42 protein-coding genes and 1 pseudogene (1 of these 43 running past the window's edge) are annotated in these 57,671 nt (G+C 36.2%); 30 read left to right on the top strand and 13 right to left on the bottom strand.

Annotated features, from left to right (window positions below):
* The 10 genes from sufB to ES677_RS10400 form a co-directional block, all read left to right on the top strand.
* A protein-coding gene (gene sufB / locus ES677_RS10445) for a Fe-S cluster assembly protein SufB (RefSeq protein WP_148370609.1) crosses the window boundary here: on the top strand, positions 1-1,094 show its 3' portion. Its footprint begins 355 nt before the window's first position; only the last 1,094 of its 1,449 coding nucleotides appear in the window; the start codon falls outside the window, past its left edge; it ends in the stop codon at positions 1,092-1,094.
* Between the two features lie 37 nt (positions 1,095-1,131).
* The gene (locus ES677_RS10440) at positions 1,132-1,494 is read left to right on the top strand and encodes a hypothetical protein (protein WP_148370610.1); all 363 of its coding nucleotides are present in this window, start codon (positions 1,132-1,134) and stop codon (positions 1,492-1,494) included.
* On the top strand, positions 1,481-2,233 hold the full coding sequence (gene sufC / locus ES677_RS10435; protein WP_148381205.1) for a Fe-S cluster assembly ATPase SufC: 753 nt from the start codon (positions 1,481-1,483) through the stop codon (positions 2,231-2,233). The genes ES677_RS10440 and sufC overlap by 14 nt, the downstream gene beginning before the upstream one ends.
* A gap of 76 nt (positions 2,234-2,309) precedes the next feature.
* On the top strand, positions 2,310-3,623 hold the full coding sequence (gene sufD / locus ES677_RS10430; protein ID WP_148370612.1) for a Fe-S cluster assembly protein SufD: 1,314 nt from the start codon (positions 2,310-2,312) through the stop codon (positions 3,621-3,623).
* A 201-nt stretch (positions 3,624-3,824) separates the two neighbouring features.
* Entirely contained in the window at positions 3,825-5,039 is a 1,215-nt protein-coding gene (locus ES677_RS10425; RefSeq protein ID WP_148370613.1) for an aminotransferase class V-fold PLP-dependent enzyme, read from the top strand.
* Positions 5,040-5,644: 605 nt separating this feature from the next.
* Positions 5,645-6,427 (top strand): META domain-containing protein, encoded by a 783-nt coding sequence (locus tag ES677_RS10420; protein ID WP_170234459.1) that lies wholly within the window; start codon positions 5,645-5,647, stop codon positions 6,425-6,427.
* 65 nt (positions 6,428-6,492) lie between these two features.
* Positions 6,493-6,918 (top strand): SufE family protein, encoded by a 426-nt coding sequence (locus ES677_RS10415; protein ID WP_148370615.1) that lies wholly within the window; start codon positions 6,493-6,495, stop codon positions 6,916-6,918.
* A gap of 67 nt (positions 6,919-6,985) precedes the next feature.
* Positions 6,986-7,312, top strand: a complete 327-nt coding sequence (locus tag ES677_RS10410; RefSeq protein WP_148370616.1) for a DUF59 domain-containing protein — start codon at positions 6,986-6,988, stop codon at positions 7,310-7,312.
* A 151-nt stretch (positions 7,313-7,463) separates the two neighbouring features.
* Entirely contained in the window at positions 7,464-7,970 is a 507-nt protein-coding gene (locus tag ES677_RS10405) for a DUF2480 family protein (RefSeq protein ID WP_148370617.1), read from the top strand.
* A gap of 85 nt (positions 7,971-8,055) precedes the next feature.
* Positions 8,056-8,985 carry a DUF3078 domain-containing protein gene (locus ES677_RS10400; protein ID WP_148381204.1) on the top strand — a complete coding sequence of 310 codons (930 nt, stop codon included), beginning with the start codon at positions 8,056-8,058 and terminating at the stop codon, positions 8,983-8,985.
* A 164-nt stretch (positions 8,986-9,149) separates the two neighbouring features.
* Here ES677_RS10400 and hflX read toward each other — a convergent pair whose 3' ends face one another.
* Entirely contained in the window at positions 9,150-10,373 is a 1,224-nt protein-coding gene (gene hflX / locus ES677_RS10395) for a GTPase HflX (RefSeq protein WP_148370619.1), read from the bottom strand.
* A 79-nt stretch (positions 10,374-10,452) separates the two neighbouring features.
* Here hflX and ES677_RS10390 point away from each other — a divergent pair, with 79 nt between their 5' ends.
* A complete protein-coding gene (locus ES677_RS10390) occupies positions 10,453-11,418 on the top strand; it encodes an endonuclease/exonuclease/phosphatase family protein (protein WP_148381203.1) in 966 nt (321 codons plus the stop codon).
* 66 nt (positions 11,419-11,484) lie between these two features.
* On the opposite strand, the gene ES677_RS10385 is transcribed toward ES677_RS10390, so the two are convergent.
* Entirely contained in the window at positions 11,485-11,817 is a 333-nt protein-coding gene (locus tag ES677_RS10385) for a single-stranded DNA-binding protein (protein ID WP_148370621.1), read from the bottom strand.
* Between the two features lie 578 nt (positions 11,818-12,395).
* On the opposite strand from ES677_RS10385, the gene ES677_RS10380 reads away from it, so the two are divergent.
* Entirely contained in the window at positions 12,396-12,743 is a 348-nt protein-coding gene (locus ES677_RS10380; protein WP_148381218.1) for a hypothetical protein, read from the top strand.
* Between the two features lie 18 nt (positions 12,744-12,761).
* Here the strand turns inward: ES677_RS10380 and ES677_RS10375 are convergent, their stop codons facing one another.
* The 3 genes from ES677_RS10375 to ES677_RS10365 form a co-directional block, all read right to left on the bottom strand.
* Positions 12,762-13,229, bottom strand: a complete 468-nt coding sequence (locus tag ES677_RS10375; RefSeq protein WP_148381202.1) for a CBS domain-containing protein — start codon at positions 13,227-13,229, stop codon at positions 12,762-12,764.
* Between the two features lie 219 nt (positions 13,230-13,448).
* Positions 13,449-14,741, bottom strand: a complete 1,293-nt coding sequence (locus ES677_RS10370; RefSeq protein ID WP_148370623.1) for an aminopeptidase P family protein — start codon at positions 14,739-14,741, stop codon at positions 13,449-13,451.
* A gap of 71 nt (positions 14,742-14,812) precedes the next feature.
* Positions 14,813-15,397, bottom strand: coding sequence for a Crp/Fnr family transcriptional regulator (locus tag ES677_RS10365; RefSeq protein WP_148381201.1), 585 nt, complete (start codon positions 15,395-15,397; stop codon positions 14,813-14,815).
* A gap of 121 nt (positions 15,398-15,518) precedes the next feature.
* Between ES677_RS10365 and ES677_RS10360 the strand changes: the two genes are divergently transcribed.
* The 10 genes and pseudogenes from ES677_RS10360 to ES677_RS10315 all read left to right on the top strand — a co-directional run bounded on the left by ES677_RS10360 (position 15,519) and on the right by ES677_RS10315 (position 28,774).
* Positions 15,519-18,359, top strand: coding sequence for a WD40/YVTN/BNR-like repeat-containing protein (locus tag ES677_RS10360; RefSeq protein WP_246124492.1), 2,841 nt, complete (start codon positions 15,519-15,521; stop codon positions 18,357-18,359).
* Positions 18,360-18,462: 103 nt separating this feature from the next.
* A complete protein-coding gene (locus tag ES677_RS10355) occupies positions 18,463-19,137 on the top strand; it encodes a succinate dehydrogenase cytochrome b subunit (protein WP_148370626.1) in 675 nt (224 codons plus the stop codon).
* Between the two features lie 14 nt (positions 19,138-19,151).
* The gene (locus ES677_RS10350) at positions 19,152-21,164 is read left to right on the top strand and encodes a fumarate reductase/succinate dehydrogenase flavoprotein subunit (RefSeq protein WP_148370627.1); all 2,013 of its coding nucleotides are present in this window, start codon (positions 19,152-19,154) and stop codon (positions 21,162-21,164) included.
* Between the two features lie 8 nt (positions 21,165-21,172).
* Positions 21,173-21,919 (top strand): succinate dehydrogenase/fumarate reductase iron-sulfur subunit, encoded by a 747-nt coding sequence (locus ES677_RS10345; RefSeq protein WP_148370628.1) that lies wholly within the window; start codon positions 21,173-21,175, stop codon positions 21,917-21,919.
* A gap of 77 nt (positions 21,920-21,996) precedes the next feature.
* Positions 21,997-23,091 carry a hypothetical protein gene (locus ES677_RS10340; RefSeq protein WP_148381200.1) on the top strand — a complete coding sequence of 365 codons (1,095 nt, stop codon included), beginning with the start codon at positions 21,997-21,999 and terminating at the stop codon, positions 23,089-23,091.
* Positions 23,092-23,109: 18 nt separating this feature from the next.
* Positions 23,110-25,122, top strand: a complete 2,013-nt coding sequence (locus ES677_RS10335; RefSeq protein WP_148381199.1) for a CRTAC1 family protein — start codon at positions 23,110-23,112, stop codon at positions 25,120-25,122.
* 82 nt (positions 25,123-25,204) lie between these two features.
* Positions 25,205-25,426, top strand: a pseudogene (locus tag ES677_RS10330) (succinate dehydrogenase/fumarate reductase iron-sulfur subunit); the annotation flags it as partial.
* Positions 25,427-25,520: 94 nt separating this feature from the next.
* Positions 25,521-26,471, top strand: coding sequence for a M28 family peptidase (locus tag ES677_RS10325; protein WP_246124472.1), 951 nt, complete (start codon positions 25,521-25,523; stop codon positions 26,469-26,471).
* Positions 26,472-26,484: 13 nt separating this feature from the next.
* On the top strand, positions 26,485-28,254 hold the full coding sequence (locus tag ES677_RS10320; RefSeq protein ID WP_148381198.1) for a MutS-related protein: 1,770 nt from the start codon (positions 26,485-26,487) through the stop codon (positions 28,252-28,254).
* A 10-nt stretch (positions 28,255-28,264) separates the two neighbouring features.
* Complete coding sequence (locus tag ES677_RS10315; protein WP_148381197.1) at positions 28,265-28,774, top strand: hypothetical protein; 510 nt, start codon at positions 28,265-28,267, stop codon at positions 28,772-28,774.
* 148 nt (positions 28,775-28,922) lie between these two features.
* On the opposite strand, the gene ES677_RS10310 is transcribed toward ES677_RS10315, so the two are convergent.
* A complete protein-coding gene (locus ES677_RS10310) occupies positions 28,923-31,013 on the bottom strand; it encodes a S46 family peptidase (RefSeq protein ID WP_148381196.1) in 2,091 nt (696 codons plus the stop codon).
* Between the two features lie 189 nt (positions 31,014-31,202).
* On the opposite strand from ES677_RS10310, the gene ES677_RS10305 reads away from it, so the two are divergent.
* Both ES677_RS10305 and ES677_RS10300 read left to right on the top strand, forming a co-directional pair.
* Positions 31,203-31,700, top strand: coding sequence for a hypothetical protein (locus ES677_RS10305; protein WP_148381195.1), 498 nt, complete (start codon positions 31,203-31,205; stop codon positions 31,698-31,700).
* 1 nt (position 31,701) lies between these two features.
* A complete protein-coding gene (locus ES677_RS10300; protein ID WP_148381194.1) occupies positions 31,702-32,484 on the top strand; it encodes a nitrilase family protein in 783 nt (260 codons plus the stop codon).
* On the opposite strand, the gene ES677_RS10295 is transcribed toward ES677_RS10300, so the two are convergent.
* Both ES677_RS10295 and ES677_RS10290 read right to left on the bottom strand, forming a co-directional pair.
* Entirely contained in the window at positions 32,468-34,078 is a 1,611-nt protein-coding gene (locus ES677_RS10295; protein ID WP_148381193.1) for an Ig-like domain-containing domain, read from the bottom strand. The two genes, ES677_RS10300 and ES677_RS10295, sit on opposite strands and share 17 nt — an antisense overlap.
* A gap of 97 nt (positions 34,079-34,175) precedes the next feature.
* On the bottom strand, positions 34,176-34,853 hold the full coding sequence (locus ES677_RS10290) for a ComF family protein (protein WP_148381192.1): 678 nt from the start codon (positions 34,851-34,853) through the stop codon (positions 34,176-34,178).
* A 170-nt stretch (positions 34,854-35,023) separates the two neighbouring features.
* On the opposite strand from ES677_RS10290, the gene ES677_RS10285 reads away from it, so the two are divergent.
* Entirely contained in the window at positions 35,024-35,950 is a 927-nt protein-coding gene (locus ES677_RS10285; protein WP_148381191.1) for a hypothetical protein, read from the top strand.
* 65 nt (positions 35,951-36,015) lie between these two features.
* Complete coding sequence (locus ES677_RS10280; RefSeq protein ID WP_148370639.1) at positions 36,016-37,557, top strand: glycine--tRNA ligase; 1,542 nt, start codon at positions 36,016-36,018, stop codon at positions 37,555-37,557.
* Positions 37,558-37,644: 87 nt separating this feature from the next.
* Here the strand turns inward: ES677_RS10280 and ES677_RS10275 are convergent, their stop codons facing one another.
* From ES677_RS10275 to ES677_RS10255, 5 genes are all read right to left on the bottom strand, one after another.
* Positions 37,645-39,618, bottom strand: coding sequence for a heavy metal translocating P-type ATPase (locus ES677_RS10275; RefSeq protein ID WP_148381190.1), 1,974 nt, complete (start codon positions 39,616-39,618; stop codon positions 37,645-37,647).
* Between the two features lie 10 nt (positions 39,619-39,628).
* On the bottom strand, positions 39,629-40,843 hold the full coding sequence (locus tag ES677_RS10270) for an efflux RND transporter periplasmic adaptor subunit (RefSeq protein WP_148370641.1): 1,215 nt from the start codon (positions 40,841-40,843) through the stop codon (positions 39,629-39,631).
* Between the two features lie 9 nt (positions 40,844-40,852).
* Positions 40,853-45,190, bottom strand: coding sequence for a CusA/CzcA family heavy metal efflux RND transporter (locus ES677_RS10265; RefSeq protein ID WP_148381189.1), 4,338 nt, complete (start codon positions 45,188-45,190; stop codon positions 40,853-40,855).
* Positions 45,191-45,283: 93 nt separating this feature from the next.
* Entirely contained in the window at positions 45,284-45,598 is a 315-nt protein-coding gene (locus tag ES677_RS10260) for a DUF6660 family protein (protein WP_148370643.1), read from the bottom strand.
* Positions 45,599-45,640: 42 nt separating this feature from the next.
* Positions 45,641-49,078, bottom strand: coding sequence for a hypothetical protein (locus ES677_RS10255; RefSeq protein WP_148381188.1), 3,438 nt, complete (start codon positions 49,076-49,078; stop codon positions 45,641-45,643).
* A gap of 124 nt (positions 49,079-49,202) precedes the next feature.
* Here ES677_RS10255 and ES677_RS10250 point away from each other — a divergent pair, with 124 nt between their 5' ends.
* The 4 genes from ES677_RS10250 to ES677_RS10235 all read left to right on the top strand — a co-directional run.
* The gene (locus ES677_RS10250; protein WP_148370645.1) at positions 49,203-49,961 is read left to right on the top strand and encodes an exodeoxyribonuclease III; all 759 of its coding nucleotides are present in this window, start codon (positions 49,203-49,205) and stop codon (positions 49,959-49,961) included.
* A gap of 25 nt (positions 49,962-49,986) precedes the next feature.
* A complete protein-coding gene (locus tag ES677_RS10245) occupies positions 49,987-50,943 on the top strand; it encodes an OmpA/MotB family protein (protein WP_148370646.1) in 957 nt (318 codons plus the stop codon).
* A gap of 167 nt (positions 50,944-51,110) precedes the next feature.
* On the top strand, positions 51,111-52,148 hold the full coding sequence (locus ES677_RS10240; RefSeq protein ID WP_148381187.1) for an aldo/keto reductase: 1,038 nt from the start codon (positions 51,111-51,113) through the stop codon (positions 52,146-52,148).
* Positions 52,149-52,336: 188 nt separating this feature from the next.
* Positions 52,337-57,671, top strand: a 5,335-nt coding sequence (locus tag ES677_RS10235; RefSeq protein ID WP_246124471.1) for a fibronectin type III domain-containing protein, incomplete at its 3' end; no start/stop codon positions are given.

The raw sequence follows: 57,671 nt of genomic DNA, 5'->3' as shown, positions 1-57,671 counted from the left end.
ACGAGCAGAAAAAATTATCTGGTGTTGCTATGGATGTGGTGGTAGACTCAGTGTCTGTTGCTACAACATTCAAGAAAACTCTAGGAGAAAAAGGTATTATATTTTGCCCGATTTCTGAAGCAATTAGAGAGTATCCAGAACTAGTAAAAAAATACTTAGGAACAATCGTTCCGCAAAAAGACAACTTCTATGCGGCGTTAAACGCTGCAGTATTTAGTGATGGCTCTTTTTGCTATATACCAAAAGGGGTGAAATGCCCAATGGAATTATCTACGTATTTTAGAATTAACCAAGCCGGAACAGGCCAGTTTGAAAGAACTTTAGTGATTGCCGACGAAGGAAGTTATGTGAGTTACTTAGAAGGTTGTACGGCGCCAAGTAGAGATGAAAATCAATTACACGCTGCGGTTGTAGAGCTTATTGCTTTAGACGATGCTGAAATAAAATACAGTACGGTACAAAACTGGTACCCAGGAAATGCCGAAGGTAAAGGGGGTGTTTTTAACTTTGTGACCAAAAGAGGATTATGCGAGAAAAACGCAAAAATTTCTTGGACACAAGTAGAAACAGGAAGTGCCGTGACTTGGAAATATCCAAGCTGTATTCTTAAAGGGGATAACTCGATAGGAGAATTTTACTCGATAGCAGTAACAAACAATTACCAACAAGCCGATACCGGAACAAAAATGATTCACTTAGGTAATAATACTAAGTCGACTATTATTTCTAAAGGAATCTCGGCAGGTAAATCTCATAACTCCTATCGTGGTTTAGTGCAAGTGAGCCCAAGAGCACAAAATGCCCGTAACTTTTCACAATGTGACAGTTTATTAATGGGTAATGATTGTGGAGCACACACTTTTCCGTATATAGAAGTTAAAAATAAAACGGCGCAAGTAGAGCACGAGGCAACAACTAGTAAAATTGGTGAAGACCAGCTGTTTTATTGTAACCAAAGGGGTATCGATACAGAAAAAGCCATTGCATTAATTGTTAATGGGTTTAGTAAAGAGGTGCTAAATAATTTACCAATGGAATTTGCTGTAGAAGCGCAAAAACTATTAGAAATTAGTTTAGAAGGATCTGTAGGATAATAACGGGCAAAACAAGTAGTGCTTAAATAGAAATACAATGAAAAAAATACTTCTTTTATTTATAGGTCTTGCTTTACTAAGCTGTAAAGAAACGACATTGTTTGAAGGCGAGTATATATATTATGCAGATGCAGCCGTGTTACAAGTAGGAAATAATGCTATTTACGGGGTTATTTTAAACGAAAAAACAAAAGAGTTAAACGCGCAAGCTAAAAGCTTTAAAGAGGCACCTACAGATGGCGTTTTAGTGCAAGTAAGAGGATACATTGTACCAAAGCCGGAGGGTGAAGAAGGCTGGCCAAATAGCATAGAAATTAAAGAAATAATTAGCGTTAAGAAGCAAAATTCAGATCTTAACAAAGCAGTAATTTTAGAACAAAAAGGATATGTTGAAGATTAAAGACTTACACGCAAGTGTTGAAGGTAAACCTATATTAAATGGTATTAACTTAGAAGTTAAGGCTGGAGAAGTACATGCTATTATGGGACCAAACGGTTCTGGTAAAAGTACATTAGCTTCAGTGATAGCTGGTAAAGAGGAATACGAGGTAACTAAAGGTGAGATTATTTTAGAAAACGAAGATATCGAAGAGCTTTCAGCAGAAGAAAGAGCGCATAATGGTATTTTCTTATCTTTTCAATATCCAATAGAAATACCGGGTGTTTCTGTAACAAACTTTATAAAAACAGCCATCAACGAAACACGTAAAGCTAAAGGCTTAGGCGATATGCCAGCAAAAGATATGCTTAAAATGATTCGTGAAAAATCTGAGCTTTTAGAAATTGATAGAAAATTCTTATCACGTTCTTTAAATGAAGGGTTTTCTGGAGGTGAGAAAAAACGTAACGAAGTGTTCCAAATGGCAATGTTAGAGCCAAAATTAGCCATCTTGGATGAGACGGATTCTGGTTTAGATATCGATGCGCTTCGTATTGTAGCAAATGGAGTGAATAAATTAAAATCTAAAGATAATGCCGTAATAGTAATTACGCACTACCAAAGATTGTTAGAGTATATCGTTCCCGATGTTGTACATGTATTATATGAAGGTAGAATCGTGAAATCTGGAGGAAAAGAGCTAGCGCATGAGCTAGAAGAAAAAGGTTACGATTGGATTAAAGAAGAAGTAAACGCGTAAAACTTAGTGCGTAGTTATAGAGTAATGCGTCCTTAAAACGACTGCAAACTGAACAACGACTAAAGACATAACAACAATGGATTTAAAAGAAAAATTGGTATCATCCTTTTTAGCATTCGAAGAAAGTATCGATGCACATTCGCCTGTGCACGATATTAGAAATGAAGCTATAAAGACCTTTGAAACCCAAGGCTTTCCTACTAAAAAAGAGGAAGCTTGGAAATATACGTCGTTAAATGCTATTTTAAAACACGATTATAGCCTGTTTCCAAAGCAAGAGAATGCTATAGAGTATAAAGACATTAAAGAGTACTTTTTAGACGATATCGATACGTATAAAATTATTTTTATCGATGGTAAGTACTCCTCTCATTTATCGCAAACAACGCATGACGGAATAGATGTTTGTTTAATGTCTTCGGCATTAAATAAACCGAAATACAGACAAATAATCGAAAACTATTTTAATAAAATAGCTACGAAAGATAGTTTAACGTCTTTAAATACAGCTTTTTCTAGTGAAGGAGCTTATATTCATATTCCTAAAAACAAACTGGTAGAAAAGCCAATTCAAATTATACACTTTTCTACGGGTAACGAATCGGCATTAATGTTACAACCACGTAACTTAATTGTTGCGGATGAGAACTCAGAAGTACAGATTTTCGAGCGTCATCAAAGTTTAACCGATAACCCTGTGCTTACTAATAGTGTTACAGAGATTTATACGGCAAAACGTGCAATTGTAGATTATTATAAACTACAAGACGACAATAGTAACGCCTCGTTAATTGATAACACATTTGTAAACCAAAAAGATCAAAGTCACTGCTTAGTACATACCTTTTCTTTTGGAGGAAAATTAACGCGTAACAACCTTAATTTTTACCAAAATGGTGAGCGTATAGACTCAACGATGAAAGGCATCACTATCATCGGTGATAAGCAACATGTCGATCATAACACATTAGTGCATCATATTGAACCAAACTGCGAAAGTCACCAAGATTATAAAGGTGTTTTCGGAGATAGTTCTACGGGTGTATTTAATGGTAAAATTGTAGTTGAAAAGCGAGCACAAAAAACCAATGCGTTTCAATCTAACAATAACATTTTGCTCAGCGATAAAGCGTCTATTAATTCGAAACCGCAACTTGAAATTTTTGCAGATGATGTAAAATGTTCTCACGGATGTACTATTGGACAATTAGATGAGAGTGCTCTATTTTATATGCGATCTCGTGGTATTCCAAAAAAAGAAGCAAAAGCTTTATTAATGTATGCGTTTAGTAATAATGTTCTGAGTTCGGTAAGGATTCCAGAATTAAAACAACGTATTACAAATTTAATAGCTAATAAATTAGGTGTAAATATTGGTTTCGACTTATAAAAAACACTAAATAATAGTATTTAAAAAAGCCGTTTCTATTCTATAGGAATGGCTTTTTTTCTTTAAAAATGAAATTCTTAATCAACGAGGCGATATTGCCTAAAGGATCTGAAAAGATGAAAAACGTTTCGTATTTTTGTATAAACGTTAAGACTCACGCTTCTTTAACGGCAATTAAACAACGTATTACACATTAAAGTTATGCTAAAAGTAGACCACATAAGAAAAGATTTCCCAATACTTTCACGTCAAGTAAACGGTAAACCTTTAGTTTATTTTGATAATGCTGCAACGTCTCAAACGCCACAACAGGTTATAGATGTTATTGTAGATTATTATAGCAACTACAATGCTAATATTCATAGAGGCGTACATACTTTAAGTCAAGAAGCAACCGATAAATACGAGGAGGCTCGTAATACGGTACAGCGCCATTTTAACGCAAAACATAACTACGAGATTATACTTACTGCGGGTACCACAGAAAGCATCAATTTAGTGGCCTATGGGTTTACTACATTGTTAAGTAAAGGCGATGAAATTATAGTCTCAGCTTTAGAACACCATAGTAATATCGTGCCTTGGCAAATGCTTTGCGAGCGCACAGGAGCGATTTTAAAAGTGATTCCAGCGAACTTGGACGGTGAGTTAATCATGAACGCCTATGATGATTTATTGTCAGATCGTACCAAATTAGTCCTTGTTAATCATATTTCTAATGCCTTAGGAACGATTAATCCTATTGAATATATTATTAAGAAAGCCCACGATTTCGGAGCAGCTGTTTTGATCGATGGGGCGCAAGCGTGTCCGCATCTTATACCCGATGTTCAAGCTTTAGATGTCGATTTTTACGTTACCTCTGCGCATAAAATGTGTGGTCCAACGGGAGTTGGGATGCTTTACGGTAAGGAAGAGTGGTTAACTAAATTACCGCCATATCAAGGTGGTGGGGAGATGATAGATCAAGTAAGTTTTGAAAAAACCACGTATGCTGGATTACCTCATAAATTTGAAGCAGGAACACCAAATATTTGTGGTGTTATCGCTTTTGGAGCCGCCATCGATTATATGAATGCGATTGGTTTTTCAGAGATTGCAGAATACGAACACGAATTACTGGATTACGGAACTAAAAAGCTTTTAGAAATTGAAGGCTTAAAAATCTATGGAACAAGTAAAAATAAGACGTCTGTTATTTCCTTTAATTTAGAAGGTATTCATCCCTACGATGTGGGCACTTTATTAGATAAAATGGGGATTGCTGTAAGAACGGGGCATCACTGTACGCAGCCTATTATGGATTTCTTTAAGATTCCAGGAACCGTAAGAGCGTCGTTTGCGTTTTATAATACAAAATCAGAAATTGATGTATTAGTGGAAGGTGTAAAAAAAGCAAAAATGATGTTGATGTAACCTTATTTATAGTTTAACTAAATATTGCTGCCGTTTACAAAAAGGATTCTTCTTCCTTTGGGAGATAAAGTCGAAATCCTAGACTATTTTCTGTTTTACTAGCTTTAAGTGGGTCTTAAACGTATCTCTTCTAAAGATTAATAGACGAATAATTACAACCAAATCTGTTTAGAGATGATTATACCTGTATTGAATTACAATCGGCTTAAAATCAATAATGTGAGTCTCATTAGTACGTGGAAACGCAAATAAACAGTAATAAAGCGTCTGCCTTTATTTACGGAGGTTTTTATTGAATCACCCACGATCTTACTGTTTTTCTTTAATATGCTCGTTGTAAAATTTAGTAATTCAGCGGAGAAGGACTTAACAATTTTGTCTAAAGTTATAGTCAATTTGGATACTATAGTGCATAGTAAAACAAAACCTAACCACTATTTATGTAATTATTTTGAACTAAATTTAAATTTTATCTTTAATTTTAGCTAGACAAGGTTTAAAACGACATCATACGTAATTTTAGCCTTTCTAAGTTATTTAAGGAATCTGTGAACTGTGGCTTTGTTTTTGTAATGTTATATACTATTCATCAAACACTAAAAACTATGAAACTAATAACTCTATTAATAACTGTTTTTCTACTTAATTGTGGCGGAGCGAATAACGGAACGGTAATGGCCGAAAAAACGAATAAATTAACCTCAGGACCGTTTACGGTTTCTAAAGTAAACGGCGACGCTTATAGCAATTTAACCGTAGAGTTCGATACTCAAACCCAAAAAGTTTCAGGATTTTCTGGTTGTAATCGATTTTTTGGAGACTATACTGTAAATGGAAACCAATTAAATTTTGGTGCCTTAGCTACTACTCATAAAATGTGTAGCCCAGAAGACAACATTAAAGAGCAGCATTTGCTTAAGGCTTTAGCTGAAGTAAATGCGTTTGATATTTCGGGCACTACTCTGCAATTAAAAAATAATGAGGCCACCGTGTTAGTTGCAGAGCAAAAAAGCGACAATAAAATAGCACAAAGTGAAAACCCTAGTGTAGACTATTCTGAGGTCTCTAGAGGTAGTTATAAAAATATAGCTATCGATAATAAACGGCTATCTTGGGTCAATGAGCGCAATGCGAAAGCACAGACCTTAACGCTTAACGATACAGAATGGGCGCGAGTACTAGAATTAGTAAATGCTATAGATTTAAGTACGATTCCGGAGTTAGAAGCGCCAAGTAAAGCACACCAATACGACGGTGCCGCAATTGGAAGTTTAACGGTGATTAAAAATGGTAAAACGTACCGTTCTCAAGCGTTTGATGCCGGTAACCCGAATACCATTCTGGCCGCTGTTATTGAAAAAATGATAGGGTTAACAAATAACAAATAATAGGAGTTTTACAATTGTAATGCTTAATTTTGTAATCTATAAGTACGAATATTTAATCGATAAAAATGCAGACTATTAAAGAAATACAAGAAGAGATTATTGATGAATTTTCAATGTTTGAAGATTGGGAAGAACGGTATCAATATATGATTGATTTAGGTAAAGATCTTCCGTTAATTGAAGCGCAATATAAAACCGAAGACAATATTATAAAAGGATGCCAAAGTAAAGTTTGGGTACATGCCGAATTAAATAACGACACGATTGCTTTTACTGCAGATAGTGACGCTATTATAACTAAAGGAATTATAGCCATTTTAATTCGTGTGTTTTCAAACCAACATCCAAGTGCCATTCTTGAAGCCAATACCGATTTTATAGATGCCATAGGTTTAAAAGAGCATTTATCTCCTACGCGTGCTAACGGATTGGTGAGTATGATAAAGCAATTAAAAATGTATGCAATAGCGTACCAAACACAATTAAACTAATTTATTTTAATTACCATAGATATATTAAATACTGCTTTCAAAATTACGGAAGTTTAAAAAGAGAATAATGAGCGAAACAACTATAGATACCCAAGAATTAGGAGAGAAAATTGTAAAGGTTATAAAAACCATTTACGATCCTGAAATACCAGTAGATATTTACGAACTGGGTTTAATTTACGATGTTTTTGTAAGTGAAGATTACGATGTTAAAGTTTTAATGACATTAACGACGCCGAACTGTCCAGTAGCCGAATCATTACCAATGGAAGTGGAAGAGAAAATAAAGTCTATAAACGAAGTGAAAGATGCTGAGGTAGAAATTACTTTCGACCCGCCTTGGACTCAAGAATTGATGAGTGAAGAAGCAAAACTAGAATTGGGGATGCTTTAATGTCAATGCAATCTTAAAATAATGCAATACGTCGCGCTATAAATAAGTTAAGCGTATTGCTTATTTATTACATAAAAGACTTAACAACAAACAGAGTTTAATTTTAAAATAAACGTTTACAATATTACGTTATTTTAACTCATACTAGAATATGGCAGAAGAGATTATTAACCGCGTGGCAAATAGTAAGTTGGTAGTATTCGATTTAGAAGATTACTACCCAAAAGGAAAACGTACACTTTTCGATATTAAGGATTGGTTGTACGAAGGGTTTGTGCTTCGTGAAAAGGAGTTCCGTGAATCTGTTAAAAATTACGATTGGGCGCAGCACCAAGACGAGTATGTTGGCCTTATTTGTTCTAGCGATGCTATTGTGCCAGCTTGGGCATTTATGCTTATGACTTTTGCTTTAGAACCTTTTGTAAAACGAACAGTTTTAGGAGACTTAGACGCTTTAGAAACGCAATTATACCAGGATATTATTAAAGATATCGACGTGGAAACGTACAGAGATCAGCCTATAATTATTAAGGGGTGTTCTAAAAAACCAGTACCAACCGCAGCTTATATTATGCTCTCTCAAGCATTAAAACCAGTAGCAAAGTCTATATTATTTGGCGAGGCGTGCTCGTCGGTTCCCTTGTATAAAAGAAGATAATTTTTAATTGGGCACTTTTTTTATTAAATTTAGTGGATTAAGCGAACTATAAAAAGTAGTTTTGTTCCTTCAAAAAACTAAAAAGATGAAAAAATGTATTCTATGCGCAGCATTTGTATTTGGAATGGCTGCAATGCAGGCTCAAACTAAAGAAGACTTAAAATCCCAAAAATTTGAAAAACAAGCGGAAGCCAATGCGTTACAAGCAGAAGCTGATGCTTTACAAGCTCAAATTAATGCGCTTCCAGGATGGCGTATTGGAGCCTTTGGAACCATTGGTGGGAGTTTTTCTGAATTTAATAATTGGTATTCTCAAGGGACTCCAAATAACAGTTCGGCGAACTTAGGTTTTACTGTAAACGCCTTTGCCAATTTAAAAGGAGACACCTTTTTTTGGAGAAATGCTTTAAATGTAAATTTAGCGTGGGTAAAATTAGACGATAAGGACGACCCAACCGATAGTAGCGAATTTAGGGAAGCAACCGATGTTTTTAATGTTTCATCTTTATACGGCAGGAAGCTAAGTGAAAAATTCGCAATCTCAACTTTAGGAGAATACCGGACAACTTTACTTAACAATTTTAACGATCCTGGGTATTTAGATGTGGGAGTTGGGGGTACTTGGACGCCGATTGAAAATTTATTTGTTGTTATGCATCCTTTAAACTACAACTTTGTGTTTAGCTCTGGGGATACTGTTTTCGAATCGTCTTTAGGGGCTAAAATTGTAGCAGATTATACGAGACAGATTGGTAAGATTAACTTTAAGTCTAACCTCTCTTTATTTTATAGCTATAAAGATGCTGATTATTCTAACTATACTTGGATTAATTCTTTTTCTTACAAATTATGGAAAAAGATTGGCCTTGGTTTCGATTTTGGTTTAAGACAAAACAAGCAGGAAGCTTTAAATTATGCGCTTGCTAATGCGGTTGCTCCAGCGAGTCCAACGTTCGATACCGTGGATAACGAATTACAAACGTATTGGTTATTGGGTTTGAGTTATGCTTTTTAAGTAGAACCAAATTATAATAAAACGACATTAAAAAACGCGATACCTATTTAAAAGTATCGCGTTTTTTATATGCGTTAAGGATGGAGGCATTATTGAAGCTCTCCCAATTTTTATCGGGAAGCGACTGCCGAGAGCCTGACCTATAGGGTAACGCCCAACGTATTCTATTCTTCTTCCTCTGAAGCTTCGTAATCGGGATATAGAAAATGATTGTATGGAAAACGCGTTACGTGAATATCGCGAACTTCGTCGTAAATACGTTTCTTAAATTCTTCAATATTGCTTTTGTTTAATGCAGAAATAAAGAGAGCGTTATTTTCGCCCACACGATTCATCCACGTGCGTTTCCATTCGGCTAGCGAGTAGTGCTCTTCGCCACGCTCTGCAATAAGATCGGTCTCATCGAAAGGTTCTGCAGTATATGCGTCAATTTTATTAAAGACCATAATAATAGGTTTATCGCCACTGTCAATTTCTCCTAAAATTTTATTAACAGAGGCAATATGCTCTTCAAAATTAGGGTGAGAAATATCAACCACGTGCAATAATAGATCGGCTTCGCGCACTTCGTCTAGCGTACTTTTAAAGCTTTCGATTAATTGCGTTGGTAGTTTTCTAATAAAGCCAACAGTATCGGTTAATAAAAACGGTAGGTTTTGTATTACTACTTTACGAACCGTCGTGTCTAGGGTGGCAAAGAGCTTGTTTTCGGCAAATACTTCGCTTTTACTTATGGTATTCATAAGTGTAGATTTCCCAACGTTAGTATAACCTACAAGGGATACACGCACCATTTGGCCACGGTTACCACGTTGTACAGACATTTGCTTGTCGATAACTTTTATCTTGTTTTTTAATAACGAAATACGGTCTCTTACAATACGTCTATCGGTTTCGATTTCTGTTTCACCAGGACCACGCATTCCAATTCCCCCTTTTTGTCTTTCGAGGTGAGTCCACATTCCTTTTAGTCGTGGTAATAGGTACTGACATTGTGCGAGTTCAACTTGTGTTCTTGCATAGCTGGTTTGTGCGCGCTGAGCAAAAATATCTAGTATTAAATTGGTACGGTCTAAAACTTTGCAATTTAATATTTTACTAATATTTCGTTCTTGGGCTGCCGATAACTCGTCATCGAAAATAGCAGTACCCACATTGTTGTCCTCAATAAATTGTCTAACGGCTTCCATTTTACCAGTTCCTATAAAGGTTTTAGGATTTGGTATTTCCATTTTCTGAGTAAAGCGTTTTAACACCTCACCACCTGCGGTATACGTTAAGAATTCTAACTCGTCCAAATATTCTTGAGACTTATCTTCGTCTTGGGTTTTGGTAATTACTCCTATTAAAACTGCTTTTTCTAAAGCGATATCTTTTTTTTCTAACATATATTAATTTAAAGTACAAAGTTACGTAAATGAAATCAGATTAATTTCTCTATTTTTAAAGCCAATAAATACCCGTCTCTTGAGATTAAACGCTTTTACAACTAAATTAAAGAAATATACCATTGCATTTTACAATATTGAAAACTTATTCGATATTTACAACGATAAGGTCACGCGAGAGAACGATGCGCTGCAAAATGCAACCCGTCGTTGGACTGTTAAAAGATACCAAAATAAAATTAGAAAACTGTCGTTTGCCATTTCTAATATTGGTAAAGAAGAAGCCGGAATTCCACCAGTAATTATTGGTCTCGCCGAGGTTGAAAATGAGGCGGTTATAAACGATATAGTCTCCTTAGAGTATTTAAACGAATACAACTATAAATGTATACATTACAATTCTCCCGACGTGCGTGGTATAGACGTGGCGTTGCTTTACAATGCCGATATTTTTAAAGTGGCGTATACCAAAGCTTATAGTTTAACGCTTATCGATGATTTTGGGGTGCAAGAATATACGCGCGATATATTGTTGGTTAGTGGGTTACTAGATGGTTTAGAGTTGCATTTAATTGTTAACCATTGGCCCTCGCGACGATTGGGCGATAAGAGTAGTGAATATAAACGGGTTATTGCCGCTAATAAAGTAACGGAGATTATTACGGAATTAAAAGAAAAAGACCCTAATGCAAAAGTAATTATAATGGGCGATTTTAACGACGACCCCTCCTCCAAAAGCATTAACCAATTGGTAGAAAGCCATAATTTATATAACCCAATGGACACTTTGTTAGATCTTGATCGCGGGACAACTATGCATTATGATGTTTGGAATTTGTTCGATCAGTTTTTAATAACGCCGAATTTATTCGAACGTAAAAAGAATGCTTTACGTTTCTATAAAGCCAATATTTTTGATGCCGATTTTTTAAAACAACAGCAAGGAAAAGACGAAGGTAATCCGTTTAGAACCTATGCCGGTAAAAGATATTTGGGCGGTTATAGCGATCACTTCCCAGTGTATATGACATTAACAAAAACATAAGAAAAGCCAGTTGTTATAAACGGCTTTTCCTATGGAATTAAATAATGGAGTTAATAGCAATGAAGGTTATTTACCAAGTAGTAAAAGCTCATTGCAAACCACTTCTGTGGTATAGCGTTTTACGCCTTCTTTATCTTCCCAAGATCGGGTGGTGAGCTTACCTTCTATAGCGACTTCTTTCCCTTTTTGTAAATATTTTTCGGCTATCGCGGCTACATTTCCCCAAGCAACGACATTATGCCATTGGGTATCTGTTGCTTTTTCGCCCTTCGCATCTTTATAATTCTCGTTGGTGGCAATGGAGAATTTAGCAAGCATTTTTCCGGATTCAAGATTAATAATTTCCGGATCATTTCCTAAGTTACCAATTAACTGTACTTTGTTTCTTAACGTATTCATAAGATAAGGTTTTATATATATTGAATCTCATTAGTTCAATTCAACACTGCAAAGATGCGACGCCATCACAGTGTTAATCGGTAATTACTTAATTAATGTCGGTTGTAAATGTTTGTAGTCGTTTGTAAACGAATAAGTTGTATATTTAATTATGATAAAATTCTTGTTTTAGAGTGTCAATAAATTGCTGATAACCCAGATTCAAGAAAAAAGTTTCGGGGGTTTTTTAAAATTTATTCGGAATGACAGTGAACCGACATAGTATTTTATATCGAAGTCTAAATGAAAACGATATTGAAATTATTAGAAATTTACACGAGAGAATGGATTTGAAAAAATAGAGGGATCATAAGAGCCATAAATTTCACGTTTTTATTTCAACTGAAACACCATAAACCCGGCTTTGAGGTCAGGGAAGGAATTGATAGATACAAAACTGATTAACATAATAAAGAACCACGTTTCTTTTAACGGCTTTACATTTGAGAGTATTAGCGATAACCAATGAATATATATGTGGCTATAGACAATAATAACTCAACTGAAGAGGATAACTTTAATTATAAAAAGCGATAATGATGACCAAATTATGCCCGGAATGCGGAGATAAAATAGTAGGTAGAATAGATAAAAAATTCTGTAGTGACGGTTGCCGGAATGCCTACAATAATAAAATGAATAAAGACGGGAAGAACTTAATCCGGAATATTAATAACCGATTGCGTAAAAACTGGCGTATTTTGGAAGAGTCTAACCCCGACCAAAAAACAAAAACCACCAAAACTAAATTAATAGAAAAGGGGTTCGATTTTAATTACTTTACTAGTATTTATACCACGAAAGTGGGTACCGTATATTATTTTGTTTACGACCAAGGCTACTTGCCGCTAGATAATGATTTTTATGCGTTGGTAAAAAGAAAATAAAAGCGGAGGCGCTATCTTCTATTTATAGTTTTGCCCTTTTAATTTAATAGCAGCTTTTAAAATATCTTTCTGACTTATTTGTCCGACTAACTTACCATCTTTTACAATAGGAAACCGTCTTCTCTTAGAATCTAGAAATTGTTTGGCTGCGTCAAATACATTTAGGTTGCCATCTATCGTTTCAATGTTTTTAGCCATATATTTTTCAATACTATCTTCGGTCATTGGTAAATTATGGTAGCGACTTTCACTTATTTGTTTAATGCAATCCCCTTCAGAAATAATACCAACAAGTTCATATTTATCGTTAACTACAGGGCCACCAGAAATTTTATATTTAATTAAAATGTCGATAACCTCCTCCACAGATTGGCTGGCTTTAAACGTAATGAGATCTGTCGTCATAAAATCACTCACTTTAAACAACTCTTTTTCTATATCTTGATTCTGATCTTTTCTAACACCTTGAAAACTTTTAATACCCATAATGTTTTTTATTTTTAGAATTAACTAAAGCTACTAATTTATTAATAGTTATCCTAATATATTAAGAGTATCGCATTAATAACGCTTTAAGACGACGCTTTTCTTTGTTCTGAGCCTTTAATAACCGGTTTTATAAGGGGGCTTGCTAGTTACTATTTTAGGTATAGGGCAAAAAAAAAGCGAGCTAAACGCTCGCTTTTTTAAACTATTAGTAGTGTTTTATTTGTTCATTAGCTCTTCAATTTCTTCAGCTTCAATAGGAATATTACCCATTAAATTAAATGGTTCACCACTCTTTTGAACTACAAGATCATCTTCTAAACGAATACCAAAACCTTCTTCAGGAATATAAATTCCAGGCTCTACAGTAAAGATCATATTCTCTTGCATTGGCTCTGCCAAAATACCATAGTCGTGCGTGTCTAAACCAATATGGTGAGAAGTACCGTGCATAAAGTATTTTTTATACGCTGGCCAATCTGGGTTTTCATTCTTTACATCGGCTTTGTCAAGTAAACCTAAACCTAGTAATTCGCTAGTCATTAAATGGCCAACTTCAACGTGGTATTCTGCCCAAAGTGTTCCAGGAACTAATAATTTGGAGGCGTCCTTTTTTACTCTGTTCACGGCATCGTAAACTGCACGTTGTCGTTTTGAGTATCGACCAGAAACAGGAATCGTTCTACTTAAATCACTTGAATAATTAGCATATTCTGCAGCAGTATCAAATAAAATTAAGTCACCATCTTTACACTCTTTATTATTTTCTACATAGTGTAAAACGTTGGCATTGTTACCAGACGCAATAATTGGTGAGTAAGCGAATCCTTTAGATCTGTTTTTTAAAAATTCGTACATTAATTCTGCTTCAATTTCGTGTTCCCAAACTCCAGGTTTCACAAAATTTAAAACACGTCTAAAACCTTTTTCGGTAATGTCGCAAGCGCGTTGCATTAAATCAATTTCAATTGGATCTTTAACCGCGCGTAAACGTTGTAATATCGGGTTGCTTTTAGCAACACGGTGCGCCGGATATTTGTCTTTTAGCCATTTTGTAAAGCGGTCTTCGCGCGTTTCTGTTTCCACATTGGCTCTGTAATGTTCGTTTGTATTGATGTAAACAGTGTCGCACTGTGTCATCATTTCGAACATTATTTTTTCCATATCTTTTAACCAGTATACGGTTTTGATGCCACTAGTCTCTAGAGCGGCTTCTTTGGTTAGTTTTTCACCTTCCCAAACTGCAATATGTTCGTTTGTTTCTGTTAAGAATAAAACCTCGCGATGTTTTGGATTTGGACAGTCAGGGAAAAGAACAAGAATACTTTCTTCTTGATCGACACCACTTAAATAAAAAATATCGCGGTGTTGTGCAAATGGCAATGTGCTATCGGCACTAATAGGGTAGACATCGTTAGAATTGAAAACCGCTAAACTACTTGGTTGCATTTTTGCAGCAAAGTTTTTACGGTTTTTAATAAAAAGGGCGTTGTCTATTTGATGGTATTTCATAAATAATGTGTTTTTTCTATTAGCTTTCCAAAATTAAAGAATCGAACACCAATAAACGACGCCATTTGGCGCTATCGTGTATTTTTTCTTATCCTACTCATTTGTCGCGACGAAATCCCTAAAAAGGAAGCGAGATAATGCAGCGGTACTTCTTGTAATAAATTGGGCTCATTGTGTAGTAGTTTTTGGTAGCGTTCTTCGGGCGTGAGTGTTAATAAATCGATGCGGTAATCGTCGATACGGTAAATTTGCTTTTCAATAAGTTTATAATAAAAAGCTTTAAACGCACTATTATTTTTTAATAACGCCGAAAAGTTTTCAGAAGTAATAACCCATAAATCACAATCGCTAATCGCCTTTATATTTTTTCTAGACGGCACGCTGTTCATAAAACTATTTAATGCAGAAGTGGAAGCATTTTTAAGTCCTAAATACGTTGTTTTTTCTTCGCCCAAAACCGAAATAGAATGTTGTAAAACACCAGTATTAATGTAGCAGAAGTATTTACAAATGCGACCTTCTTCTACGAAAAATTCATTTTTTTGAAGCTTTAAATTGGTGAAACATTCTAAAATATCCGGAATGTGATGCTCTAATTCTGAAGCATTAATCACACTTTTTAAAAAGATTACTAGATTATTTTGTGAAGAGTTCATTGTTTAAAGGGGCGTATTACAACTGCTAATAACAAAAATAGAACTATAAAATTAATCTCTATGTTGTTTTTAGCGCAGTTTTTTAAATATTAAGTAATTTTGGTGCTTAAACTATAAAGTTATGATGTTTAGGATATTTTTAATGTTTCTTTTTATAAGTATGTTTAGTGTTTCGGCACAACAAGTACCAACGACTGCTGATGCTGTTAAGGAATCTTTAATTCAAAAAGAAAAGTTACAAAAGCAATCATTAGTCAAAAATTTAGCGTTCGAAACTATCGGACCAAAAGTGATGAGTGGTCGGGTGGTAGATGTAGAGGTGAACCCAGAAAATAATAGTGAGTTTTATGTAGGTTATGCGTCGGGAGGCGTTTGGTACACTGCAAATAATGGGTCTTCTTTTAAGCCTGTTTTAGATTCGGCACCGACTCAAAATGTGGGTGATATTGCTGTCGATTGGAAAACGAAAACCATTTGGGTAGGGACAGGCGAAAATAATAGTTCGCGTTCGTCTTACGCTGGCATTGGTATTTTAAAATCTACAAACCAAGGGGTGACTTGGGAGAATATGGGGTTGAAAGAGTCGCATCATATTGGGCGCATTATTATTGATTCTAGTCATCCGGAGACCGTAATCGTTGGTGTAACGGGGCATTTGTACTCCAATAACAAAGAGCGTGGTATTTATAAAACTACGGATGGCGGTACGACTTGGGAACAAAAACTATTTATTAACGATTCCACAGGAATTATTGATATCGATAGTCCTTTAAATAATACAAAGATTTTATACGCCTCGTCTTGGACGCGGGATCGAAAAGCATGGAATTTTAGCGGAAGCGGTACCGGTTCGGCCATTTATAAAAGTAATGATAGTGGTGAAAACTGGAGTAAAGTTACCTTAGCAAATAGTGGGTTTCCTGTTGATGATGGTGTGGGAAGAATAGGTTTAGCGGTTTTTAATGAAGATATCGTGTATGCGTTGCTAGACAATCAAAACCGTCGTCCGCCTGGAGATGCAGATATTAATAACAATAGTTTTAATACAATGGGGCCAAAAGCGATGCCTGGTGAAGATTTTTTGAAATTATCTGATAAAAAAATTAATGCATTTTTAAAAACAAATGGTTTTCGCGAAAAATACAGAGCCGAAAATGTAAAGCAAATTATTAGAAGCGGATTGGCGAAACCTTCAGAATTGACCAATTTTTTAAAGACAACAAATGCGATGCTTTTTGAAACGCCGGTAATTGGTGCTGAGGTGTATAAAAGTATTGATGGTGGAAAATCGTGGGCCAAAACACATAATAACTATATCGATGATCTGTATTACAGTTATGGTTATTATTTTGGTGAAATTAGAGTCGATTTGCAAGACGAAAATGGCATTTATGTACTCGGCGTTCCTATTTTAAAATCTAAAGACGGTGGCAAAACTTTCAAAAACATTAGTCAGGAGAATGTGCATGCCGATCATCAAGCGTTGTGGGTAAGCCCAAATAAACAAGGGCATTTAATTGATGGAAATGATGGGGGCTTGAATATGAGTTACGACGATGGTGCGACTTGGGAAAAGCTAAATGTAAATGCTGTGGGACAATTCTATGCTATTAACGTCGATAACCAAACGCCGTATAATGTGTATGGTGGTTTGCAAGATAACGGGGTTTGGTTTGGGCCGCATAACGCGAAACACGACAGAAGCTGGAACCAAAGCGGACATTATCCTTGGGAAGGCATAATGGGTGGTGATGGAATGAAAATTGAAATCGATAATAGAAATCCAGATATTATTTACACCGGCTATCAGTTTGGGAATTATTATCGAATCGATCGCGAAAAAGAATCGCAAACGTATATTCAGCCCAAACCTGAAGAAGGTGGAGAACCGTATCGTTTCAACTGGCAAACGCCAATTTTATTATCGCAGCACAATCAGGATATTTTGTATTTCGGCGGGAATAAAGTGATGCGTTCGTTAAATCAAGGAACGGATTGGGACGTTATAAGCCCAGATTTAACGCAAGGTGGGAAAACAGGAAATGTAGCTTACGGTACGCTCACAACGATGAGCGAATCGCCTTTTCAGTTTGGACTGATTTATACGGGTAGCGACGATGGTTTGTTACAAGTAACTAAAAACGGAGGGGCTACTTGGAAACTTATAAATAATACGTTACCAAAAGATCTTTGGGTGAGTAGAGTGGTGGCTTCAAAATATAAAAAAGAACGCGTGTATGCGACTTTGAATGGTTATAGATTTGATGATTTTAAAAGTTATGTATATGTCTCGGATAATTACGGGGAAACGTGGAGCGCCATAAATAGCAATTTACCAGTGTCGGCGGTAAACGTTATTGTTGAGGATGAAAACAGTGCGTCTATAATTTATTTAGGTACCGATAACGGTGCGTATGTAAGTTTTAATACCGGAGAATCTTGGGAAGCATTCGTAGAGAATTTACCTGCCGTTGCTGTGCATGATATGGTTATTCATAAAGAATCTAATGATTTATTACTGGCTACTCACGGAAGGAGTATTTACAAAACGAATGTTAGTCAGCTTCAAAAAATGACGGCGGACAGTTTACAAAATGAGGTGGTTATATTTCCTTTTAAAACGGTTAAACATTCGCCACGCTGGGGCGATTCTTACAGTCAGTGGTCCAATACAATCACGCCCGAATTAGAGATTGCTTTTTACTCCCATGAAGGAGGTGATAAAGCGATTACTATTTCTTCAAAAGGAGGAAAAGTAGTAAAAACGATATCTAAATCAGTAGATAAAGGGTATAATGTGTTGACTTATAATTTAAGTATTTCAGAAAAAATAAGAGCGAAATTATTGAAAAAAGACACGTCAATATCTATAGAGAAAGCAAAAAATAACCATTATTATTTACCTAAAGGAAACTATGTTGTGAAGATAGATGGTGCAAAGGAGACCTTTGTAATCGAGTAGTTTCTTACTTAAACCTATTCTAAATAATATTTTAAAGAGAATATAAATTTTTATACTTCTCGATGTACCTTATCTTTGTATAACAAATAATAACTTCAAAATAATGAGCGGGATTTTAAATTCGTCAATAGGAAGAAAGTTTGCCATGGCACTTTCGGCATTCTTTCTAATGGTCTTTTTATTACAACATTTTACAATTAATTTACTATCTGTTATTAGTGAAGACACTTTCAATAACGTTTCTCATTTTATGGGAACATTCTGGTTGGTACAATATGTATTACAACCAGTTTTAATTTTTGGTGTGATTTTTCACTTTATAATGGGTTTTGTTTTAGAGGTAAGAAACCGTAATGCGAGACAAATTAGCTATGCTAAAAACAATGGAAATGCAAACTCAACTTGGATGAGTAGAAATATGATTTGGAGCGGGTTAGCTATTTTAGCTTTCATTGGTCTTCATTTTTACGATTTTTGGTTGCCAGAAATAAACACAAAGTTTATTGAAGGTGATATGTCTGGACTACTTCCAAATGGGGAGTATAGATATTTTGAAGAGCTTCAGCATAAGTTTGTAGATGTTTGGAGAGTAGTATTATACTGTATCGCGTTTGTGTTTTTAGCATTACACTTACTCCACGGGTTTAGTTCTGCATTTCAGTCTACTGGAGCAAACAACAAATACACAAAAGGATTACAAGGTTTTGGAAAGGCCTATGCAATCATAATTCCGTTAGGTTTTGTATTCATAGCATTATTCCATTATTTTAATCACTAAAAACTCATCTAAAAATGGCTTTAGATTCAAAAACACCTCAAGGTCCAATTGCAGATAAATGGACAAATTATAAAAATCATATTAACTTGGTTAACCCAGCTAACAAGCGTAACATAGATGTTATTGTTGTTGGTACAGGTTTGGCCGGAGGTTCTGCTGCTGCAACTTTAGCAGAGCTTGGTTATAACGTAAAAGCATTTTGTTTTCAAGATTCTCCACGTCGTGCGCACTCAATTGCAGCACAAGGGGGGATTAACGCAGCAAAAAACTACCAAGGAGATGGAGATTCTACTTACAGATTGTTTTACGATACTGTAAAAGGAGGTGATTACCGTTCGCGTGAAGCTAACGTGTATCGTCTTGCTGAGGTTTCAGCAAATATTATCGACCAATGTGTGGCGCAAGGGGTTCCTTTTGCCCGCGAATATGGTGGTTTACTAGATAACCGCTCTTTTGGTGGTGTTCTTGTTTCAAGAACATTTTATGCTGCTGGACAAACAGGTCAACAATTATTATTAGGTGCTTATTCTGCTATGAACCGTCAAATCGGTCGTGGTAAAATTAAAATGTACAACCGCCACGAAATGTTAGACGTGGTTGTTGTCGATGGAAAAGCACGTGGAATTATAGCACGTAACTTAGTTACTGGAGAAATTGAACGTCACTCTGCACACGCAGTTGTTCTTGGAACTGGTGGTTATGGTAACGTATTCTTCTTATCTACCAATGCGATGGGAAGTAACGTAACAGCAGCATGGAAAGCGCACAAGCGTGGGTCTTACTTTGCAAACCCGTGTTACACACAAATTCACCCAACATGTATTCCAGTCTCTGGCGATCATCAGTCTAAACTAACGTTAATGTCTGAGTCGTTAAGAAATGACGGACGTATTTGGGTGCCAAAAAATATGAAAGATGTCACAGCAATTCGCGAAGGCCGTTTAAAGCCAACAGAAATTGCTGACGAAAATAGAGATTACTACCTAGAGCGTCGTTACCCAGCATTCGGTAACTTAGTACCTCGTGATGTAGCCTCTCGTGCAGCCAAAGAACGTTGCGATGCCGGTTACGGTGTTAATGCTACAGGTGAAGCGGTATATTTAGATTTTGCAACGGCAATACAACGTTACGGAAAAGAACAAGCGACAGTGAAGCATTTAGATGCTAACGATAAAGCGCTTATTAAAAAATTAGGACAAGAAGTTGTAAAAAATAAATACGGAAACTTATTCCAGATGTACGAGAAAATCGTAGATCAAGATCCGTACAACACACCAATGATGATTTATCCTGCGGTGCATTATACAATGGGTGGTCTTTGGGTAGATTATAATTTAATGACTACCGTTCCTGGATTGTACGCTATTGGAGAAGCTAACTTCTCTGATCACGGAGCAAACAGACTTGGAGCTTCAGCATTAATGCAAGGTTTAGCCGATGGTTACTTCGTGTTACCGTACACTATTGGAAATTATTTGTCTGATGATATTCGTACCGGACCAATTTCAACGGAAACACCAGAATTTGTGCAAGCTGAAAAAGAAGTGAAAGAGAAAATTAATTTCTTTATCACTAATAAAGGGAGCCATTCTGTAGATTATTTCCATAAGAAATTAGGAAAAATCATGTGGGATAAAGTTGGGATGTCTAGAAACGTTACAGGTTTAACAGAAGCGATTTCTGAAATTAAAGCCCTTCGTGAAGAATTTTGGAAAGAAGTAAGAGTACCAGGAACTAACGAAGAGTTTAACGAGCAATTAGCAAAAGCAGGTCGTGTAGCAGATTTCCTAGAATTAGGAGAATTGTTTGCAAAAGATGCTTTAGATCGCGAAGAATCTTGTGGAGGTCACTTTAGAGAAGACTCTATAGAATTAAGCGGAGAACAAAAAGGAGAAGCAAAAAGAGACGATGAGAATTATGCTTACGTTGCGGCTTGGGAATACAAAGGAGAACCAAGTGCTGCTGTATTACACAAAGAAGAATTAGAGTTTAAGGATATCGAATTAAAACAAAGAAGTTATAAATAAGGAAAGCTATGAATTTAACGTTAAAAATATGGCGTCAAAAAAACGCTAACGATAAAGGAAAAATGGTCGATTATCAAATTGGCGATATTTCTGGTGATATGTCTTTCCTTGAAATGTTAGACTTATTAAACGATCAATTAATAAATAAAGGAGAAGAGCCCGTAGCATTCGATCACGATTGTCGTGAAGGAATTTGTGGTATGTGTTCTCTATATATAAACGGTGAAGCGCACGGACCAGATAGAGGTGTAACAACTTGCCAATTACACATGCGTATGTTTAAAGATGGCGAGACGATTTTTATCGAGCCATTTAGAGCAAAAGCATTTCCAGTAATAAAGGATTTAGTTGTCGATAGAAGTGCTTTCGATCGTATTCAACACGCAGGGGGCTTTATTTCTGTAAATACCTCTGGTAACACGATTGATGCTAACACGATCCCTGTTAATAAACACGATGCCGACGATGCCTTTAGTGCAGCGACTTGTATTGGTTGTGGTGCGTGTGTAGCAAGTTGTAAGAACTCTTCAGCGATGTTATATCTTGGAGCAAAAATATCTCAATTTGCTTTATTACCACAAGGTAAAATTGAAGCCACAGACCGTGTTTTAAACATGGTAAAACAAATGGACGAAGAAGGTTTTGGTAACTGTACCAATACTGGAGCTTGTGAGGTAGAATGCCCGAAAGGAATTTCGTTAGAAAATATTGCACGTTTAAATCGTGAGTATTTGTCAGCCACTTTAAAAGGGTAAATTTTATTTTTTGTTGTAGTATATTTTTCATTTAAAATATATAAATTTCTTATATTGTGTTAGAAATTTATATTAAAATGAAAAATATACCAACATTAAAGTTAATTATTCTTTATTTTTTAACTGTTTTATTATCATGTTCTAATGATGAAAGCAGTGAAAATTATACGCCTTCAGTATCTCCAGTAAACTATAATTTGGAGGCCTTTCCGTACAATACCTTATCCGACTATAATTTATTTGAAGGGGATTTACAAAATCAAAAGCCAGTCTTAGGCGTTATACCTTACAAACCTATTTCCTCTCTTTTTACCGACTATGCTAAAAAGAAAAGATTTCTTTGGATGCCAAATAACACCTCCGCAAATTTTGTTTCAGATTATGAGATTTTAGATTTTCCAGTTGGGACAATTCTTGTAAAAACATTTTATTACAATAACGTATTACCTTCTAATACTACCAAATTAATAGAAACTAGACTTTTAATTAAAAAACCGTCAGGATGGATTTTTTCAGAATATGTCTGGAATGAAGATCAAACAGAAGCCTTTTTAGATAACACAGGAAGTACGGTTAATATAGAGTGGCTAGAAGAAGGTGTAAGTAAATCTACAAATTATAGACTCCCTTCAGAATCAGAGTGTAGAACATGTCATAAAATTGGTAATGTACCTTTTCCTATAGGTGTAAAGCCGCAAAATCTAAATTCAGCGTATCCTTATCCACAAGAAGGAGCGATAAATCAATTGCAAAAGCTAATAATTGAGGGCTATTTAAATCCTGTAGATTATTCAAATGTAAATACAGTGGTGGATTGGAAAGATTTATCTAAACCACTTCAATTAAGAGCAAGATCTTATTTAGATATTAATTGTGCACATTGTCATTCAGAGGATTCTCACTGTTCATACAGGCCAATTAGGCTTTCATTTCACGACACCGAAACTTCTGAAGCTAATTTAGGAATATGTGTTGTACCAGATGAAGATGTAAATAGCACCTTAACACATGTTATTTCGCCAGGGAGATCTGAAAGATCTGTACTCTCTTATAGAATGAACTCAACAGAAGAAAGCACCAAAATGCCGCTTATTGGTAGAAATTTAGTAGATGATCAAGCTATTAGTTTAATAAATGACTGGATAGATGAATTAACACAAACCTGTGAATAAAAACTAACCACTATAATTATGAAAAAAATCACTTTACTCTTAGCCCTAATTTTTAGTACTACTATTTACTCTCAAGACAGCTGTTCTAGTCCACAGGCAATTACTTCTGGATTGTATACTGTAACTGCAATAGACGGTACAGAAGGTGTAACGTTAGTGTGTACAGGTGGCCAAAATGCTGCAAATGCGGAATGGTTTACCTATACGCCTTCAAATAACTACACGGTAACAGTAACTACAGACTTAGCAATAAATGCGGGCGGAGACACACGGTTTCACGTTTATACAGGAACTTGTGGCGCACTAGTTTGCCACTCTGGAGACGACGATGGAGGTTCTGGTTTCTTGTCCGTAGCATCATTTAATGTTCTTGCAGGAGAAACATACTTTATAGTTTTTGATAACCGATGGGAGTCTGATGGTTTTGATTTTCAATTAACCGAAGCGCCTTATATAGAACCCTTAGTTTCTTTTGTGTCAACCCCAATTGCAAGTACGGGTACTTATAGAAATTGTGTAGTAGATATGAATGGTGATTTCTTGGACGATGTCGTTGCGATTAGTGAAACAAACATAAATATTAACTTTCAACAAGCCTCAGGAGGATTTACAGTTCAAAATTTCACAACTACAAACGCCAATTTTTTACCAAGCTGGAGCATTGCAGCAGGAGACATAGACGATAATGGCTATAACGATTTAATGTATGGCGCGGGGAGTGGTGTAACCTTTATGAAGGCTAATAGTGATGGAACAGGCTACTTAGAAACGTCTGGACCAGAATATGTTTTTTCTCAACGAACAAACTTTGTAGACATTAATAACGATGGTTATTTAGACGCTTTTGTTTGTCACGATGTTGGACCAAATCAATTCTATTTAAATGATGGAAATGGTAATTTATCTCATAATCAAGGTGGTTTAGGGGATTCTCCAAGTGGTGGGAATTATGCATCTCTATGGACAGATTACGATAATGATGGGGATGTAGATTTATTTATTTCTAAATGTAATGGAGGGGGAGCGTCTGCATCTGCAAGATTCAATCAACTACATCAAAATGACGGTTTTGGTAACTTTACAGATGTAAGTGTTGCCGCTGGCTTGTACGATCCCATTCAAACATGGTCTTCGGCTTGGGGAGACTTTGATAACGATGGCTGGATGGACGTTTTTGTTGGTGCTAGTACTTTTGTAGATGGCGCACATAAATTAATGCATAATAATCAAGATGGAACGTTTGCAGATATTACAAGTGGTTCGGGTATAGACATATTTACCGATACCGGAATAGAACATATTACTCACGATTTTAATAATGATGGCTATTTAGATATTTTCTCGGCTGGAAATAAAATCCTGATTAATAATCAAGATTTAACTTTTACCGAAACAGATGTTTATTTTTCTGTTGGCGCAGTGGGCGATTTAAATAACGATGGTTTTCTAGATGTTTTTAATAGCAATGGTAACTGGTATAGGAACGAAGGGAACTCCAATAATTGGATAAAAATCAACACGCAAGGAGATGTAAATAATCCAACAGGAAGTAATTTAAATGGTATAGGAGCAAGAGTAGAAATACAAAGCGCATTAGGTACACAAATTAGAGAGGTTAGATCGGGAGAGGGTTTTAGATACATGAGCTCACTAACAACACATTTTGGTATAGGCTCAGATACGGCAGTTACACAAATTAAAGTAACATGGCCTTCTGGCTTGGTAGATGTGGTAGTTAATCCTGCTATAAATACTACAATAACACTCGTTGAAGGCACAACTTTAAGTGTAGATGAATTTTCAAGCAAAGACATAGTTGTTTATCCAAATCCAACAAAAGAGGAGATTTTTGTAAAAAACCATAATTTAAGTGATACTAAAGTAATTATTCATAATATCAATGGGCAACGTGTTTTTAATTTTAAGAAAGAGAAAAACAGTATTAATATAAAGAATTTACCAACAGGCACCTATATTTTGACCTTACAGCAGGGTGCTAAACTATATCAACACAAAATTATTAAGGAATAATTTGTACTATTTTTTTTATGTATTATGTGTTCTATCCAATACCAAATTATATAGTCAGAATATAGATTTGCATAATAGTTGAGTATTAAATGTTGGTACAAAAGTATCTCAGTTTGCTTTATTACCGCAAGGAAAGGCTGAAGCAACCGACCGTGTTTTAAATATGGTAAAACAAATGGACGAACAAGGTTTTGGTAACTGTACCAATACTGGAGCTTGTGAGGTAGAGTGCCCGAAAGGAATTTCATTAGAAAATATTGCACGTTTAAATCGTGAGTATTTGTCAGCCACTTTAAAAGGGTAATAATTATTGGGTAACACCACCATTTTGAAATAAAAAACCCTAAGCATTTTGCTTGGGTTTTTTTATTTAATTTAGCAATTATTAATTTATCACTATGAAGACTCTTAAACTTTTTATGGCACTTACCGTAAGCGTTATTGCGCTGTCGTGTCAATCGCAAACACGAGATCAACAGATAACGACGGTTCAGGAATTGAAACCAATAGCAAACTATGGTTTTACTATCGATTCAGTATTAAAACACGTTAAAACACTCTCTTCTGCTGCTTTTGAAGGCAGAAGAACAGGAACGCCTGGCGCTTTAAAGGCTAAACAATATATTATAGAAACCTTTGATGTGTTAGATGTAAAACCTCTTTTGGAAGATTTTGAGCAACCGTTTACATTCACAACGGGGTCAAAAACATATAATGCTGTCAACCTTTTAGGACTTATAGAAGGAACACAATACCACGACAAATACGTTGTAATATCTGCACACTACGATCACGAGGGCATTAAGAATGGAACCATTTATAATGGTGCCGACGATAATGCATCTGGTGTAGGTGCTTTATTTGCTTTCGCGGAATATTTTAAAACTAATCCACCACAACACAATGTTATTTTGGCTGCTTTTGATGGTGAAGAACTCGGGCTAAAAGGGGCTTACTATTATGTCGATAACCCTATTATAGAATTGAATAATATCGTACTAAATTTAAACTTTGATATGATCTCTCGTAGTGATAGTCACGAATTATTTGCCGTCGGAACACGCTATTCAGAAGTATTAAAAGAGACGGTAGAATCTTTTGAAAACCTAGGCAAAGTCAATTTGGTTATAGGACACGAAGGTTTAGATAGTACAGATAATTGGACGAATTCTAGCGATCAAGCAGCTTTTCATAATAAGGGAATTCCGTTTATATATTTTGGCGTTCCAGACCACAAAGATTATCACGAGCCTACCGATGTTTACGAAAATATAGATCAGCAATTTTTACTAGATGCTGTTCAAACCCTATTAACTGTTTTTACACAATTAGATACTAAACAGTTATAATTTTATTAAGATTATGGTACACGACAGCACATTTTATACTACTAATTTAGAAACTTATAAAGCGGAGGTTTCGTCGCTTTATAAAAAACTAACGGCGTTAAGTACGGCGCGGTTACTGGTGTTTATTGCCACAGGAATTGCTGTGTATTTTACGTTTGGTATGTGGCAAGTATCAGCAGGAGTCGCCATTTTAGGCCTCGCTATATTCTTATTTCTGCTTAATAAACATAGCAATCTTAAAACGCAGCACCACTTAAAAAAAGCATTAGTTGCTATAAATAAAAACGAATTAAAGATAGCTTCGGGCGATTTTTTTGATAAAAAAGAAGGTGCTGCATTTCAGGATACGAACCACCAGTACAGTTTAGATATCGATTTGTTTGGTCGCGGTTCCTTTTTTCAATTTATAGATCGCACGTCGACTCCCGATGGGGCGTTAACATTAGCAAACGCATTAAAAGCAAATGTTATTACAGACATAACTAATCGACAAGACGCTGTAGAAGAGTTAAGTGAGAAAGCGCATTGGCGACAACATTTTCAAGCCACAGCACAGCTAATTAAAACAGAAACCGAACTGTCTACCATAAAGCACTGGTTACATAGTCAGCAGTCCTTCTTACCTAAAATAATGCGTTGGCTGCCTAAAGCCTTTTTATTAGCTTCTCTTATTATTTTTGGGTTAGCTTTTACAGGAGTTATTGGTATTCAATTCATCGGGTATTGGTTATTTGCGGGTTTGATTGTAACTGGTAAATATTTAAAAAAGATTAATGTTTTGGCTTCAAAAGCCGATAAAATAAGAGATACCTTCAGGCAGTATTCGGTATTGTTAAAAGCTATTGAATCTGAAACGTTTACTTCAGATTTACTTCAACAGAAACAACGACAAATTCGGTTAAAAGACGAAAAAGCGTCTGCTATTTTAAACTCTTTTTCAAAATCTCTAGATGCTTTAGATAATAGAAATAATCTTATTTCGGCAATTTTTGGGAACGGTTATTTTATCACCGACATAAAAAACAGTTATGCCATAGAGAGTTGGTTAGAGAACTACAAAGGTTTGGTCGACGATTGGTTTGAAGTGGTCTCGTTTTTTGATGCTTATAACAGTTTAGGAAATTATGCGTTTAACCATTCGGGGTTTGTATTTCCTGAAATCGTTAGCGAAGAAAGGACAACGAAAGTGGCGAATTTGGGTCACCCAATGTTAGATGCTAAAAAACGTGTAGATAATACGTTCGAGATTACTAACGAGCAGTTTTTTATTATTACCGGAGCGAATATGGCCGGAAAAAGCACGTTTTTAAGAACGGTTTCTCTACATATCGTTATGGCGAATATGGGCTTACCGGTTTGTGCGGAGTCTAGTCGTTATGTACCGGTAAAATTAATTACGAGTATGCGTACTAGCGATTCGTTAACCGATGATAGTTCTTACTTTTTTTCTGAATTAACACGCTTAAAATACATTGTAGACGCTATCGAAACCGATAAATATTTTATTATTCTGGATGAAATCTTAAAAGGAACTAACAGTACGGATAAAGCGATTGGTTCGCGAAAGTTTGTTGAGAAATTAGTAGCTAGTAATGCCACAGGAATTATTGCTACGCACGATTTAAGTTTATGTGAAATTGAAAAAACGCTACCTGAAGTTAAAAATTACTATTTCGATGCGCAAATTATAAACGACGAGCTGTATTTTGATTACACCTTTAAAAAGGGGATTTGCCAGAATATGAATGCGAGTTTTCTATTGAAGAAAATGGAAATTGTCTAAAAATTAAATTATGAAAAACATATTCGTTTTAAAATTAGTAACACTATTTGCTGTATTGTTGTTTCTTTCCTGTGGAAGCACAGAGAAAGTAATTACTCCAAACGGCATAGTGTATGAACTAAAAGGAAGTAAATTCTATAGCAATGGAGAAGAGATAACGGAGGAGTTATCGCGGGAAAAGAGATCAGAGATTAATGAGATTCTAAACAATAGAATTGAGTTCGAGAAAAAGGCTGAAAAGTTAAAAAAAGAATTGGAAGATGCGCAAAATAAAGCTGCAAAAGCATTAAGGAAAGCAGAAAAAGAACAGAAAGCGCTAGCTAAAAAAGTGAGAAGAAAGGACGATGCGAGAAAAGACTTTTTTAAAGTAAGAGATAAGCTAAAAAAGCAAAATGAAAAATATCAAAGACTAATAGGCAAAGGTAAATTGTCTCCCGATGCTATTAACGGATGGGAAAAAACTATAAAAAAGCTAGAGAAAGAAGTGCAAGATGCAGAGCAAAAATTAAAGCGCTACTAATAAAAATGAATGAAGTATACCAAAGAGACAGAAGTTATTAAAAATTTCTAGGAGTTGTAAGTAAGTATTAGTTAAAAGCAGCTAGTAGAGAATAATAGGATAAAAAAATGGGCTAACGTTTAACGCTAGCCCATTTTTAATTTAATATTTATTTTTTCTTTGGGTGTACCAATTTCATTTCGTCAATTAAATGTTTTGCGCCAGCAAATTTGTCAATTATAAACAGAATGTAACGCGCGTCTACCATAATATTTCGACAAATTTCGGGGTCGTAATTCATATCACTCATTGTCCCTTCCCACACGCGGTCGAAGTTTAAACCCACTAAGTTTCCTTCGGCATCAATAGCAGGACTCCCAGAGTTCCCTCCAGTAGTATGGTTTGTTCCTAAAAAGCAAACCGGTACTTTTCCGTTTACGTCTGCGTATTGTCCGTAATCCTTAGCCTCATATAATTCTAATAATTTTTTGGGTACATCAAACTCATAATCTCCAGGTACAAATTTTTCAATAACACCATCTAAATAGGTTACAGGCTCGTAATACACGGCATCTCTTGGCGAGTACCCTTTAACGTGACCATAAGTAACTCGCAATGTACCGTTCGCATCTGGAAAATAACGTGCGTCTGGCAGCGCTTCCATTAAGGCCGTCATATATTTTGTTTGTAACGCAGAAATCGCTAAGTTTTTTTCTTGGAACTCAGGGTCAATCGTGTTGTAAAATTCTTCAATAAGTGGCTTAGCATATTTGTAAGCGGCATCTTTATTTAGTTTTTTAAGAACGTCTTTTTGCTTTCCGTTTAATAATTTTAACGCATCATCTAAATTGGTAAATGCTGTTTTATCATAAATGGAGGCGGCAACGGTAGTCGTGTAAAAAGGCATCACGTTTTCAAAAACACCTTTATCTACAGCAACGTCGTAGTTTTTATGAATGCCTTTTAAGTTGCCTTCTAGAGATTCTTTTGCTTTGTCAAAAAGTGCTGGTTTTTCGATAATAGCACGTTCAAATTGATACGCTCTAAGGGTCATTTGCATTAACTCGTTAGTCACGATAAACACTTCAATAAAGTTTCTTCTTTTAATATTTACTTCGGCGAAATCGTTATATAATTTCTCGAATTCAGGTAAAATTGTACCATATTTACTTTCTAACGCTTTTTGTTTTAAAGCCGCTGTAAATTCAGCTTCAAACTCACGCCTTTGAGAAATGGCGTTACTTTTTTCAATTCCTAAATTTTCACCAACCCACTTTTTCCAAGCATTGGCAATACGTGCTTGCTTAGAAGCATATTTTATTCTTACCTCATCGCTTTCTTGCATTTTAGCATCGATAACTTCTAATGCTGCTTCGCGAATTTCAATATTACTCGGGTTAAATTCTTTTGTAATATGCGCGATAGCAACTGACGGTAAATACTCGTTGGTACGACCAGGGAAACCAAAGACCAATGTAAAATCACCTTCTTCAACACCATCTAAAGAAATTGGTAAAAAGTGTTTTGGTGTGTAGGGCTTGTTGTCTTTGCTGTATTCTGCAGGACGATTATTTTTGTCAGCATAAATTCTAAATAGAGAAAAATCTCCTGTATGTCTAGGAAACACCCAGTTATCTGTATCACTACCAAATTTACCAATACTTGTTGGTGGTGCACCCACTAAACGGATATCGTTAAAACGTTCTGTTACAAATAAAAAGTACTGATTACCTTCGTAAAACGACTTGATTTTAGTGTCTTGCCAGTCTTCTTTTGCGACTGTTGCTTCGTAGGTGTTACTATTTTTTGAAATAGCCGATTGTCTTTCAGTAGACGTCATACTATCGGTTACGCCAGCCAAAACTTGCTCGGTAACATCCTCAATTCTTACAATAAACTCGATGTATAGACCTTCGTTAGGAAGTTCTTCATCTAAATTCATTGCCCAAAAACCATCTTTTAAATAATCGTTTTCTAAAGTCGAGTGCGACTGAATTTGGCTAAAACCACAGTGGTGATTCGTTAATATTAAACCTTGATCGGAAATAATCTCACTGGTACAACCACCATTAAAATGACCAATCGCATCTTTTAAGCTCGAATTATTAACATCGTAAATATCTTGAGCAGAAAGTTTACTACCAAGATTCGTCATTTCGGTTTCGTTCATCCCTTGTAAAAGCGAAGGAATCCACATTCCGCCTTGTTGAGCAGACACTTGAACCGTAATAAAAAGTAAGAGGAATTTTAAGAATTTCATTATATATAGATTTAAAGTATCAAATATAAAAAATGAAGTCATCATTCTCATCCTTTTTGCTATATTAAAAGGTGTAAAAGCCAGTTAGAGTCCTCTTTTTATCGAAGAACTTTAAAATGGTAATTAAAATCAGACTCTTATTTAGTGGGATTTAAGTAGTAAATTTGATAATAACTAAAATTAAAACGCATGAAATCTTTAAAAATTATAATAATTATGCTATTTCTATGTGTTGTAAATATAGGTTTAGCACAAGAAGTAGAACACAACAGAGAAACCTATGTTGTTTCTGGAGGGGCTGTATTTAAAGCGGGGATAAATGTAACTGAAACCTTGTCGGAGGTCGATAAAAAGTCTATTTTCTCGCAATTAAAGACTAATAAAAAACGCATAAAAAAGAACGAAAAAGCAAGAGGTAAAGCGGCTAAGCAAGCAAGAGCGACCGAAAAGAAATTAAAACAAAGTGAAAAAGCGTTAAAAAAGGAACAGAAATTAATTAAAGCGAAAGAAAAAGCACAATCGAAATTAAAGAGCGTTCAATCGGATTTGCAAAAACAACAAAAGAAATTCGATAGACTAAAACGTAAAGATAAACTCACTCCGGATGCGACTATAAAGTTTGAAAAAAAACTTTTAAAATTGAAGGAGAAAGTGCTCAAGGCGCAATCAAAATTGAAAAGGATATAAAATGTCTGACACTTTAAAAATAGTAACGATTCAATCGGATTTGGTTTGGGAGAACCCCGAACAGAACCGAGAACAATTCGGAAAAAAAATAAAGGCCATTGCCGAGTCTGTAGATATTATTGTATTGCCAGAAATGTTTACGTCTGGTTTTACAATGCATCCCGAACACGTGGCCGAAACAATGCACGGTAAAACTATAAAATGGTTGCAAGCGTTGGCAAAAGATAAGGACGCTGCTATTACAGGTAGTTTGGTGATAAAAGAAACCGATGCTTTTTACAATCGCATGGTTTTTGTGCATCCCAATGGCGATATTGAGACTTATAATAAACGCCACACGTTCACTTTGGCTGGCGAAGAAAAGGCGTATTATAAAGGCGAGAAACAATTGATTGTCTCTTATAAAAATTGGCGCATTTGCCCTTTGGTATGTTACGATTTGCGTTTTCCTGTGTGGGCAAGAAACACGCAAAATTACGACGTTTTAATTTACGTTGCGAATTGGCCAAAAGTAAGAATTAAGGCGTGGGATGTTTTATTGCAAGCGCGAGCCATAGAAAATATGAGTTATTGCGTGGGCGTTAACAGAGTTGGGTTCGACAATAAAAATAATGAATACTCTGGTCATACGGCGGTCTATAACGTGCTAGGTGAAAAACTATCTGAAACCTTACCGAATATAGCGACCACCGAAATGGTGACTTTATATAAATGCCACATCGAAAAAAACAGACGTCATTTAGGCTTCTTAAAGGATAGAGATAACTTTAATCTAATAATGTAAACGTTACAATTTCGTCCCAACCCGATCGTCCTTCAATAGGCTTGTCGGAATAACTTACACGTTCTGGTTGTATGCCTTTTAAGTAATTTCCGGTGTCGTATATACCATTTTTATTACGGTCGTAAATGGCACGCAAATAATAGGTGTTCGCGTCTAGAAATTCAAAATCTACAGGTTTAGGCTCCGCAACATAAGCTTCAGCTTTTACGTCGCCTTCTTTGTTGGTTAGTTGCAGAATAACAGGGTACTCAGCGTTAATTAAATTCACCCGAATATTGGCATATTTATTCGCTGAAAGTGTTCGCAAACCGTAATTTAAAGTGTCGTTTTTGTTGTCGAAGAAATCTGTAATGGCTCCCGGTAAAATTTTCACGATGTATTTATTGTCTTCTGTTTTATCGAAACGGAAACTATACTTATTTTGCAAACTGTCGAAAGATTTTTTAAAAGGGACAACTACCGAATCCTTATCGCGAATAGTCATTTTTTGTTCATCGAAATTTGTAAACGGAATAGTTGCAGATACGCTAAAATCTTCGTTATACTTAATAACATTCTTTGGGAACGAAGAGACAACAAGTGTATCTCGGCTACTGTCTCTATTTCTAACAGTAAAAGTGTCGACAATCGTCTTGTTGGTGATTGTAAAGACTAAAGAATCGAGTTCTAATTTCGGATTGTAAAAATAATTTAAGGTATCCTTACCTTCTTCTTTAAAAAAGCGCGACTGGTAAGTGTCAGGCACATTAGTAAGTAGCGCGATGTCTACATCGTTGTAATCGCCTTCAAAACCAAAGATTATTTTCTCACCCGAGACCAATTTTGGTCTTGCCGCTTTATAATTTAAAACCTCCGCGAATAAATTCAATTTGTAAAAAGCAGAGTCGCTAGGTACCGTTATAGATGTTTCATAAAATGCGATTTTATCCGTTTTCTGCTGAAATTTATTATCGCTATTTGCATCTTTTAAGGCCCGTAACATATAAGTTCCAGCTTTTACGTTTTCAATTGTAAAATTAGTGGTGCTATCTAAGGTGTTTGTAATGTAATCTGGGGTTCTTTTTAAAATAAGAGAATCAGAATACGCATCATTTACTTCATATAAAACGACAGAAACAAAAGTGTCCGATTCGTAATTTATAGCGTTTTTAATACGTCCTTTTACGGTTAAAGAATCGATATAATCGCCTGTCGATAAGACATATCTGTAATAGGTAAATGGGTTCTCTTCGTTATTATCCACAATACTATTCCCGAAATTAAAAGCATACGTTGTATTCGGTTTTAAGGTATCGTTAATTTTTATGGTAATGTATTTACTAGCGCTTCCTAAAGGTGTGATTTCTGGCGCAGTATCCATTGGGGGAGAAATAATAAGTTGCTTTGATAGATTTTTAATTTTGATGTACTCGTTAAAGTAAATTTTAATCTCTTTTGCTTTAAAATTTGTAGAATAGTTCGCTGGGAAAGATCTAACTATTTCTGGCGGAATACTATCTATTTCTCCGCCACTTGGCGAACCACGATTCGCGCAACTAGCAATAATTAAACCAATAACGGCTACAAAAAGGAGGTTATATAAACGAGTGTGCATACTTAAATTTAAATGTTTAGCAAATTAACAACTTATTTATTAACTAACGAAAAAGCACGTTATTTTCTATGGGTGGTTTATGCGCTATTTAATAGCGCTAGGCAATAGCCATTGTCGCGATGCTAACTTTTACATTTGTGGCCTTGTTTAGCGCTATAACACAAGCTTCTAAGGTGGCGCCTGTGGTAATAATATCGTCAATTAAGAGAATGTGTTTATTATTTAATTTATGGGTGTTGTGCAAGGTGAATAATTCTGTTTTATCATTCCAACGCGCAAATCGGTTTTTGTTTACTTGCGATTTGGTGTCGGTTGTTTTTAGTAATACGTCATCGCAATACGTGGTGTTTAAAGCGAGGGCTAAATGTTGTCCAAAACGCTCCACTTGATTATAACCTCTTTTTCGTTTTTTACGTTTGTGCAAAGGCACAGGAATAATAAGGTCTACAGAGGCATAATGCTCTATAGATTTCAACTCTTCCCCAAGCCAATCGCCTAAAAACAAACCAATGTCTTCTTGTCCTTTGTATTTTAACTGATGTAATAGTTTTTGTACAATTCCTTTTTTAGTAAAACGCAGTAATGCTGTTGCGCGTTCTACTTTTACCCGACCATAAAACATTTTTTCCACAGTTGGGTCGTTGGTTTTATGAAAGTTTGTAACAGGTAATTGGTGTCGGCATTTTGTGCAAAGATGGAGCTCGTTGTCGTTTAAAATTGAGGTGCAGGTATAACACACCTTAGGAAAAATTAAATCTAATACGGAAGTGAGCATAGGCAATACTATTTTTTGAACGCTTCATTCGACGTGCCAGATAAAGTGTTTCTTTTTCAATTTAATAAAAAATTCGCACTCTTTTAACAAGTTTTTAACCGTTTCATCGAATATAAAATGGAATTTCTCTGATATTTTATAAGTTTACACCTATTAATAGCACATTTTTTATGATAGTTAATCCTCAATTTTTTAATTATAGGATAATTATAAGTTCGTTAGTTATAGCAGTGGTAATATTAAGCGGTTTCGCTTATGTTAATTATAGTAATCAAAAACAAGTACAGACGTTTATTGAGCAAGAGAATACACTTATTGAAAATGAATTGTCTGAAATGCTTAGCCGTTACGATGTTCTAGAAATAGAAAATGGCACTATAAAATCACAATTAAAAGAATCCAGAAGAAAGTTGCAGAGCATTCTAGATTCTGTAAAATCGCTAGAACCCAATGCAGCTTTAATTTCTCGGTACAAGGCACAGCTTATAAAACTCAAGTTGGAAAACGCGAGTATACTTACTCTTGTTAAAAATTTAGAGAAGGAAAACGATTCTTTATTAGTTACAAATAAAAAGGTAGAAACATCGTTAGCACAAACAAAAACGCGCTTAAAACGAAGCGCGATAACCGCTATAACTTTAAAAAAACAAAATAACACATTAGAAAAAAAGAATGGCACTCTCGAATATCAATTAGTGGAAGCAAAGCGTATCAGAATTGTAAATATGAATGCTGAGGGTGTTAAACGTATTGCCAGAAATAGAATTGTAAATACAAGGCGGGCATCGAAAATTAAAAATATTCATGTTAGTTTTACAATGCAGGCTAACAAATTTGCCGCAAAAGGCGATAAGAATATTTATATACAAGTGCTTGATCCGCAAAACAATATTGTATCAAATAAAGCGGAAGTAAATTTTAATGAAAAATCTTTAATTTATTCCCGTAAAGAAGTGGTAGATTATCGTAACAATGATCTGGAGGTCTCTACGTTTATTGACATTAATAAAGATAAAGACTTAGTAAAAGGCACCTATTTTATAAGTGTTTTTTATGACGTCGAACTAATAGGTAGTACTAGCATGGAATTAAAATAAAAAAACCCTTATAATTTTACCAAAACCGTTCCATTAGTTTGGAGCGGTTTTATACTTTTGTACTTATGGCAAATCAAGACGATAAATTTAAAAAAGTAATCTCTCATGCTAAAGAATACGGTTACGTATTTCAAAGTAGTGAAATATACGACGGCCTGAGCGCTGTTTATGATTACGCACAAAACGGAGTAGAGTTAAAGAAAAATATACGTGACTATTGGTGGCGAGCAATGGTGCAAATGCACGACAATATTGTAGGTTTAGACGCCTCTATATTAATGCATCCCACCACTTGGAAAGCGTCCGGCCACGTTGATGCGTTTAATGATCCGTTAATTGATAATAAAGATTCTAAAAAGCGGTATAGAGCAGATGTTTTAATTGAAGACTATTGCGCCAAAATAGAAAATAAAATAGATAAAGAAGTGGCCAAAGCAGAAAAACGTTTTGGTGAAACTTTTGATAAAGCCGAATTTGTTTCGACAAATCCGCGAGTTTTAGGGTATCAAGAAAAAATCGATACAATCTTAAAGCGTATGGGAGAATCTTTAGGGAATGAAGATTTAGCCGATGTAAAAGCATTAATAGAAGAGTTAGAAATCGCAGATCCGTTAACGGGAAGTAAAAACTGGACAGAGGTGAAGCAATTTAATCTGATGTTTGGCACTAAGCTTGGTGCTTCTGCAGAACATGCTATGGATTTATATTTACGCCCAGAAACAGCTCAAGGTATTTTTGTTAACTTTTTAAATGTTCAGAAAAGTGGCCGAATGAAAATTCCTTTCGGAATAGCACAAACCGGAAAAGCGTTTAGAAACGAAATTGTAGCACGACAGTTTATTTTTAGAATGCGTGAGTTTGAACAAATGGAAATGCAGTTTTTTATTAAGCCAGGCACGCAAAAAAAATGGTTCGAGCACTGGAAAGAAACGAGAATGAAATGGCATAAATCACTGGGTTTAGGCGAAGAGAATTACCGTTTCCACGATCACGAAAAATTAGCGCACTACGCAGATGCTGCTACCGATATTGAATTTAAATTTCCATTTGGGTTTAAAGAATTAGAAGGGATTCACTCGCGTACAGATTTCGATTTAAAACAACACGAAGAATTTTCTGGTAAGAAATTACAGTATTTCGACCACGAAGAAAACGCGAGTTACACGCCTTACGTTTTAGAAACGTCTATAGGTTTAGACCGTATGTTTTTAGCTGTTTTTTCTAATGCATTACAAGAAGAAGAGTTAGAAAATAATACAACGCGTACCGTTTTAAAATTACCAGCGGTATTAGCGCCATTTAAAGCAGCGGTTTTACCATTGGTTAAAAAGGATGGATTACCAGAAGTTGCGCAACAAATTGTTGACGATTTAAAATGGGATTTTAATATCGCTTACGATGAAAAAGATGCTGTTGGAAGACGTTACCGTCGTCAAGATGCTAACGGAACACCATTATGTATTACCGTAGATCACGACACCTTAAACGATAATTGTGTTACGGTGCGCTATAGGGATACAATGGAACAGAAACGGGTTAAAATTGAAGAGCTTCACGATATAATTAAACAAGAAGTTGATGTTAAAACATGGTTACAAAAAATGTAATAACCTGGTCATTTTATAAAGTAAAAAACACCCAAGCTATCGTTTAGTTTGGGTGTTTTTTTTACCAATAGTTATAAAAAGATATGCTTACTTAATATCAAATCGCAATAAACGCAAGGCGTTAATAACAACTAATAAGGTGGAGCCCTCGTGTATTATAACGGCAATTCCAATGTTAGCAAATCCAAAAAGAGTTGCCGGAACCAGAAACGCAACAATACCCAGACTAATCCACAGGTTCTGTTTTATAATTTTTTTCGATGCGCGACTCAAAGCGATAACAAAAGGAAGTGATTCAATCTTATCAGACATTAATGCAACATCTGCCGTTTCTAAGGCGACATCGCTTCCAGCGGCTCCCATTGCGATACCAACGGTGCTATTCGCCATTGCCGGAGAATCGTTTACGCCATCGCCAACCATAGCAACTTTGTTGTTATTCGCCTTTAATTCTTGAATCGCTTTTACCTTATCTTCAGGTAATAAATTGCCTCGAGCTTCTGTTAATCCTATTTGTTTTGCAATGGCATCACCCACATTTTGGTGATCGCCAGTGAGCATTACCATTTTTTTAATCCCAATACGTTTTAGATGTGCTAAGGTACTTTTTGCGGTGTCTCTCGGCACATCCATAACACTTAGTAATCCAATAATTTCGTTATTAAAAGCAACAAGCATTACTGTTTGCCCGCCAGTTAACAAGTCGTTGCTTTGTTGTTGTACGGCTTCAGATACTAATATATTATGACCTTGCATCAAAACAGTATTACCAATATAAACGGATTGATTATTATAAATAGCTTCAATACCTTTTCCTTGAATGGCTTTAATTCCAGAGGCTGAACCTGTTTCCGTTAAGCTGTACTGTTGTTTTAAGTCCTTGGAAATGGCTTTTGCTAAGGGATGATTACTTAAACTTTCAACGTCTAAAACTAACTGCAGAAAAGTGTTTTCATCATAATTATTTAAAGCCATGGCGTGAGTTAACTTCGGTTTACCTTCTGTTAAAGTTCCTGTTTTATCGAAGGCTATGGTATCTAAACTTCCTAAGTCTTCCAAAGCACGACCTCCCTTTATTAATACTCCTTTTTTTGCTGCTCGGGCGACACCACTAAGCACAGCGCTTGGTGTTGATATGGCTAAAGCACATGGGCTGGCAGCCACTAGAACCGTAATGGCACGATATAAACTATCATTAAAGGATTCGTCTATAACTAAATAGGCAAAACACAGTGTGATTACCAAAATAATAACGGTAGGCACAAACCACTTTTCAAAGCGTTTTGTTAAGCGTTGTGTGGGTGATTTGTGTGTTTCAACTTCACTCACCATTTTAACCAATCTTGAAATTGAAGAATCTTCGCTTAACTTTAATACCTTTACTTCTAAAGCGCTATCTCCGTTTATCGTCCCTGTAAAAACAATATTTACGGCATCGATGTCATTAAAGTCCGGTAAGGCTTCAGAGTTTATTATAAATGTTTTGTCGACCGGCATACTTTCACCGGTAATAGAAGCTTGATTGATGCTACTGCTGCCTTTTATTATTACACCATCGGCCGCAATTTTGGTGTTTGGTTTAACGACGATAGTATCATTTATGCGAAGCTCTTCAATGGGTACTTCTTTTAATGATTTTCCTTTTTTTAGTAACGCTGTTTTGGGCGATAATTCGCCAAGCGCTTCAATAGACTTCTTCGCTTTGTTCATCGCATAATGTTCTAAAGCGTGTCCTAAACTAAACAGAAATAGAAGTAACGCGCCTTCGGCCCAACTTCCAATATAAGCTGCTCCAATAGCGGCAGCGATCATTAAGAAATCAATTTCGAACTCTCCTTTTTTAATTTTTTCAGCGGCTTCTTTGAGCGCGAATACACCGCCAAAAAAGTAAGCTAAAATGTAACAGCTTAGTGGCAGCCATTCGTTTACAGAGGCTAAATAAGAGAGACCAAAACCAAGTCCTAAAAGCACACCGCTCGCTATTGAAAAATACAGTTCAGTTTGTTCTCCTAAAAATCGGTTATGATTGTGAGTGTTTTCGGTGTGTTTACGTTCTTTCATACGATACGGATTAATGTGAATGCTCTGCGTCTCCTTTTTTCAACTCTGAAATTAAGTAATAAGCACCACTTTGCGCCACTAAAACCGAAGATTTTTGTTCGTTTTTAAATTGAAAAGAAGAATAACCATTTACGGTGTTTTTTATGATAACTTCTTCTGGCGTAAATTTCCATATAGTCTCGTTTACTTTCTTAGCCACAAAAACATAAGAGTACGCACCATCTTGAAAAACTGCCGATTCAGCTATTGCTTTTTCGGTAGTGTTTTTAGTTATAATTTGCGCATTAACATACATTCCAGGTATTAATTTTTTGTCTTTATTTTCAATTTCAGCGTGAATATGTAAGGCTTTCGGGCCGTCTTCAAATGCTTTCCCTACCGAATATATTTCTGCTGTAAGTTCTGTGTTTCCTAAAGATTCCACTTTAAACCGAACGGTTTGTCCGTTCTTAACTTTTGTAACATCTTTCTCATAAACCATTAAATCCAAATGAATATGTTCGGTGTTTACAATATCCATTAAGGCAGTTTGTGGCTGGGAAAATTGCCCTGTTTTTACAAAAACTTTTTCGATATAACCATTTATTGGGCTGTGTAAGGGTGCAGATTCGGAAATGTTTCCTGCTTTTACACGTTGTGGCGATAAACCTAATAATCGCAGTTGGCTTTCGTAACCTTTTGCTAAACCAGATGTGCTGTTATAGGTCGATTTCGCTTGCTGATAATCGCGACCCGAAGCGACGCCTTGATCGTATAACGTTTGCTGACGTTTAAAATCTTGTTCTAAAAAAGACAACTTATTTAAAGTTTGAAGATAATCGGTTTGAATAGTAATAATATCAGGGTGGGTGATATAGGCAACGACCTGACCTTTTGTAACGTAATCTCCTTCAATAACTTTAATTTGGCTAATATTAGCGCCAATCGTTGTTGTGATTACCGCTTCATTTTGCGGCGGAACACCAAGAGTACCGTTCACTTGGATAAAACCACTCATATTTCGGTTTGAAATGGTATCGATGGTAATATTTAAGTCCGCAAGTTGCGTTGACGATAATTCAATATGATCAGACTGTTCGTCGTCTGCGTGTTCGTCAACTTCAGGCGATATTTGCGCATTCGTCTTATTTTCGGGAACAGAATGGTTTTCATCTGAAGAGTTTTTACAGCTTAAACTAATAAGTAAAAGCAATAAAATACCGTAAGTTTTATAGAGTGTTTTCATAGTGTTTTGTTATTGATTTGACATAAAGAAATCCACAGCAATCGTACTCATTAAATACGATTCTAGAATATTCCAAGTATTAATTTCTAATTCGGTAGCGTCTTTTAAGGTTTGAATAAATGCTATATAATCCATTGCGCCTTCTTTATACGATAAGGTGGCACCTTCTCGTTGTTCGATGGCCAGCTCAAGGGCTTCCGTTTTATAGAAATTCCAATTGTTTTTGTTTAGTGTGTACTCAGAAACAAGATTGGTATATGTGGTATTTAAGTCATTTGTTTTTAGTCGGTTTTCTTCTTGAATAATCTGAGATTGTAATTGCGCAGCTTTTGATTTTCCTTTCGCGACATTAAAAATTAAAGGAATTTTTAACCCAATTTGAAAACTATTAAAACCGGTTTGTCCTGCGACCTCTTGAAAACCATATTGCGCCGATAATTTAGGTAAATAACTGGCTTTTTGGACTGTCGTTTTAGCATTAGCAACCGCCAATTGCGCCGTCCATTGTCTTAATAATGGATGCGATTTTAAAGTGCTGTCTATTGTTAAATCCAAGCGCTCTAATTCTGAAATTGCTATCGTCTTAATGCTATACGACGTAGCGCTAAATAGGTGTTGGTTGAATTGTTCCAACGCCATTTTATAATTGTTATACGCGACGCGTTTTTGAATGCTAATAAGTTTGCCTTGATTGCTCGTGGCATTATATTCTAATTTTGAAATAGCTTCGGTTTCGTAGCGTAACGTTAATGCTTTTTCAAGCCCAGAAAACGTAGAATCGATAGTGGCATAAGAGTCGTAAATACGTTTTGAGATATACGTTTTTATCCACGCTTTTTTGACGGCTTGTTCTACTTGAAGCGCGCTCACTTCATAATTTACTTGTGCCAAAGCAATATTATTTTTTGCTAGTTTTACTTTGGAAGGCCCTTCGAAAATTGCAATTCCCGTTTGTCCAATTCCTAAACGCGTGTAGGTGGCAGGATTGTCATATCCTATTTCTTCGCCACTTGTAAATAGAGACGTTTCGCCAAAATCCCAAGCCGTCGTTTTTAAAGCTTCCTCTTTTTTTATGCTTAGTGTGGAAGCATTTAATGCCGGATGGTTTGTAGACGCAATACGCACAGCTTCTTCCATAGAAAGCCCCGGCGTGGTTTGCGCAGACCCCGAAAACATACCGAAAACAATAACCAATGAGGCTAATACGGTCTTTGGAGATCTGTTTGATGGTTTTTTATTGGCTTCTCGCGTTTCTATCCATCGGTATAAAATAGGAATAACAAATAGCGTTAATAAAGTTGCTGTTAATAAACCACCAATAACCACTGTGGCTAACGGTCGCTGCACTTCAGAGCCTGATGAGGTGGATAAAGCCATTGGTAAAAAGCCTAACATATCTGTTAGTGCGGTTAGTAAAATGGGACGAATACGTCGTTTTGTACCTTGTTTAATACGTTCTGAAATATCGGTAACACCTTCTTCTTTTAATTCATTAAAACCACTAATTAGTACTAATCCATTTAAAACGGCAACACCAAAAAGGACTATAAAACCAACACCCGCCGAAATACTAAAAGGCATATCCCGAATTAATAATGAAAAAACACCGCCAATAGCTGCTAACGGAATCGCCATATAAATCATAAGGCTTTGCTTAATTGACTTTAACGCGAAAAAGATTAAAACAAAAATAAGAAGTAACGAAATCGGCACTACTGTTTTAAGTTTATTGGTGGCGCGTTCTAAATTCTCGAAAGCACCGCCATAACGAATATAATAGCCTGAAGGCAACATAATTTCTGTGCTAATTACCTCTTGAATTTCTTCCACTAAAGATTTAACATCTCGTCCTCTCACGTTAATTCCAATATGGACACGTCTGTTTGTATTATCGCGACTTATTTGCATTGGGCCGGGTTTAAAACTAATATCGGCGACTTCTTTTAAAGCAATTTGAGCGCCGTTAGGGAGTGAGACAAATAAATTTTTAACACTGTTTAAATCTTGACGTAACTCTTGAGACACCCGAACGACCAAATCAAAGCGGCGTTCGCCTTCAAAAATAGTTCCGGCTACGCCACCGGCAAAGGCGGTTTCAACAAGCGTGTTTAAATCGCTAATTTGCAAGCCGTATTGTGCAATTTTATTACGATTATAATTAATCGTGATTTGCGGTTGCCCAACCGTGGCTTCCACTTTCATATCGGCAACACCGGGTATTGAGGATACACGTTTTCCAATTTCTTCTGCTTTTTGCGAGAGTATTGTTAAATCGTCACCATACAATTTTATGGCAATATCTTCTCGAACACCTGTTATCAGCTCATTAAAACGCATTTCTATAGGTTGCGAAAACTCGTAACTTAACCCAGGAAGCGTTTCAAGTTTGGTCTTCATTTTAGAAATTAGCTCTTCCTTATTCGTGGCACTTACCCATTCGCTTTGCGGTTTTAAAATAACAAATACATCGGCAATATCCATTGGCATTGGGTCTGTAGGAACTTCGGCAACACCAATTCTACTAATAATATCTTTAACTTCTGGGAAGTTGTTTTTAACCAGTTTTTCAACCTTCGTTGTGGCAGAAATGGTTTCAGAAAGTGAACTTCCTGGTTTTAAAACGACGTGGAAAGCCAAATCACCTTCGTCTAACTGCGGAATAAATTCGCCTCCCATTCTGGTGAACATAAAGCTGGAAATAGCCAATAAAATAACAGAGGTTGCAATAATTAGTTTATCGCGTTTAAAGGCTTTTACTAGTCCGTTTTCATATTTATTTTCTAACCAAAAAACAATTTTATCACCCCATGTTTTCTTGTCGTTTTCTGGCACCTTTAAAAATAATGAGGTTACCATTGGCACATAGGTTAAACACAAAATCATAGCACCAATCATTGCAAAAATAAAAGTTAATGCCATTGGTCTAAACATTTTGCCTTCAATACCTTCTAAAGCTAAAATAGGAAGAAATACAATTAAGATAATAAACTGACCAAAAAAGGCGGTATTCATCATTTTTGAACTCGATGAAAAGGTGAGTTTGTCGCGCTGTTCTTGATTAAGATTTTGCCCTTTTTTAATTTGAGTGTACATTAAAAAGACGGTGCTTTCTACGATAATCACCGCGCCATCGACAATAATTCCAAAATCTATAGCACCCAAACTCATTAGGTTTGCCCACACATCGAAGACGTACATTAAAATAAATGCAAATAATAAAGACAATGGAATAGTAGACGCCACGATAAGTCCGCCGCGCCAACTTCCAAGGAAAAAAATCAAAATAAAAATAACGATCAAAGCCCCTTCGACTAGGTTTTTTTGTACCGTAGAAGTTGTATTCGCAATGAGTTTGCTACGGTCTAAAAAAGGTTTTATTGTAATGCCTTCGGGAAGCGTTTTTTGTATGGATTCAATTCGTGTCGTTACGTTTTCAATAACGGCGTTGGAGCTGGCGCCTTTCAGCATTAAAATCATTCCTCCAACAGCTTCACCTTCACCATTTTTTGTTAGTGCGCCGTAACGTGTTGCTGTACCTAAATTTACATCGGCAATGTCTTCTATAGTCACAGGAATGCCGTTATTATTAGTCACGACAATCTTATTAATATCGCTAATCGTCCGTGCTAACCCTTCGCCTCGAATAAAATTGGCTTGGTGATTTTTCTCGATATATGCACCACCCGTATTTTGGTTATTGTTTTGTAAGGCTGTAAAGACATCGTTAATACTAATGCCGATCGCTTTAAGTCGGCTGGGATTAACTGCTACTTCGTATTGTTTTATACCACCGCCAAAGGCGTTAACTTCTACAACGCCTGGCACCATTGCCATTTGCCTGCGTATAATCCAATCTTGAATGGTTCGCAGCTCGGTAGTGGTGTAGCGGTCTTCAAACTCTGGGGCGACTTCTAAAGTATATTGGTAAATTTCTCCCAAACCCGTAGAGATAGGCCCCATAAAAGGAGTTCCGAAACCTTCTGGGATTTTGGCTTTAATTTCGGTGAGTTTTTCACTAACCAGTTGCCGGGGTAAATAGGTGTCTACATTGTCGTTAAAGACGATGGTTACTACCGATAAACCAAAGCGAGAAACCGATCTAATTTCTTTAACTTCAGGTAAGTTAGCCACCGCTAATTCTACCGGGTAGGTAACGAATTGTTCAATATCTTCAGTCCCCAAATTTGGGGCCTGAGTAATAATTTGTACTTGGTTGTTTGTAATGTCTGGCACCGCACCTATGGGTACCTTTAAAATGCTGTAAACACCACCGGCAATTAAGGCTAGTGTAAGCAATGCGATTACAATTTTGTTGTTAATTGAAAAGGCAATAAGTTTATTAATCATTCTGTTTATGATTTAATTCTTTAAATAAATAGTAAGAGTGACACTATTATATAGTGTAAAAAAGTCCTGAAAAGATTCAGATTATTTATAGAATTAAGCTTGAGGGGGTTGCAGAAGGCTGCAGCTGTGGTCTTTACTTATACTTTCGAAATACGTAGGGGTTTCCTGCGGACTATCGTTGTTAACAAAAGAAAAATCTAAGTGTGTTGACGTAATAATTTCAATATGGCAACATTGGCAAGTACAAAATGGCGAACATAAATCTACGTCGTGATCGCTTGAAGAATGATCGTCGGCCATTGCAATTGAAGCTATTGTATTATCTTGGGTATCTACCACCACATCGCTGCACGGTATGCAGGTAAGGCTGGTTAAATAGATAGATAATATGATGGCAAAAAATTTCACAAGGCAAAGTTAAGTGTTTTTAGTAGATTAGACCACTGTTTTTTAAAAATAGGCTTTTAATTGCACGTTTCCGGTGTGAATAGTCTTACTAGTTTCGCTTTTTCTTCCAAAATAGGTAAGGTTTAAATCTAAGTATTTTGTAATTTTTTTCTGCGCTAAAATACTCCACGTTAAATTTCTTCCGGGTTGTAAACCTTCAAGCATTTGGTATCCTACCGGTGAATTTTGATTGCCTTCAAAAGTATTCGAAAACAAATTGAACTCCCCCGAAATCGCTGCCTTTTGATTACTGTTAATGGCAAACGATACCCCATATTTTTGCTGATTCAATACTTCTAAATCACCGATGCTATTTTCTTTTTTTGTGTATTGATAAAAAACATCAAAACGCACATTGTCGTTTAATAAATAAGAGAGTTTAGGATTGAGTCGCTCTTCATCTAATTTATAATTTTTACTAATAAAATTCTCGCTTTCACTCTCGTTAGTCTCCAAACTCGTTTGAAGATTCAGTAACCAACTTGTTACGAATTTATGATTAAAATGCAACTGATGACTTATAAGTGAATTGGCAATGAAGCCTACTGTTAATTGGTTTTTAGAACTATTCGTTAAAAAAGTATACGAGGTCGTGTACCGTTGTTTCCCGCGATTGAAGAATAAGACGTTTCTAAAATTGGACTGTAAACCTAATGTTGTTTCACTATCGTTTTTAAACGGATTTAAATTAAAGGAATTGCCTTCTCGTTTTATTTTTCGGTCGATTAAATACGAGCTTTGATTATAGAAATGAGAGAATAATTTAGCGGTTTTATTTTCAGAATTAATCCAACGACTAGGGTTTAAGGTTACCGTTTGGCTCAATCTATTTTGATGGGTTTTTATGAATACTTGGTTGGGTAATAGCACACGAATGTAACTGCCTTGATCTTGAAATTGCGCAATTTCAAACTCTTCAATTTCTTGAATGCTGTTACCGTTATAATCTATCCACGTGTAAGCGCCTTGACCGGGTTCGACTTCTACGTACGTGAAATCTTGTTGTGGCAAAGTTCCAGAGTTGGTTTCGAAAACGGTATTCCATTGTATTAAATTACTCAAAAACTGCTGGTTGTATTGCAATCTCGAGTTAAGCGATTGCTCTTTTGTGTTTGTGGAATCTTCATTTTTTAAGGTCCTATAATTTACATACAACGCTAATTTGGTGCGTTCGTTTTTAATGAGTCGAGAATCTAAGTAATAAGTATTAGAGGAATTTACTTTTTGTAATGTCTGGTCTCTTAAACTATCGTTAACACGATATTTATAACCTATTTCTGTAAAAATACCGGTGCTATCACCAATGCCGGTAAACACTTCGTACGACGTGTATTTCTGAGAAATATCTGTGAGTAGCTTCGTGGTTTTGTTTTCTTGCTGATTGTTTTCGGTTGCGAGTTTAGCGCCTAACCACGTTTTTTTTAAATCGTAACGAATGGAATTATAAGATCTAAAAAAGGTGGAGTTGTTTTCGAAAGAATTAGCCGATAAAAAGCTGGTGTTTGTCGCCAAAGTAAAGCGATTTAAAAACACACGAGCGGAAGCTATATGTCGGTTGCCATTAAAACCTTCTGAATAATTTAAGTGCTCGAACCGGTAACTGGCTACTCCTTTTTTATGATGAAAGGCCTTAAATCCGCCAGAGAGCAACGCTTGGTTTCCTAATGCGTTAATAATTTGGTTCGCACTGGTAGACGGCGATAAGTTCCAGTCGCGATTGAATTCTGGATTGTAAAGCCCTTCAATATTTCTAAAGTGCTCATTAATATAATCGGAATCAAAAACAGCGTTTACATTCCATAAACTGTCATTTTTTATCACGGCTTGCTCCATCGCAATCTTTGCCGCGTACCCGTCGTTATTACTATCATCTAGATCCGAAAATAAATTCAAATCATTTTTACTTCCGGCAATTTCAAAATTAACTGTCGTTTTTTGAGTAGGTGTATAGCTTCCATTTAATACAGCTATTTGTAACTTTGTTGGCGAAATCAATTGCACAACAGGTTCGAAACTACCTTGAGGCACGTCTAGAACGGGCGCGATATATTCGTAAATAACGGTAATGGCATTGGTATTGCTAATACTGTAGTTTCCTTGATTTGCGCCAACATTAGTAAATTTCACCTTAAACAAGGTATCGTCCGGATTGTTAGAAAACACAAAGGCTTCAAAGCCATTAATGAGTTCTTTTTTATATAAAATCCGATTTTCGTTAAACGCTTCTTCCACACTTGATGGCGCCACCATTAGGGATCTATCGTCTCCCGCAGCGCTAAGCACGGCCACTTGTTCGGTCGATAAGTTTTGTTGCAAAGGGTTGTTTTTAGAATCGTTTTCAGAATAAACAGACACGCCAAATTTTATTTTTTCGCTTTCAAAATGGCCGCCGCCATACGCTACTAATCGCGAATAATTACGTTCGCTATATTGATAATCGACTCTAATTCGCATTTCGGAAGTTATCGGGAATGTCGCATTAAAAATAATTTCTCCAGCGTTATAGTCAATAATATAATCGGCACTTTCACCGCGTTCTAAAGCAATTCCGTTTACGTAAACGGTTTCACTTCCTGAAACAATAAGCACGAAAAGCTCACCATTTTGACCTTGTAATTTATACGGCCCTTGATTTCCTTCTTGCGCTGTAAATTGGCTTGAGGTAAATTGACCGCGGACTAACGCTCCCGCGGCAAAAAGATTGGTCTGCGCATCTTCGTCTCCTAAAGTAGCGCGCAGAGACAAACCTTGCACACGCTTCGAGAAATTAGCGAAGTAAGAATTGTTGTTTTCTAAATCAATATCTCCAGCGCGAATAGACCACTTGTCGCTAAAAAGCTCAATAAATACTTGGTCGAATTCGTCTAGTTTTTGCGAGTACCCACTTTCTTGCAATGGAATATTAGCATCTTGAATGGAGGCACGAAGCGACACTTTATCGTTTAATTTACCGGTAATTTGCAAATCGAGTTCACTGTCTAAAACCGAATTCTGATTATTTCCTATGGTTACCCCACGCGAAATACTTCCGGAGGTGGTTAAACCATCAAAAGGAGTGAATTTATCAACCGTATTGGGTTGCGATATTTTGTAGATTTTATTGATGTTATCGGTGTTCTCTACAATAACAGATTCGTCAAATAACTGATAGGTTCTGGTAAGAAATTCAGGGTACTTCACGTAATTAATAATAATAGAATCGCCAATAATAGGTTTTTTAAATGTTATAATGGCTTTCGAGAAATCGACAGTGTAAAATGTGGAGTCTATGGTTGTGTTGTCTTTAAATTTAAGGGCGAAATAGGAGGGGTTAATGCTTACACTATCAATTTTAATCTCTTTTTGTAGCGCTACAGTTTTGCTCTTATAGTTTGGGGTTTGCTCTTGCGCAGTAGCAAAAACACCCAGAATTAAAAAGGAAAGAGTAACAAATAGCTTCATATAGTAGTATAAACTAAAAACACGGCGAATTATTTTGTTAATAGTTTTTGGTTAAATCATGCTTAAATAGATAGGGTAAAAGTAACTCATTATTTATTTTAGCCGAAATAACTTCAACTTAACAATGAAAATAATCTCATATAACGTAAACGGAATACGTGCAGCACTAAAGAAAGGATTTATAGATTGGCTTAAAAGTGCCGACCCAGACGTTATTTGTCTTCAGGAAATAAAGGCAATGGAAGAGCAATTAGATTTATCTCTTTTTGAAGACGCGGGTTATAAATACAATTATTGGTTTAGTGCACAAAAAAAAGGATACAGCGGCGTTGCCATTTTAAGCAAAACAGAACCCAACCACGTAGAATATGGAACGGGAATAGACTCTATGGATTTTGAAGGTAGAAATATTCGTGCCGATTTTGACGGTGTTTCTGTAATGAGTATGTATTTGCCATCGGGAACCAATGATTTAAGATTGGCGCATAAATTTGAGTATATGAATATGATTCAGGAATATATTTCTCAATTGCGAGAAGCACACCCTAACTTAGTGGTTTGCGGAGATTATAATATTTGTCATGAAGAAATAGACATACATAACCCCAAAATGAAAAATGTTTCAGGCTTTTTACCCGAAGAACGCCAGTGGTTAGGAGAATTTATAGCCTCCGGATTAATAGATTCTTTCAGGTATTTACATCCTGAATTACAGCAATATAGCTGGTGGACGTATCGCGCCAATGCGCGTGCCAATAATAAAGGATGGCGATTAGATTATGCAATGGTAACACAGCCGCTACAAGAAAAGATAAAAAGAGCCGTTATACTAAGCGAAGCTAAACATAGCGACCATTGTCCGATAGTTTTAGAATTAGAATAAAAACCCCCAATTTATAAAATAAAAAATGAAAAAAATCCTTGTTTTATCATTAACATTTGCTGTGTTAACAGCGTGTGTGTCTCCTAAAGTTTATAAAAACTTAGAGGATAGATATGCCTCTTTAAAAAAAGAAAACCGTTCGTTACAAGACGAAAATAGCGACTCACTAGAAGAAAAGAACCAAGCGTTAAAGGCGTTGGAAACGCTTCAAATGCAGTACGATACTGCCGTTGCTGAACGCGACCAACTACAAAGCGATTACGACACTACAAAAAGAAGTTACGATAATTTAAAGGCATCTTACGATGCTCTAGATGCTAATAGTTCGTATGCTATTGCTGCCAATTCTCAGAAAAACAGAGAGTTATTAGCGCAATTAGAAGCCAAGGAGCAAGCCTTAACTGCCGAAAATCAAAGATTAGAAGCCCTAAAAAAGCAACTAGAATCACGCTCTCAGCGCGTCGCAGAATTAGAAAGTGTTATCGCTTCAAAAGAGGCAGAAATGACCAATTTAAAAAATGCAGTTTCTCGTGCGCTAACCGATTTCGAAGGCAAAGGTTTAACCATCGAGCAACATAACGGAAAAGTGTATGTGTCAATGGAAAATAAATTATTATTCAATTCAGGAAGTTGGTCGGTAGGTACCGAAGGTCGTAAAGCCGTTAAACAATTAGGGGCCGTTTTAGGAGATAATCCTGAAATTGCGGTGCTAATAGAAGGCCACACTGATAATACACCGTTTAGAAAAACATCTCAAATTGATAATAACTGGGATTTATCAACGAAACGAGCAACGGCGATTGTAAATATTTTACAAGAAAATAATGCCATACAGCCCGATAATTTAACCGCTGCTGGTCGTGGAGAATATGCGCCAATTGCTACTAACGCAACAACCGAAGGGAAAGCAAAAAACAGAAGAATTGAAGTGATTTTAACACCTAAGTTAGACGAGCTTTCTAAATTGTTAAACGAGATTTAGATGTAGGGCGTTTCCCTATTGGGTCAGGCTCTCGCAAGTCGCTTCCCGATAGTAACCGGGAGAGCTCCAACAATTGCTCCATCCTTAACGCAATTCTTAACACAGATTTAGACCTTTCGTTCTTAAAACAATGAAAGGTCTTTTTTATATTTATATAAAATTAAATAATGAAATACACCACACTACCAAACACCGATATAAAAGTGAGTAAACTCTGTTTGGGTTCCATGACATGGGGAAACCAAAATACAGAAGCCGAAGGCCATAAGCAATTAGACTATGCTTTAGATCACGGTATTAATTTTATAGACACTGCCGAAATGTATCCGGTACCTGCATCGCCAGAAACACAAGGGCGAACCAGCCAAATTATAGGCTCTTGGTTAAAGCAATCGGGGCATCGCGATAAAGTGGTGTTAGCATCGAAAATTACAGGACCCGGAGAGTATACTGCTCATATAAGAACGACAGGTTTTAGCAAGCAAAGTATTCACGATGCTGTAAATAACGAATTAAAAAGACTGCACACTAATCACATCGATTTATTTCAATTGCATTGGCCAGAGCGCAACACAAATACGTTTGGTATTCGTGATTATAGTCCGGATGAAAATGATAAATGGGAAGATAATTTTGCTGAGGTGCTTGACACATTGAACGCTATTACTAAAGAAGGTAAAATTGGAAACATTGGCTTATCAAACGAGAAAGCTTGGGGTACAATGCGCTACTTACAAGAAGCCGAAAAAAATAACTGTAAAAAACCAGTAACGATTCAGAATGCGTATTCTTTACTAAATCGTCTTTTTGAAGGCGACTTAGCCGAAATTTCACACCGTGAAAATATAGGTTTATTGGCGTATTCCCCAATGGCATTTGGTGTGCTTTCTGGAAAATATATTTATAAAACCGATACTTCGCAATCTCGTTTAAACTTGTTTTCACGCTATACACGCTACAGCAGCGAGCAATCTACGAAAGCTGTGAAATTGTATTTAGATTTAGCGGAACAATATAATATGTCTTTAGCACAAATGGCATTGGCTTTTGTAAACCAGAGGCCATTTGTTACGAGTACAATTATAGGGGCTACTAACTTGGAGCAGTTAAAAGAAAATATAGGGAGTGTAGAAATCCAATTAAATTCAGAGTTTTTAGATAAAATTAACACTATTTATGCCGAAATCCCTAATCCAGCACCGTAAAACCGTTAAATTCCACCTATATTTTTAAGTAATTATTAACATAATTTGGCGAATAGAATAATTCTCTTAAAGAAAACGGCTTTTTGTCGTTAATTACAGCATTTCATCTATAAAACAGCTATAAGTGAATAGAGCATAATTTTTTTTTATAGTTTAGATGACTAATAATCTAAGAAATAACAGCTATAATGAAAAAAATTACTCATTTATTAGTGTTGTTGGCCGTTTTTGTCGGCCTGCAAGCTAATGCACAAATTGCCACTTTTCCTTATAATGAAGACTTTGAGTCTGGAGATGGTGGTTGGATTGCGAACAATACTACAAATGGATCATGGGCTTTAGGAGCACCTGCAAATACTATTATAAATAGTGCCGATTCTGGAGCAAACGCTTGGGTTACAAACTTAACAGGTAATTACTCTGCCAGCGAATCTTCTTTTGTAGAAAGTCCTGTTTTCGATTTTTCTGCTTTAACAGCACCGGCTTTAGAATTTAGTATTTGGTGGAATTCAGAAAATAGTTGGGACGGAATGGTTTTACAATCATCGATAGATGGTGGAACTACATGGCAAAATGTCGGAAACTTAGATGACCCTAATAACTGGTTTAACGATGATTCAATAGGAGGGAGTCCTGGAGGTCAACAAATAGGTTGGACTGGTACAATTGCAAATGAAGGATCTAACGGATGGGTTATTGCTAGACATGCATTAACCGGTTTAGCAGGAGAATCTGCGGTTAGTTTAAGAGTTGCTTTTGGATCCGATGGATCAGTTGTCGATGAAGGCGCCGCTTTTGATACGGTAGATATATTTGAGGTAACATGCCCAGAACCAAGTAATATTTCTGTTGCTAGCACAACAGATTCTACAGCAAGTATTATTTGGGATTTAGGAGGAGCAGAAACAGCTTGGGAAGTTGCAGTGCAACTTGCAGGAACAGGAGCTCCAACAGGAAATGGAGATGCAGCAACATCTAATACAACTTATATAGCAACAGGTTTAACACCGGCTTCAACTTATGAAGTGTATGTAAGATCTAGTTGCGGAGCAGAATTTAGTTCTTGGGTTGGCCCAATCAATTTTGATACTGAATGTGTGTCTTTCGTAGCACCGTATACTCAAGACTTTGAAAATGGAGGAACTATTCCTTTATGTTGGTCTATGAGTGGTGGTGAAGATTGGAATTTTGATGATGATCCAGGATTTAATCATATTGGTAATGACGGAGTTGTTAACGGTAGTACAGCCTCTAATGGGTATTTCGCTTGGGTTGATTCATCAGGATCAGATTCAGCAGCGACTTTACTTTCTCCGTTAGTGGATGTTTCTGGGTTAACAACACCTTCAATCAGTTTTTACGAACTAAGTAACAACGAAGGCAACGCAAACTCTCAATTAGATGTTGAGGTTTGGGATGGTGCTGCTTGGAACCTAATGGGTACCTATAATACGAATACATCTGGATGGGAAAAGAAAACTATTGACCTTAGTACACTAACTATTACAGGAGATGTGCAAGCACGTTTCATTTTCTCAGAAGTTGCGGTACCATCAGATTTTTATGATGATCTAGCAATAGATGATGTTACTTTTGGTGAGTTACCAACGTGTTTAAATCCATCAGTAGTAACAATAGATAGCGCAACAGCAACAACAGCAACAATTTCTTGGATCGCGCCGGGAACTCAAACGGCTTGGGAAGTTGCTGTGCAAGCTATAGGAACAGGCGTTCCTGTAGGAAACGGAGATGCGACAACGACAAATCCATATGTTGCCACTGGTTTAACACCAGCGACAAATTATGAAGTTTATGTAAGAGCAGATTGTGGTGGTGAATATAGTGACTGGATTGGTCCGGTTAATTTAGCAACAGAGTGTGTGACTTTTACAGCGCCTTATACAGAAGGTTTTGAAAATGGTGGAACTATTCCTCTTTGCTGGGCAATGAGTGGTGGTGAAGATTGGAATTTTGATAATGATCCCGGTTTCGAACATATTGGTAACAATGGTGTTATTACAGGGGCGACAGCAACAAACGGCTATTTTGCTTGGGTAGATGCTTCTGGAAGTGATGCACCTGCAACGTTAACGACTCCTTTGGTAGATATAACGGGTTTAACAACGCCATCTTTATCCTTTTATGAAATTAGTAACAACGAAGGAAATGCTAACTCTCAATTAGATGTTGAGGTTTGGGATGGAGCTGCTTGGAACTTAATGGGGACTTACAATACTAACACCGCAGGGTGGGAGCTTAAATATTTAGACTTAAGTGGCTTAACGGTTACTGGCGATGTTCAAGCACGTTTTATTTTCTCTGAAATTGTTTCAGGAGACTTTTACGATGATATCGCTATAGACGATGTAACATTTGATGAATTACCTGCTTGTGTACAACCAGGAGGGATTTCAGTAACAAATATAACAGGAACTTCTGCAGATGTGTCTTGGATGGCAGGAGCAGGAGAAACTTCTTGGGAATATGTAATTCAACCAGCAGGAACAGGAGTGCCTACTACAGGTACTACCATTGCTGTAACTAATGTTAACGCAACAGGGTTAACTTTTCAAACGGATTATGAAATTTATGTTAGGGCAGATTGTGGTGTAGATGGTTTTAGTGATTGGTCAGGACCAGTAAATTTTTCGACATCTGTACAATTAAATTATGCCGTAGACTGTACGCAAGGACCAGTTAACGTAACGTTCTGTTACGGACCAAATGAAACAAACGTATTTACTTTCACAAGTACAGATGGTACAGCTTTAAACTTTACAGTAAATTCTGGTAATGTAGAAAATATCATTGATGAATTCCAAGTATTTGATACTGATGGTACAGATCTAAATGCCGGAACGCCTTACGGTAACGGAGGTGATCTTGCAGGAATAACATATCAATCAACGGGAGATACAATTTCATACACTATTAACTCAGATTCCTCAGTGAGTTGTTCTACTAGTGCTAATATAAACCCACTAGATATAACCGTGTCTTGTGCAACGTGTATTAATCCAGTAGCTACTTATGTGGTAGTTGATGATTGTGCAAATGGCGATCAATTTTTAGTAGATGTAAATGTAAACTCTTTAGGAGATGCAACATCTGTGGTAATTAATGATAACCAAGGAAGTGCTCCAGTATCTGTTTCGGCTACAGGAACAACGCAATTTGGACCTTACCCTTTTGCAACAGATATTATTTTTACTATTGAAAATGAACAAGACGGAAATTGTATTATTACAAGTGCGGCTATTCAATTATTAGCATGTCCGCCAGATAATGATAATTGTGTAGATGCTACAGTAGCAGCAGTGAATGACGATGGAAGTTGTACAGTAACAACACCAGGAACTATTTTAGAAGCGACCGACTCAGGAGTGCCAGCAGTAGATTGTGCAGGGAACTCGAATGATGATGTATGGTTTGAATTTACGGCCTTACACGAGCTTGAAATCATCTCTTTAACAAATATTCAAGGTGGTACAACAAATTTAGATTTCGGATTATATGAAGGAACTTGCGATGCTTTAGTTGAAATAGAATGTTATACAACGGCTTCAGGAATTTCTCCTTCATTAACTATAGGCAATACGTATTATATTAGAGTATTCTCAGGAGGGTCAACTCCAGAATCTAGTACTTTCGATTTATGTATTACAGAAGCACCAAGTGGAACAGCATGTGAAACTGCAGGAACATTCTGTAACAATAACGGGGTGCAAACAACGCCAAACTTAACAAACTTTCCAAGTGGTGGACAGATTGCGTGTCTATTTTCTACTCCAAACCCAGTTTGGAATATTATCCAAATTGGAGATTCAGGGCTTGTAGAAATTCAAATCACTCAAACGTCGGCAACAGGACAAGGTCAAGATGTTGATTTCGTTCTTTGGGGGCCTTTTGATGCAGCTACAGATTTTTGTGAAGCTAATGTGTTAGACGAAGGTTGTCCAACACCAGGAGATTGTCCTAATAATACATCAAACGGTAACTTCTATCCTTCAGGAAATATAATGGATTGTAGCTATAGTGCAGCTTCAATAGAGAATATAACTATTGATAACGCTATTTCTGGTGAGATTTATGTCTTATTAGTTACTAACTTTTCAAACCAACCTGGGGAGATTGAAATAGAACAAACAAATTCTGGTGGTAGTGGAGCAGGTTCTACTGTTGCAGAATTAGAGGTAGAAATTACTTCTAATGATGTGACTTTTATCGATGACGATAATGACGAATTAACGGCTTCAATTGCTAACCTATGTGGATTCGCTGATACAACTCTTATAGCTGAGTCTCCATTTGCTGAAACTTATGAGTGGTTCCAAAATGGAATTATATTAGATAACGAAACTTCGGGTACTTTAGTGGTAACTGAATCTGATTTCTATAGTGTGGTTGCTTACGATAGTGATTGTGAAGTGTATTCTCAATATGACGTTGTAGTTAACTTCTACAACGATGCTATTGCAAATTCAGTCCCAGATATTATTACTTGTGATGATATTTCTGGTGATGGTACTGAAGATTTTAATTTAGACGCACAAACAGCAACTATTTTAGGAGCTCAAAGTGAAACAGATTTTGTTGTAACGTACCACGCAACACTAGGCGATGCACAAGCAGGTATTAATGCTTTAGCTTCTCCTTACAGTGCTATGGACGGGACAGTAATTTACGTAAGAGTGGAGGATGTAAATGCTGTAGGTTCGGGTTCTGGATGTGCAAGTACCAATACATTATTTAACTTAGTAATTACAGGAGCTCTACCGGAAATTACTGGTGTAGATTTAGAAGCTTGCGATGATGATTCTAACGACGGTGTTGAATTATTTGATTTAGACGCTCACAATACAGTTGTGTTGAATGGTCAAGATGCTACAAATTTTGCTGTGTCTTATTACTTAACTCAAGCCGATGCAGATGCGGGAGTAGGAGCATTAACTTCTCCTTACGAAAACATTAGTAATCCACAAACGATTATTGCTCGTGTTGAAAACATAGGGTCAACTGATTGTTATGTCACCGAAGAGTTAGATTTAATTGTAGGTGCTTTACCTGATACAACAATTGACACAAGTGCTATTTATGAAGTTTGCCCTAATGCAACATCGCCAATAACGATAACTGCGACGGGTAATAATTACGCGGAGTCAGAAGTAACAATAGCCTGGTATAGAGATGGAATAGCAATTCCTGGTCAAACAAGTTTAACATTAAACAACGTGTTACTCCTAGGAACATACACGATTGAAGTAACGTTTAATAATTCATCCTGCCCTTCTACAAGCGAAGACGTAGAAGTTTACGAGTTAGAAAATTGTATTATTCCACAAGGTATATCGCCAAACGGAGATAATAAAAACGATTTTTTCGACTTAAGTAGTTTTGATGTACAAAGCTTAGAAATCTTTAATAGATATGGGACCAAAGTATATTCTAGAGCAAACTATACTAACGAATGGTTTGGTCAATCTAAAGATGGTGATGAATTACCAGTAGGTACGTACTACTATG

This window comes from Bizionia gelidisalsuginis (assembly GCF_008086185.1).
In the GTDB taxonomy this organism is placed as follows: Bacteria; Bacteroidota; Bacteroidia; order Flavobacteriales; family Flavobacteriaceae; genus Bizionia; species Bizionia saleffrena.
The sequence above is the reverse complement of the archived record's forward strand: the minus strand, read 5'-3'. Positions and strand labels throughout refer to the sequence as shown.

Bases quoted from the DNA above. Each gene is read 5' to 3' on its own strand.
- ES677_RS10440 (WP_148370610.1), top strand. From the start codon at position 1,132: ATGAAAAAAATACTTCTTTTATTTATAGGTCTTGCTTTACTAAGCTGT.
- sufC (WP_148381205.1), top strand. From the start codon at position 1,481: ATGTTGAAGATTAAAGACTTACACGCAAGTGTTGAAGGTAAACCTATA.
- sufD (WP_148370612.1), top strand. From the start codon at position 2,310: ATGGATTTAAAAGAAAAATTGGTATCATCCTTTTTAGCATTCGAAGAA.
- ES677_RS10425 (WP_148370613.1), top strand. From the start codon at position 3,825: ATGCTAAAAGTAGACCACATAAGAAAAGATTTCCCAATACTTTCACGT.
- ES677_RS10420 (WP_170234459.1), top strand. From the start codon at position 5,645: ATGAAACTAATAACTCTATTAATAACTGTTTTTCTACTTAATTGTGGC.
- ES677_RS10415 (WP_148370615.1), top strand. From the start codon at position 6,493: ATGCAGACTATTAAAGAAATACAAGAAGAGATTATTGATGAATTTTCA.
- ES677_RS10410 (WP_148370616.1), top strand. From the start codon at position 6,986: ATGAGCGAAACAACTATAGATACCCAAGAATTAGGAGAGAAAATTGTA.
- ES677_RS10405 (WP_148370617.1), top strand. From the start codon at position 7,464: ATGGCAGAAGAGATTATTAACCGCGTGGCAAATAGTAAGTTGGTAGTA.
- ES677_RS10400 (WP_148381204.1), top strand. From the start codon at position 8,056: ATGAAAAAATGTATTCTATGCGCAGCATTTGTATTTGGAATGGCTGCA.
- hflX (WP_148370619.1), bottom strand. From the start codon at position 10,373: ATGTTAGAAAAAAAAGATATCGCTTTAGAAAAAGCAGTTTTAATAGGA.
- ES677_RS10385 (WP_148370621.1), bottom strand. From the start codon at position 11,817: ATGAATACGTTAAGAAACAAAGTACAGTTAATTGGTAACTTAGGAAAT.
- ES677_RS10380 (WP_148381218.1), top strand. From the start codon at position 12,396: ATGACCAAATTATGCCCGGAATGCGGAGATAAAATAGTAGGTAGAATA.
- ES677_RS10375 (WP_148381202.1), bottom strand. From the start codon at position 13,229: ATGGGTATTAAAAGTTTTCAAGGTGTTAGAAAAGATCAGAATCAAGAT.
- ES677_RS10370 (WP_148370623.1), bottom strand. From the start codon at position 14,741: ATGAAATACCATCAAATAGACAACGCCCTTTTTATTAAAAACCGTAAA.
- ES677_RS10365 (WP_148381201.1), bottom strand. From the start codon at position 15,397: ATGAACTCTTCACAAAATAATCTAGTAATCTTTTTAAAAAGTGTGATT.
- ES677_RS10360 (WP_246124492.1), top strand. From the start codon at position 15,519: ATGATGTTTAGGATATTTTTAATGTTTCTTTTTATAAGTATGTTTAGT.
- ES677_RS10355 (WP_148370626.1), top strand. From the start codon at position 18,463: ATGAGCGGGATTTTAAATTCGTCAATAGGAAGAAAGTTTGCCATGGCA.
- ES677_RS10350 (WP_148370627.1), top strand. From the start codon at position 19,152: ATGGCTTTAGATTCAAAAACACCTCAAGGTCCAATTGCAGATAAATGG.
- ES677_RS10345 (WP_148370628.1), top strand. From the start codon at position 21,173: ATGAATTTAACGTTAAAAATATGGCGTCAAAAAAACGCTAACGATAAA.
- ES677_RS10340 (WP_148381200.1), top strand. From the start codon at position 21,997: ATGAAAAATATACCAACATTAAAGTTAATTATTCTTTATTTTTTAACT.
- ES677_RS10335 (WP_148381199.1), top strand. From the start codon at position 23,110: ATGAAAAAAATCACTTTACTCTTAGCCCTAATTTTTAGTACTACTATT.
- ES677_RS10325 (WP_246124472.1), top strand. From the start codon at position 25,521: ATGAAGACTCTTAAACTTTTTATGGCACTTACCGTAAGCGTTATTGCG.
- ES677_RS10320 (WP_148381198.1), top strand. From the start codon at position 26,485: ATGGTACACGACAGCACATTTTATACTACTAATTTAGAAACTTATAAA.
- ES677_RS10315 (WP_148381197.1), top strand. From the start codon at position 28,265: ATGAAAAACATATTCGTTTTAAAATTAGTAACACTATTTGCTGTATTG.
- ES677_RS10310 (WP_148381196.1), bottom strand. From the start codon at position 31,013: ATGAAATTCTTAAAATTCCTCTTACTTTTTATTACGGTTCAAGTGTCT.
- ES677_RS10305 (WP_148381195.1), top strand. From the start codon at position 31,203: ATGAAATCTTTAAAAATTATAATAATTATGCTATTTCTATGTGTTGTA.
- ES677_RS10300 (WP_148381194.1), top strand. From the start codon at position 31,702: ATGTCTGACACTTTAAAAATAGTAACGATTCAATCGGATTTGGTTTGG.
- ES677_RS10295 (WP_148381193.1), bottom strand. From the start codon at position 34,078: ATGCACACTCGTTTATATAACCTCCTTTTTGTAGCCGTTATTGGTTTA.
- ES677_RS10290 (WP_148381192.1), bottom strand. From the start codon at position 34,853: ATGCTCACTTCCGTATTAGATTTAATTTTTCCTAAGGTGTGTTATACC.
- ES677_RS10285 (WP_148381191.1), top strand. From the start codon at position 35,024: ATGATAGTTAATCCTCAATTTTTTAATTATAGGATAATTATAAGTTCG.
- ES677_RS10280 (WP_148370639.1), top strand. From the start codon at position 36,016: ATGGCAAATCAAGACGATAAATTTAAAAAAGTAATCTCTCATGCTAAA.
- ES677_RS10275 (WP_148381190.1), bottom strand. From the start codon at position 39,618: ATGAAAGAACGTAAACACACCGAAAACACTCACAATCATAACCGATTT.
- ES677_RS10270 (WP_148370641.1), bottom strand. From the start codon at position 40,843: ATGAAAACACTCTATAAAACTTACGGTATTTTATTGCTTTTACTTATT.
- ES677_RS10265 (WP_148381189.1), bottom strand. From the start codon at position 45,190: ATGATTAATAAACTTATTGCCTTTTCAATTAACAACAAAATTGTAATC.
- ES677_RS10255 (WP_148381188.1), bottom strand. From the start codon at position 49,078: ATGAAGCTATTTGTTACTCTTTCCTTTTTAATTCTGGGTGTTTTTGCT.
- ES677_RS10250 (WP_148370645.1), top strand. From the start codon at position 49,203: ATGAAAATAATCTCATATAACGTAAACGGAATACGTGCAGCACTAAAG.
- ES677_RS10245 (WP_148370646.1), top strand. From the start codon at position 49,987: ATGAAAAAAATCCTTGTTTTATCATTAACATTTGCTGTGTTAACAGCG.
- ES677_RS10240 (WP_148381187.1), top strand. From the start codon at position 51,111: ATGAAATACACCACACTACCAAACACCGATATAAAAGTGAGTAAACTC.